Annotated in this window: 51 protein-coding genes, 1 tRNA gene, 2 pseudogenes and 1 CRISPR repeat array (2 of these 55 running past the window's edge); of the genes and pseudogenes, 16 read left to right on the plus strand and 38 right to left on the minus strand. The window is 57.0% G+C overall.

Features of this window, described 5'->3' with window-relative positions:
• From I5P96_RS12970 to I5P96_RS13010, 9 genes and pseudogenes are all read right to left on the minus strand, one after another.
• Window positions 1-250: the 5' portion of a PTS sugar transporter subunit IIA gene (locus I5P96_RS12970; protein ID WP_005936609.1), read on the minus strand. 158 nt of this gene lie to the left of the window's left edge; 250 of the gene's 408 nt are visible here — the first part of the coding sequence; its start codon is at window positions 248-250; the stop codon falls past the left edge of the window.
• Window positions 244-1,635, minus strand: a complete 1,392-nt coding sequence (locus tag I5P96_RS12975; protein ID WP_118552274.1) for an MATE family efflux transporter — start codon at window positions 1,633-1,635, stop codon at window positions 244-246. The genes I5P96_RS12970 and I5P96_RS12975 overlap by 7 nt, the downstream gene beginning before the upstream one ends.
• A gap of 74 nt (window positions 1,636-1,709) precedes the next feature.
• Window positions 1,710-2,513, minus strand: coding sequence for a ChbG/HpnK family deacetylase (locus tag I5P96_RS12980; RefSeq protein WP_005936615.1), 804 nt, complete (start codon window positions 2,511-2,513; stop codon window positions 1,710-1,712).
• A gap of 14 nt (window positions 2,514-2,527) precedes the next feature.
• Window positions 2,528-3,304 carry a ChbG/HpnK family deacetylase gene (locus I5P96_RS12985; RefSeq protein ID WP_118552270.1) on the minus strand — a complete coding sequence of 259 codons (777 nt, stop codon included), beginning with the start codon at window positions 3,302-3,304 and terminating at the stop codon, window positions 2,528-2,530.
• 74 nt (window positions 3,305-3,378) lie between these two features.
• Window positions 3,379-4,203, minus strand: coding sequence for a PTS system mannose/fructose/sorbose family transporter subunit IID (locus tag I5P96_RS12990; RefSeq protein ID WP_118552268.1), 825 nt, complete (start codon window positions 4,201-4,203; stop codon window positions 3,379-3,381).
• Window positions 4,196-4,969 carry a PTS mannose/fructose/sorbose/N-acetylgalactosamine transporter subunit IIC gene (locus I5P96_RS12995; RefSeq protein WP_223382506.1) on the minus strand — a complete coding sequence of 258 codons (774 nt, stop codon included), beginning with the start codon at window positions 4,967-4,969 and terminating at the stop codon, window positions 4,196-4,198. Before I5P96_RS12995 ends, I5P96_RS12990 begins: the two co-directional genes overlap by 8 nt.
• Before the next feature lie 18 nt (window positions 4,970-4,987).
• Window positions 4,988-5,488, minus strand: coding sequence for a PTS system mannose/fructose/N-acetylgalactosamine-transporter subunit IIB (locus tag I5P96_RS13000; protein ID WP_118552263.1), 501 nt, complete (start codon window positions 5,486-5,488; stop codon window positions 4,988-4,990).
• A 253-nt stretch (window positions 5,489-5,741) separates the two neighbouring features.
• On the minus strand, window positions 5,742-7,679 hold the full coding sequence (locus tag I5P96_RS13005; RefSeq protein WP_223382507.1) for a helix-turn-helix domain-containing protein: 1,938 nt from the start codon (window positions 7,677-7,679) through the stop codon (window positions 5,742-5,744).
• Between the two features lie 354 nt (window positions 7,680-8,033).
• Window positions 8,034-8,249, minus strand: a pseudogene (locus tag I5P96_RS13010) (SDR family oxidoreductase); the annotation flags it as partial.
• A gap of 31 nt (window positions 8,250-8,280) precedes the next feature.
• Between I5P96_RS13010 and I5P96_RS13015 the strand changes: the two are divergent.
• Window positions 8,281-9,534, plus strand: a complete 1,254-nt coding sequence (locus I5P96_RS13015; protein ID WP_223382508.1) for a recombinase family protein — start codon at window positions 8,281-8,283, stop codon at window positions 9,532-9,534.
• 299 nt (window positions 9,535-9,833) lie between these two features.
• Window positions 9,834-10,167: a CRISPR direct-repeat array (repeat unit 28 nt; unit sequence GGATCACCCCCGCGTATGCGGGGAAAAG).
• Window positions 10,168-10,296: 129 nt separating this feature from the next.
• Here the strand turns inward: I5P96_RS13015 and cas6e are convergent.
• The 12 genes from cas6e to I5P96_RS13075 all read right to left on the minus strand — a co-directional run bounded on the left by cas6e (window position 10,297) and on the right by I5P96_RS13075 (window position 22,305).
• Entirely contained in the window at window positions 10,297-10,929 is a 633-nt protein-coding gene (cas6e, locus tag I5P96_RS13020) for a type I-E CRISPR-associated protein Cas6/Cse3/CasE (protein ID WP_223382509.1), read from the minus strand.
• Window positions 10,930-10,944: 15 nt separating this feature from the next.
• Window positions 10,945-11,607, minus strand: a complete 663-nt coding sequence (cas5e, locus tag I5P96_RS13025) for a type I-E CRISPR-associated protein Cas5/CasD (RefSeq protein ID WP_223382510.1) — start codon at window positions 11,605-11,607, stop codon at window positions 10,945-10,947.
• Window positions 11,607-12,665: a type I-E CRISPR-associated protein Cas7/Cse4/CasC gene (gene cas7e / locus I5P96_RS13030; protein ID WP_223382511.1), complete on the minus strand. Its 1,059-nt coding sequence runs from the start codon at window positions 12,663-12,665 to the stop codon at window positions 11,607-11,609. The genes cas5e and cas7e overlap by 1 nt, the downstream gene beginning before the upstream one ends.
• Entirely contained in the window at window positions 12,662-13,282 is a 621-nt protein-coding gene (gene casB / locus I5P96_RS13035) for a type I-E CRISPR-associated protein Cse2/CasB (protein WP_223382512.1), read from the minus strand. The genes cas7e and casB overlap by 4 nt, the downstream gene beginning before the upstream one ends.
• On the minus strand, window positions 13,279-14,904 hold the full coding sequence (gene casA / locus I5P96_RS13040; protein ID WP_223382513.1) for a type I-E CRISPR-associated protein Cse1/CasA: 1,626 nt from the start codon (window positions 14,902-14,904) through the stop codon (window positions 13,279-13,281). The genes casB and casA overlap by 4 nt, the downstream gene beginning before the upstream one ends.
• Window positions 14,891-17,575, minus strand: coding sequence for a CRISPR-associated helicase Cas3' (cas3, locus tag I5P96_RS13045; protein WP_223382514.1), 2,685 nt, complete (start codon window positions 17,573-17,575; stop codon window positions 14,891-14,893). The genes casA and cas3 overlap by 14 nt, the downstream gene beginning before the upstream one ends.
• Before the next feature lie 472 nt (window positions 17,576-18,047).
• Window positions 18,048-18,242 (minus strand): hypothetical protein, encoded by a 195-nt coding sequence (locus tag I5P96_RS13050; RefSeq protein WP_015564347.1) that lies wholly within the window; start codon window positions 18,240-18,242, stop codon window positions 18,048-18,050.
• Between the two features lie 30 nt (window positions 18,243-18,272).
• The gene (locus I5P96_RS13055; protein WP_223382515.1) at window positions 18,273-18,956 is read right to left on the minus strand and encodes an RloB family protein; all 684 of its coding nucleotides are present in this window, start codon (window positions 18,954-18,956) and stop codon (window positions 18,273-18,275) included.
• Window positions 18,953-20,158: an AAA family ATPase gene (locus I5P96_RS13060; protein ID WP_223382516.1), complete on the minus strand. Its 1,206-nt coding sequence runs from the start codon at window positions 20,156-20,158 to the stop codon at window positions 18,953-18,955. The genes I5P96_RS13055 and I5P96_RS13060 overlap by 4 nt, the downstream gene beginning before the upstream one ends.
• 217 nt (window positions 20,159-20,375) lie before the next feature.
• Window positions 20,376-20,657 (minus strand): hypothetical protein, encoded by a 282-nt coding sequence (locus I5P96_RS13065; RefSeq protein ID WP_223382517.1) that lies wholly within the window; start codon window positions 20,655-20,657, stop codon window positions 20,376-20,378.
• A 20-nt stretch (window positions 20,658-20,677) separates the two neighbouring features.
• A complete protein-coding gene (locus I5P96_RS13070) occupies window positions 20,678-21,757 on the minus strand; it encodes a hypothetical protein (RefSeq protein WP_223382518.1) in 1,080 nt (359 codons plus the stop codon).
• Window positions 21,758-22,119: 362 nt separating this feature from the next.
• Window positions 22,120-22,305 carry a hypothetical protein gene (locus tag I5P96_RS13075; RefSeq protein WP_223382519.1) on the minus strand — a complete coding sequence of 62 codons (186 nt, stop codon included), beginning with the start codon at window positions 22,303-22,305 and terminating at the stop codon, window positions 22,120-22,122.
• A 201-nt stretch (window positions 22,306-22,506) separates the two neighbouring features.
• Between I5P96_RS13075 and I5P96_RS13080 the strand changes: the two genes are divergently transcribed.
• Window positions 22,507-22,839 carry a helix-turn-helix domain-containing protein gene (locus tag I5P96_RS13080; protein WP_223382520.1) on the plus strand — a complete coding sequence of 111 codons (333 nt, stop codon included), beginning with the start codon at window positions 22,507-22,509 and terminating at the stop codon, window positions 22,837-22,839.
• A gap of 63 nt (window positions 22,840-22,902) precedes the next feature.
• Here the strand turns inward: I5P96_RS13080 and I5P96_RS13085 are convergent, their stop codons facing one another.
• From I5P96_RS13085 to I5P96_RS13105, 5 genes and pseudogenes are all read right to left on the minus strand, one after another.
• Window positions 22,903-23,043: a hypothetical protein gene (locus tag I5P96_RS13085; protein ID WP_015537448.1), complete on the minus strand. Its 141-nt coding sequence runs from the start codon at window positions 23,041-23,043 to the stop codon at window positions 22,903-22,905.
• Window positions 23,044-23,058: 15 nt separating this feature from the next.
• Window positions 23,059-23,646 (minus strand): annotated as a pseudogene (locus tag I5P96_RS13090) (recombinase family protein); the annotation flags it as partial.
• A gap of 399 nt (window positions 23,647-24,045) precedes the next feature.
• A complete protein-coding gene (locus tag I5P96_RS13095; protein WP_411703334.1) occupies window positions 24,046-24,645 on the minus strand; it encodes a recombinase family protein in 600 nt (199 codons plus the stop codon).
• Window positions 24,646-24,735: 90 nt separating this feature from the next.
• A complete protein-coding gene (locus I5P96_RS13100; protein WP_223382521.1) occupies window positions 24,736-24,879 on the minus strand; it encodes a hypothetical protein in 144 nt (47 codons plus the stop codon).
• Window positions 24,880-24,952: 73 nt separating this feature from the next.
• Window positions 24,953-25,798 (minus strand): DUF5906 domain-containing protein, encoded by an 846-nt coding sequence (locus tag I5P96_RS13105; protein ID WP_223382522.1) that lies wholly within the window; start codon window positions 25,796-25,798, stop codon window positions 24,953-24,955.
• A gap of 233 nt (window positions 25,799-26,031) precedes the next feature.
• On the opposite strand from I5P96_RS13105, the gene I5P96_RS13110 reads away from it, so the two are divergent.
• On the plus strand, window positions 26,032-26,844 hold the full coding sequence (locus tag I5P96_RS13110; protein ID WP_223382523.1) for a hypothetical protein: 813 nt from the start codon (window positions 26,032-26,034) through the stop codon (window positions 26,842-26,844).
• 132 nt (window positions 26,845-26,976) lie between these two features.
• Here I5P96_RS13110 and ppdK read toward each other — a convergent pair whose 3' ends face one another.
• Complete coding sequence (ppdK, locus tag I5P96_RS13115; RefSeq protein ID WP_223382524.1) at window positions 26,977-29,643, minus strand: pyruvate, phosphate dikinase; 2,667 nt, start codon at window positions 29,641-29,643, stop codon at window positions 26,977-26,979.
• 374 nt (window positions 29,644-30,017) lie between these two features.
• Here ppdK and I5P96_RS13120 point away from each other — a divergent pair, with 374 nt between their 5' ends.
• From I5P96_RS13120 to I5P96_RS13135, 4 genes are all read left to right on the plus strand, one after another.
• Window positions 30,018-30,773 carry a DapH/DapD/GlmU-related protein gene (locus I5P96_RS13120; RefSeq protein WP_223382525.1) on the plus strand — a complete coding sequence of 252 codons (756 nt, stop codon included), beginning with the start codon at window positions 30,018-30,020 and terminating at the stop codon, window positions 30,771-30,773.
• 260 nt (window positions 30,774-31,033) lie between these two features.
• Window positions 31,034-31,612 (plus strand): aminoacyl-tRNA hydrolase, encoded by a 579-nt coding sequence (pth, locus tag I5P96_RS13125; RefSeq protein WP_097791552.1) that lies wholly within the window; start codon window positions 31,034-31,036, stop codon window positions 31,610-31,612.
• A 30-nt stretch (window positions 31,613-31,642) separates the two neighbouring features.
• A complete protein-coding gene (mfd, locus tag I5P96_RS13130) occupies window positions 31,643-35,101 on the plus strand; it encodes a transcription-repair coupling factor (protein ID WP_223382526.1) in 3,459 nt (1,152 codons plus the stop codon).
• 54 nt (window positions 35,102-35,155) lie between these two features.
• Window positions 35,156-36,274, plus strand: a complete 1,119-nt coding sequence (locus tag I5P96_RS13135; protein WP_223382527.1) for a foldase — start codon at window positions 35,156-35,158, stop codon at window positions 36,272-36,274.
• Between the two features lie 76 nt (window positions 36,275-36,350).
• Here I5P96_RS13135 and I5P96_RS13140 read toward each other — a convergent pair whose 3' ends face one another.
• The 6 genes from I5P96_RS13140 to I5P96_RS13165 all read right to left on the minus strand — a co-directional run bounded on the left by I5P96_RS13140 (window position 36,351) and on the right by I5P96_RS13165 (window position 41,824).
• Window positions 36,351-37,841 (minus strand): lipopolysaccharide biosynthesis protein, encoded by a 1,491-nt coding sequence (locus tag I5P96_RS13140; RefSeq protein ID WP_223382528.1) that lies wholly within the window; start codon window positions 37,839-37,841, stop codon window positions 36,351-36,353.
• Window positions 37,842-37,950: 109 nt separating this feature from the next.
• Complete coding sequence (locus tag I5P96_RS13145; RefSeq protein WP_223382529.1) at window positions 37,951-38,508, minus strand: M48 family metallopeptidase; 558 nt, start codon at window positions 38,506-38,508, stop codon at window positions 37,951-37,953.
• Window positions 38,484-39,413: a DMT family transporter gene (locus tag I5P96_RS13150; RefSeq protein WP_223382530.1), complete on the minus strand. Its 930-nt coding sequence runs from the start codon at window positions 39,411-39,413 to the stop codon at window positions 38,484-38,486. Before I5P96_RS13150 ends, I5P96_RS13145 begins: the two co-directional genes overlap by 25 nt.
• Window positions 39,410-39,955, minus strand: a complete 546-nt coding sequence (locus tag I5P96_RS13155) for a hypothetical protein (RefSeq protein WP_223382531.1) — start codon at window positions 39,953-39,955, stop codon at window positions 39,410-39,412. Before I5P96_RS13155 ends, I5P96_RS13150 begins: the two co-directional genes overlap by 4 nt.
• Before the next feature lie 94 nt (window positions 39,956-40,049).
• Window positions 40,050-41,333 carry a glycoside hydrolase family 10 protein gene (locus I5P96_RS13160; RefSeq protein WP_223382532.1) on the minus strand — a complete coding sequence of 428 codons (1,284 nt, stop codon included), beginning with the start codon at window positions 41,331-41,333 and terminating at the stop codon, window positions 40,050-40,052.
• Window positions 41,330-41,824 carry a conjugal transfer protein TraD gene (locus I5P96_RS13165; RefSeq protein ID WP_118552229.1) on the minus strand — a complete coding sequence of 165 codons (495 nt, stop codon included), beginning with the start codon at window positions 41,822-41,824 and terminating at the stop codon, window positions 41,330-41,332. The genes I5P96_RS13160 and I5P96_RS13165 overlap by 4 nt, the downstream gene beginning before the upstream one ends.
• Before the next feature lie 134 nt (window positions 41,825-41,958).
• On the opposite strand from I5P96_RS13165, the gene I5P96_RS13170 reads away from it, so the two are divergent.
• The 4 genes from I5P96_RS13170 to I5P96_RS13185 all read left to right on the plus strand — a co-directional run bounded on the left by I5P96_RS13170 (window position 41,959) and on the right by I5P96_RS13185 (window position 45,323).
• Window positions 41,959-42,378 (plus strand): hypothetical protein, encoded by a 420-nt coding sequence (locus tag I5P96_RS13170; RefSeq protein ID WP_118552227.1) that lies wholly within the window; start codon window positions 41,959-41,961, stop codon window positions 42,376-42,378.
• An 82-nt stretch (window positions 42,379-42,460) separates the two neighbouring features.
• A tRNA-Ile gene (locus tag I5P96_RS13175) sits at window positions 42,461-42,537 on the plus strand.
• A gap of 437 nt (window positions 42,538-42,974) precedes the next feature.
• Window positions 42,975-43,394, plus strand: coding sequence for a nuclear transport factor 2 family protein (locus I5P96_RS13180; protein ID WP_223382533.1), 420 nt, complete (start codon window positions 42,975-42,977; stop codon window positions 43,392-43,394).
• Window positions 43,395-43,679: 285 nt separating this feature from the next.
• Complete coding sequence (locus I5P96_RS13185) at window positions 43,680-45,323, plus strand: recombinase family protein (protein ID WP_223382534.1); 1,644 nt, start codon at window positions 43,680-43,682, stop codon at window positions 45,321-45,323.
• On the opposite strand, the gene I5P96_RS13190 is transcribed toward I5P96_RS13185, so the two are convergent.
• The 3 genes from I5P96_RS13190 to I5P96_RS13200 form a co-directional block, all read right to left on the minus strand.
• The gene (locus I5P96_RS13190; protein ID WP_223382535.1) at window positions 45,230-46,159 is read right to left on the minus strand and encodes an alpha/beta fold hydrolase; all 930 of its coding nucleotides are present in this window, start codon (window positions 46,157-46,159) and stop codon (window positions 45,230-45,232) included. The genes I5P96_RS13185 and I5P96_RS13190 overlap by 94 nt on opposite strands.
• Window positions 46,160-46,187: 28 nt before the next feature.
• Complete coding sequence (locus I5P96_RS13195) at window positions 46,188-46,439, minus strand: AbrB/MazE/SpoVT family DNA-binding domain-containing protein (protein ID WP_118552223.1); 252 nt, start codon at window positions 46,437-46,439, stop codon at window positions 46,188-46,190.
• Between the two features lie 251 nt (window positions 46,440-46,690).
• Window positions 46,691-48,184 (minus strand): hypothetical protein, encoded by a 1,494-nt coding sequence (locus tag I5P96_RS13200; protein ID WP_223382536.1) that lies wholly within the window; start codon window positions 48,182-48,184, stop codon window positions 46,691-46,693.
• A 267-nt stretch (window positions 48,185-48,451) separates the two neighbouring features.
• Here I5P96_RS13200 and gltX point away from each other — a divergent pair, with 267 nt between their 5' ends.
• The 4 genes from gltX to I5P96_RS13220 all read left to right on the plus strand — a co-directional run bounded on the left by gltX (window position 48,452) and on the right by I5P96_RS13220 (window position 53,574).
• Complete coding sequence (gene gltX, locus I5P96_RS13205) at window positions 48,452-49,921, plus strand: glutamate--tRNA ligase (protein WP_223382537.1); 1,470 nt, start codon at window positions 48,452-48,454, stop codon at window positions 49,919-49,921.
• A 188-nt stretch (window positions 49,922-50,109) separates the two neighbouring features.
• Window positions 50,110-52,395 carry a SpoIIE family protein phosphatase gene (locus I5P96_RS13210; RefSeq protein WP_223382538.1) on the plus strand — a complete coding sequence of 762 codons (2,286 nt, stop codon included), beginning with the start codon at window positions 50,110-50,112 and terminating at the stop codon, window positions 52,393-52,395.
• Between the two features lie 57 nt (window positions 52,396-52,452).
• Window positions 52,453-53,400, plus strand: coding sequence for a pectinesterase family protein (locus I5P96_RS13215; protein ID WP_118552213.1), 948 nt, complete (start codon window positions 52,453-52,455; stop codon window positions 53,398-53,400).
• A gap of 18 nt (window positions 53,401-53,418) precedes the next feature.
• The gene (locus I5P96_RS13220; protein ID WP_223382539.1) at window positions 53,419-53,574 is read left to right on the plus strand and encodes a hypothetical protein; all 156 of its coding nucleotides are present in this window, start codon (window positions 53,419-53,421) and stop codon (window positions 53,572-53,574) included.
• A 36-nt stretch (window positions 53,575-53,610) separates the two neighbouring features.
• On the opposite strand, the gene I5P96_RS13225 is transcribed toward I5P96_RS13220, so the two are convergent.
• Both I5P96_RS13225 and I5P96_RS13230 read right to left on the minus strand, forming a co-directional pair.
• Window positions 53,611-55,119 (minus strand): sensor histidine kinase, encoded by a 1,509-nt coding sequence (locus I5P96_RS13225; protein WP_118552211.1) that lies wholly within the window; start codon window positions 55,117-55,119, stop codon window positions 53,611-53,613.
• Window positions 55,120-55,137: 18 nt separating this feature from the next.
• A complete protein-coding gene (locus tag I5P96_RS13230) occupies window positions 55,138-55,824 on the minus strand; it encodes a response regulator transcription factor (protein WP_097792924.1) in 687 nt (228 codons plus the stop codon).
• A 279-nt stretch (window positions 55,825-56,103) separates the two neighbouring features.
• Here I5P96_RS13230 and I5P96_RS13235 point away from each other — a divergent pair, with 279 nt between their 5' ends.
• Window positions 56,104-56,572: the 5' end (the start) of a lipopolysaccharide biosynthesis protein gene (locus I5P96_RS13235; protein ID WP_223382540.1), read on the plus strand. The gene runs 1,037 nt beyond the window's last position; 469 of the gene's 1,506 nt are visible here — the first part of the coding sequence; the start codon lies at window positions 56,104-56,106; its stop codon lies beyond the right edge, outside the window.

The following is a 56,572-nucleotide window of genomic DNA, read 5'->3' on the forward strand; positions in this document are numbered from 1 at the left end:
GCGTGTTCGGCTTCTGGAGATATGGATACATTGACTGATTGACGCTGCCTCCATACAGATCGCTGCAAAGCAGGACTTGATCCTCAGCAGAAACGGTTTTGTAGAAATCATCCAGATGCTCCTGCACGGTATCGTTGTCTACATAGGCATCAAAAACCGTCAGATTTTGTTGCGCTCCCAGAAGGATCTCGCAGGAACTCCTGATGCCGCTGGCAAAGCGGCCATGAGAGGACAGAAAAATCTTTAACATGAATCGGCATTCCTTTCTTCCGTACTGTCGGAGACGATCCGAAAGCATTTTTTACTTTTGAAACGGAACAGACACACAAAAACCTTGATGATCCAGTCCAGTTTCATGCAGACATATACGACAAATGCCGGCAACTTCAAGACAACACCGGTGAGCCATCCAAGTGGAATGGAAATCAGCCAAAGAAATGTGGCATCAATCATCATGCAGAACCGTGTGTCTCCACCGCCCCGCAGGATACCCTTTGTCAGCACGGACTGCAGTGCCTGAAATACAATGATAAAGCTGATCGCGTCCAGGAGCTGCATGGCAATGTCATGTGTTTCAACGGAAAGGTTGTAGGCATTGACCACAAACGGCCCGATGATCATTAAAATGAGGCTGGTTCCCAGGCTAAACAACACGGTCAAGATGATCATGGTTGTGCTTTCCCGGTAAGCCTTGTCCAATTTGCCGCTTCCCACATTGTTTCCGGTGATCACGGCCGCGGCCTGTCCGATGCCTTGTGTCATGACTGTGCAAAGGCGCTGGATCATGGCAACGATGGAATTGGCCGCTACAAACGATGTTCCGATGTGGCCGATGATGACCGAGACCATGCTGTTGCCGATACCCAGAAGCATGTCAGAGCACAGAACCGGAATGCAGTATTTGCAGTATGTACCCAGCAGATCTCCGACCGGCATCCAAAGATCCCGGATGCGGAAGCGCAACTGCTTTTCCTGGAAGAAGAAGTGTCCGCCGATCACGATCAGCTCAAACAGACGGGCAAGAACGGTTCCGATTGCGGCACCGGCAATCTGCATCTGTGGCACACCAAAGTGACCAAAAATAAAGACCCAGTTAAAAAAGATGTTGACGAAGAAACTGCCAATCGATGTGTAGAGCGGGATCTTTACATCATGAATAGACCGCAGAATCAAGGTCAGGGTCATTGTGATGGCCATCATTACAAAAGAAGCTGTGCTGTACCGGAGATAAATTGCACCCTTTTCGATCACAGCAGTGTCGGCTGTATAGATCCGGAGAAGCTCCTCCGGGAAAAACAACGAGATCACCATGCAGACGACGGCCACAGAGAGAATTACACGCAGCATGATCGCAACCGTCTTTTTCACATTGTTGTAGTCGCCTTTGCCATAAAACTGCGCACTGAGAACGGATGCACCGCCACCGACGCCCATACAGGCGATCTGGAACAGGTTGATAAAATCATTTGCCAGCGAAGAACCGGAAAGCTGTATCTCACCAAAGCTGCCCAGCATCACAGTGTCCATAATGTTCACGCCCACCGTGATCATATTCTGGATGATCACAGGAAGTGCAAGCATCAGCATCAGCCTGTAAAAGCCTGGTTCCTTTACCAATAGTGTCTTTTTTTCCATTTTGTCATCATATGCTCCATTTTTTCCAGTGGCGCATATCCCTTTATGCGTTTTAAGCGCAGATGCGCGGTGGTTTATTTCGCGTGCTCTGCCAGATACTGATCAAAGCTGATCAGCTCAATGCCGTTTGCCTTGACCCATTCCTTGATCTTCGGCGAGCAGAGCGCTTCGAGTTCTCTGCCGCGGATGACGGAAAAAGTCGACATATTTTGCAATTCACCATCGCAGTAACCGCAGTGGGTTGCAAGCATCGCATACGGTGCATTGAAGTCGAACTCACAGCCGCCAGAAAGAATATGCCCGATGACATCCGTTGCACCCTGTTCAGCCAGACCGTAAGATGGCTTGCGGTCATTCGGGTCGACCTTCATGTTTTTATAGTACCAGCGTGTGCCGACCGGCAGATCCTTCAGACCAAAGCAGTTCAGCAGTACGCCATATTCCTCTGCAATATCCACCATGGCCTGCTCGACTTCCGGTGTGGAAAGCGAATGCCCTGCAAAGTAGCACGGCTTGCGGCCCACAATTTCGATGAAATTTTCGACCTGCTGTTTCATTTCACGGTAGATCTGGTCGTAAGGAATCTCATACAGATTTTCCAGTTTGCGGCGGGTCGAAGAAATAAAAATGCCGTTTTCATCCACCAGTGCAGGGATGTCCTTCGGGTCGCTGGCGGGCAGCCCGGACACAAGATTCAGGTCCTGACCAACCGAAACATGCGGATACTTTTTCAACTCGTTCACCGCATAGCGGGCCTGTGCAGCATTGTTTGTCATCAGGCCCACATCAGTCAGAATCCCGCAGCGGGCTGCGCGCAGGCAGCCGTCGGTGATGCTGTCGGTCATGGCATAATCGGCGCCTCGTACAATCAGTTTCATCTGTTTCTCCTTTCTTATTTCAGGTCACGGTATGTGATCAGCTCAACGTTGTTGCGGAGGATCCAGTTCTTCACAAAGTCCGAGGTGAATACTTCGTGATCTTTGCAGCGGATGACCGAATAGGTTGTGTAACGGAACAGATCTGCATCCACAAAGCCGACATGACCGCCCAAAAGGACGTATTCGTGCCCCATTGCCTCATCCAGATGTTCCCGGACATACGCCAGTGCATCGGTTTCCAGCTGCTTTTCCACCGTGAAAGGCTTGGTATTGTAACCGTTGGCAGCCCAGTACATATTCACCTTTTTGTGGCAGTCTGCGCTGTACGGAACGCCGCTTTCTTCCGACAGGGTCCGGATCGCCCGGATATAGGCCGGGCTGCTGCGGCTGATGGAGTGTCCGTGCAGATATTCCGGCGGCTGCCCTGCAAGACGGACAAAGTGCTTCAGCTGTGCCCGCAGTTCGGTCAGCACCTGTTCGTAGGGCCACAACTCTTCCTTACCAAAGCGCGGATCTGCCATTTTGACGGTGGAACGGATAAAATGTCCGTCCTGATCCACCAGGTCCGGGAGCAGTTCCGGGTCAGAGACCGGATCTCCGGAGACAATATTGAAGTCGATGCCAAAGCACACCTGCGGATAATCTTGGATAAAGGATGCGGCGTGCTCGCTTTCCGGCATATTTACAAACAACCCGGTATTCCGGACGACACCGTTTTCAATTGCATCCAGAATGCCACAGGTCACACCACGGGTAAATCCGTAGTCGTCCGATTGCGTCAGCAGTTTCATTTCGACCTCTCCCTTCTCAACATAAAAACCAGGGAAGGAAGGTGCTTTGCGAGCCTTCCTTCCCCGTCACAATTTTACAGAATACCAACCAGCGAGAGCAAAATGCATCCACCCATAATGATGAAGATCAGTTTGACTGGGGTCAGGCCCTTCTGCAGAGCCTTATAGCTACCCCACCAGAGAACAAGGCTGAGCAGACCAGGCATCACATTGTCCAGAATGCCCTGAATGTTGATTTCTGCGCCGTTGACCACCGGTGCCAGAGCAATGTTGATCTTGATATTGGAAGCAATCAGAACACCGACCATCATGGCACCCAGAATGCCGGCAACTTCCATCAGCATAGAAATAATGCCGGATTCCGAAGCCTGATCGATCAAAGAGGTGCCGGTGCGGTAACCGGTCATGAACAGCACATACTTGAGTGCAAGAAGACCGAAGCCGAACATTGCTACAAACAGCAGTGGTCCAAGAAGATTGCCGTCGGCTGCAATTCCGATGGCGATGCCGGCTACGATAACACGGACACAGTTGAAGAAGAACGAGTCACCAATACCGGCCAGGGGGCCCATCAGGGATGCAATGACACTGGTGATCGTGCCGGGTTCCACGTTGCCCTTTTCTGCGCGTTCCTTTTCCATTGCACAGGCAATGCCTGCCAACAGACCATACATGGTCTGGTTTGTGTTGATGTACTCTGAAGCGTGGCGGGTAAGCGCTTCTTTTTTGGCTTCGTCATCCTGATAATATTTTTCAATAACCGGTGCCGTGGACAGCACCATGGCACGTCCCTGACCAACCACATTGCTGGTGGTGCGCATGCAGGACAGAGAGCCCCAATAGCATTTGTTCAGGATCTTTTTTTCTTCCGGCGAAATCGTATTCTGCTTATTAGGCATAGAAATCGTCACCTCCAACCGTATTTTCAACCTGCTTCAGAGCACGAGAACGATCAAAGACCATGTAGGCACAGACAAAGCCGAGGATTGCCACGGAGAGCACCGGCATTGCCAGATATTTGGTCAGAACAAAGCCAACCAGAACGAACGGTACGGTGTACTTCGAGAAAATGGCCTGGGTCGTCAGCGCCAGGCCGACGACCACCAGCATGCCGCCGGATGCCGACAGACCATTCATCAGCCAGGCGGGGATCGCATCGAATGTGGTCGTGATCACGGTGGATCCGAAGTAGCAGCACAGGAAGATGACGGCAGTATCCAGCAGGTGCTGGAGCACGATGGCCTGGAACCAGACCAGACGGTTGTACTTTTTGACATCGCCCTGCTTGGCGGCGTTCATCAGGGGCACTTCCATCAGGTTGCCAACCATTGTGGTGACCGGCATCAGGCCAAGGCACAGAGCACCGATCGGAACTGCGATTGCAATGCCCTCCTCCATGGAGATCCCGGACAGGATCGCGAGGCCCACGCCAACTGCCGTACCCGAACGATAATCGGCTGCGAGAGAGCCGCCGATGCCGGAAATGCCCATATAAACAGCTTCCAGCGAGGCACCCATTATAACGCCGGTCTTCAGATCACCGCAGAGCCAACCGATCACTGTGCCCAGCACGATCGGGCGGGTCATGGTCTGCCATCCCAAAATGCCGTCAATCAGCCATGTGATCCAGTAAGCAAACGCTACAAGCAATGCAGGAACTAACATACTGTGTTTCCTCCTTTTTTATTTCCAATCAGCCTTTTCCGCTGCTGCAACAAAGGCCTTCAGGGACGTTTTTTCAGTCGAGGGCAGGCTTTGGACATAAGCGTCCGCAACACGTTCGCTGATCTCCTTCAATGCACCAAGATCGTCCCGATCCAACTGCACATACATAGAAACGCTTGCGGTATGTTCTGCCTTGCGGTTGTGGTAATTACCCAAGTTGACATTTTTCAGTCCCAGCGCCGAAACCAGTTTCAGCGCATCCTTGGGGTTGTCCGTCAGCAAAAAAATCTTCATGCGTTCTGCGCGCGGATCCTGCAGAAGTCCGATCACCTCGTCCACGCTGCGAACATGGGTCTTTTTGCCCGGCGGCGCTGCAATCAGCAGCATTTTCTTTTTGAGCGGGTTCTGGGCCGCTTCGTCGCTTGCACATACGATGGTGTCGATGTCCAATGCCTTTGACCAGCTGGTTGCAACCTGACCATGGATCAGACGTTCATCAATTCTGAGCAAAGCAATCATTGTGTGTCCTCCTTTTTTGATGTGGATCACTTTCCGGAAAAGTTTCTGAGTGTATTATAACAAGTCTGCCACAGACTTTCCTTGTCTGATTTTTTCGAGCACTTTACATAAAAAATTGCATCATTGTACAAATTTGACAAGCTCATATGCTTGCTTTTGACAAAGTGCACAAAAAACACCACACAGGATCCCACGCTCCCTCAGAGAGCGCAGGAATTCTATGCGGTGTTGTCGTTTTTTCAAAAGGGCAGCATCATTTGAGCAGCCGGTTGATCTGATTGTTCAGCGTTTCCGGGCAGGGGCAGCTGGTAAGCGTAGCCCAGAACAGCGGGTCCTGTATCAGCTCGTAGAGCAGCAAATTGATGATCCGGATGTTTTGGGCATTTACACGTCCGGAAAGCAGCAGATAACGGGAGACTCGCTTGTCACCGACCCGGAGCCGACTTTTCAATTTCCCGAACTGCAGCAGACTGTGTGGCGCCGTCTGTTGCGTGAGAAGCAGAACCAGACAGTCATTCACACAGATCGTTTTCTTCTGGATTTCTTCCACCGTGAAAGCAGCAACGGGAAAGGCACAGCTCTCTGCCAGAAGCTCTTCGGCCCACCCATCACTCAGCTTCAGCTCCTGGGTGCGGATATCTTCTTTTTTCAGGTCATTTCCAAACAGGTCCCGCAGCATCTGAAGATAGGCATTGATGTTGTTGAGATCGTTCCGGATCTCTGCATATGAAAAAAACAGCGGATCGTTGGACAGGCGTTCATCGCACAGGATCAGATCATACTTTTTCCGAGCCTCCGGGATGTTTTCCAGCATGTCAACATAGGTACAGCATTCCACCGAGCTGTAATACCGCGGGTTCAGCTTTGCAAGGAGAAGGTTCCGGATCATTTCGGGAGCATAAATGTCGGAACGGGCGGTGATCCCGATGCGGAGCCGCGGCGCAGCATAATCCATCCCCTGAATATAAAAGGCAATCAGTTCACACAGCGGAGCACAGCAGATTCCGGCCGCCTCGTTTCCATAGCGTTCCGCAAGGAGCTGCTGGATGTTCTGGTAGAGAAGCATCACCAGCGGATAGTCCGAGATCATCTGTGCCCGGCTTTCAGAGTGCCCTGCATGTTCGGACAGCAAACCCATCTGATGGTGAATGATCAGGCGGTAGAGCGTTGTCCGGAGAATGGAACTGTACAGGCCGGTGATGGAGAAGCCGTAACTTCGCAGCAGATAGCCATCCACCATGCGGTACAGGTCGTTGGCTTCCTCGGGAAAGGTTGCTTCCACAAAGGCGCAGAACTCCTCCGGTTCGTCATACATTTCAAACAACATCATGGCAACCGATAAAATCTCCTGTTCGGAAAATGCTTCCCCGCCAAAACAGGACCGGGTAATGTCCGCACTGATCTTCATCAGCCGTTCGGAGCTGCGGACATAGCCGATGATGGCCGGATGGATGTTTTCAAAACCGGAAAATATCCTTCCCTGCCGGATGCGCAGGTGCTGGAAGAAGATATAATACGTCAGCCGCCGGACCTGTGCCTGGGAATAATTGCAGCTATTATGCAGCAGCGCTTCATACACTTTCTCCCGAAGCACGGGGTAGTGCGGATTGCTGAGCCCTTCCGCGATCTCAGGATAATCTTCTTCCGGAATAACGTTCACGTCCAGCAGACTATAGATCGCCATCAGACAGCGCCGGATGTTCCATTCGTTGCCCATAGGGTACACTCCGTAATGGGGCGCGTTTTCCAGCCGGATGTTATAACTTTGCAAAAAGGTGCGGCAAAGTTTGATTGCATTGCGCAGATTGCTGCGGGAAAATCCCATTGTTTCTGACACAGCATCCAAATCCGTATGGTCATTGGCAAGAAGAATCTTTCTGGCAATATAAAGCCCTCTGACCAGTTCGCTCCGGTTTGTAAGGTTTCTGCGGTGGCGATTGTAGAAGGACCACATCCCCTTATAGTGCTGCTGAAACTGTTTCTCATCGGTGACGGTCCAATGGATCCGGTTTTCTTCAAAATGATACTCGATCCCATAGAACTTTTGCAGTTCTTTCAGACGCTGCTGACAGATGCTGTACTCATAGCGGCTCATTCCAAAATGCCGGATAAAGTATTCCGGAGTTAGATCTGGCCGCAGGATGATATAACATGCCTTTTTGTAATCGTCAATCGAATAATCCTGAAACATATTGCGCATCCCCTTTTGCCCGAACACCGTAAAGATTCCCTGTGCCTGACACCCACTGAATTTCCGGTTCTGCTGTGTAGCTTGTCGGCAGTTGTCATAAGTGTACTACATCGTTTTGCACTTTACAAGAACTGCCCGGTGTGATTTTCTCAGATGCATGGATTCTGGAGCACTTACGCCGCCATGCTTTCAATAAAAAGTCAAGAAATATGAAATAACATTGGCTCGACAAATTATGAACAATCATCCGCGAAAGAAGCACTTGGGAAAAAGAAGGTCGACATACGACAAAAGCCGCCCGGAAGCGTCTGAGAACGTTTCCGGGCGGCTTTCTGTTTGTTTTAAAGGACGGAGTTACTTGGGCTGACGGCCGCTGTAAGCCAGGATGCCGCCATCGGCGTACAGGATCTGGCCGTTGACGAAGTCAGAAGCATAGCTGGCTAGGAACACGCAGGGGCCCACCATGTCCTCGGGGTCGCCCCAGCGGCCGGACGGGGTCTTAGCGCAGATGAAGGTGTCGAAGGGGTGACGGCTGCCGTCCGGCTGGGTCTCGCGCAGGGGAGCGGTCTGGAGCGCATGGCAAAGGTCGTTACTACCATTCATGACCTGGTGGGTGATTAAGGTCAACCGTACATACGTTATCAACGAGGAACAGGCTGCTACCATACGAATGGTTTTCACGCTCTATTCTCAGGGCTACGGGGAAAAGGCGATTGTCAATGAACTTTCCCGGCTGGGTCGTAAGGATGGGCACGGAAACGTCAGTTGGTCCTGTACAAAAATCAGCCGCATCCTTCGTAACGCAACGTATATGGGCTATGTCTGCTACAACAAGTCCAAGGTCAACAACTATCTTGAAAAGAAACGCATCAACAATCTGGACGAAACTTCCTTCGTCTATGTAAAAGGCAACTTTGAGCCGATCGTATCAGAAAGCCTTTGGCATGAATGTGAGCGCATCCGCAAGTCCCGTATTTCCAGCCTGCGCCTTCCTGATGGAGAAACAAGGCGTAAAGGAGCCAGAACTACCAAGAATCTGTGGGTGTCAAAACTTCGCTGCCGCTGCGGTTCTTCCTACCGCATTTTCAACTGGCGTAAACTGAAGGACGGAACGCCGGTCTTTGGCTACCAGTGCAATATGCGAACCGTCAACCCGACCCGTTCCTTCGTTCTGGAACACAACATGACCCAGCAGCTCAGTTGTGATGCCATCTCCATCCCGGAGTGGAAGCTGGAGCTGATGGCGAAGAAGATCTTTGAAAAGGTCTGGGGCAATCAGAACAAAGCCATCCTTCGAGCCTGTAAGATGATCGAAAGCTGCCAGAACGGAAAAGCCATCACACGAATGTCTGCTGCACCGATTCGGAGCCAGATTGAAAAAATCAAAAAGCGCAAGCTGAACTACGCTGCCATGCGTGCAGACGGCGAACTGCCACGAGAAGAATATCAAGCCCTTTGCAAACAGGCAGATGACGAGATTGCCTGCTTAGAGCAGGAGTTGAAAGCCCTCTCCCCTGCGCCCGAACTGCAGACGGTTTCTTCGGACATGAAAGCGATCTACGATTTTCTCTCTCAGAAGGTCGATGTACACGGTGCCTGTCTTGCGCCCGAATTGATTGAGCAGTTCGTTGAAGTCGTCACCCCTATTGCCGATTACTCCTACCGCTGGAAGCTGAACACCGGCTGCAAGAAGTCCAAAGAGGAGCGCACCGATCTGATGGCTGTATCGGAAAAGCCCATCCTCACCTTCACCATCGACTTTGAAACCGCCAAGCGTTACCGGGAAGCCAACAAGATGCCCCACCAGTTCCGCCGTGCAGCGTGGACCGACCTGACTGTGGAGGTGTATCTGTGATGCTTCTGGGAAGCGCCCCCGTGTTAAACGCAATTCACCTCATACATGAGCAAACAAATAAGGCCAACCGCTAAAATTGGCGGTGAGCCTTATTTGTTTGCTTGATTTTTAACGATAATTCGTCATAAAGTCCTTATGCTCTTGGGTTTTTAATAGCAGCCTGAGCAAGTGCCAAAATTACAGAGTTCTCCTTTCCAGAAACATCATTTCATTTTTAGTTTAGCCTGTGGCTGTTTTTTCGTAAGCCCCGCGTATGCGGGGAAAAACCGTTGCTCACGCTGTTGTCTGCGGCGTTGTTGGGGTCACCCCCGCGTATGCGGGGAAAAGCATGAGCCAGCGCAGCTTGCCGTTGTTGTACTTGGGATCACCCCCGCGTATGCGGGGAAAAGTACGACTGCTCCGGCCAGAAGTTCACGAACTGGGGATCACCCCCGCGTATGCGGGGAAAAGGGACACTTCCGAACTGAAGTATGTGCGTGATGAGGATCACCCCCGCGTATGCGGGGAAAAGCGGCTGTACAGCTTGCCCTGCCACCAGAAGTGGGGATCACCCCCGCATATGCGGGGAAAAGTCAATCTCCGCGCCCAGGTCTGGCCCCTCGACGGGATCACCCCCGCGTATGCGGGGAAAAGTCTGTAACGGTGATCGCGCCGTCCTGTCGGCCAAGGGTGCAGTGTTCCAGATACAGAAACGTCATCCGGTCTTTCACCTGTGGCAGCGCCTGTAGGCCCGGCCGAATCATGCCCGGCATCTCGTCCATCTCAGTTTCCTCCGCGCATAATGGTCATCAGCCCAAGGCCATAGGCCTTGCCGCGCCCCATGCCCTGACACAGCAGTGCCCGGAACTGTTCCGCATCGGTCACCTGTAAAATGCCCTCATAGGTCACTGCCAGCAGGGTCACCGGCCGGGTGCCGTGCTTGGCAAAGTGCTGCCACTGCACCCTGGTCACGGTAAATCCCTCGTCCCGCAGAGCAAAGCCGTGCTTTGCAGCGCGCTCCAACAGCCACTGCTTCTGGTACTGTGTCGTGCAATGTGCGGCCACAGTTCCCCGCGCTGCGGGGTTTTTGGTGTCTTTGCAGCTTTTGGTGGGGTTTGCAGTCAGCCGGAACTGCCAGCAACTGCCCGGCTCCACCCGCTGCAAAAGCGGGTCGTAGCTGCGGGTCTCCGCAGCCGCTCCGGTGCCAAACTGCTCCACCACGCCGGATAGCTCCGGTGCATCCTCGCTGAGCAGCAGCAGATACAGCTGCTCTCCCAGACGATCCAACCGCCACAGCCTGCGACAGCGCTCCCCTCCAAAAGCGCTTTCCACTGCACCATGCAATTTTTGCGGTGCCGCCAGCGCAGCCATGGTGCTGCGGCGAGTGGGATCGAGTTCTACCCGTGATAAATACATTCTCTCGCCCCCTTTTTACAATTCCCGGAACGGGTCGTGCTCCGTAGTCTCCGGCCTGTCCGGCACTTTCTGCCAAAGCTCCCGTACCGAGCGGTAGCCGTACTGCCGGTGATGTGGGTCAAAGCTCACCGGCACATCCCGCTGCGGAGCTGTGCCCGGCTCCAGCGGGTCGGCGTCCAACAGGATCCGGCTCTGTCGTCCCGGACACAGAGGCGGTTCCGCTTGCAGCACCTCCTGCAAGCTGTCCGGGCGTACTCCCAGACAGAGCGGCAGAGTGGGCGGACAGGAGCGGTGGCCGAGATACAGCGGGAATGCCGGGTGCAGCAGCGCCTGCTGCAGCTGCTGCAAAAGGGCGGCATCCTCGCTTTCAATACCGGCCAGAAACACAGCGTCCTGCAAATAATGGCGGTAGGTCACATAAGAGGTCTTTTCATCTTGCGTCTTTGCCGTGTGGTAGTCCACCAGCAGCTGCCCTTCCCGCTCCACGCGGACGCCGAACCGCAGCCCGGTCAGCCGGGCCAGTGCTTCGCGCTCGTCACGCCGCAGCCCCAGAGCTGCCGCCAGCAGGCCGATCACGCCGCTCTTGGTGGGTTCCCGGTTGGTCTTGCGGGTCTCAAATTTAGAGTCCGCGCCCCACGCCTGCAAAGGCGCTGCCAGCCGAAGCAACAGCGTTGCCATTACCCCACCTCATTTCCGGCAAGCGCATCCCGGACAGCCTTTTCCAGTGCGTCCAGCATAGCCTTTGCCGTCTGCGCCGGAGCCAGAACCTCCAGTCCGCTGCCCACAGTAAAGCTTTGCGCCGGGGCCTCCGCAAAGCTGCCGTACATCTGCTGCGCATACTGCGCCAGTGCCGCCTTGGAAGGCGCGGCGTAACCCCGCGCACTGCGGGGCACAGCCTGCTCAAATGCGCCGCACAGGTTCACCGGCTGATCTTCCCGCAGGGTCACATATACCGCGTCCGGCAGAGTGCGGTTTGCAAAGGTGTTCTGCTTGCCGGTGGGCATGGAGAAGAGGAACGCCTCACCAAAGGCCCGCACCGTTTCCGCGGCCTGCGCTGCACCCAGCTGCCCGGCCAGCTCCATCACGTTCACCGTGGCATAGCGGTACAGAGTGGAGGAGTTGTACTCCACCGTGCCCAGATGGCCTGCACCGGCGTTGTCCTCTGCCTGACAGTCATCCACGGCAGTAAAGTAATCGTACTCGTTCTGCACAGCATGGGTGGAGATGCTGTGCGCCACCTGTGCAGCAGCGTCATAATTCAGAGAAGGGTCATCTGCCACCATGCGGCCAAACAGCGCCATGTCCATCGAGGGGGCTGCTTTCAGAGCATCCCGATACTGCTTTTTATCCGCAGAGCCCTCCACAGCCAGTTCTGCCAATGCCTTTGCCTGTGCAGTGCTCATGAAGAACAGAGCCTTGGTGCCCTTGTCGTCGCTCTTGATGCCCGCATTCTCCAGCGCTTTCTTTGCCAGCTTGTCTGCATCCAGTTCCGGGGCCAGTGCAAGGATCTGCTCCTTCACCAGTTCTGCTGCCTTTTTGGTGCGCTTGCCCACATCCAGCTGAGCATTCTCCGCAAAGGCTGCGCGCATGGCGTGCTTCCATGCCTGCGAGGAAACTCTGGCGCGGAGCACACCGCCGTACACAGCCGTTTTGGGGCTGCCGGTATCGTCCCGGTTGATGCAGCTGGGCGGGACGGTCTGCAAAATGTGGAAATCAACATACAGGCGCTTATTCATAATCCGTTCTCCTTTTCTTTCTTTTCCGGTGCAGGCTTCGGGTCGCGGTACAGGTCCTGTCCCCACCGCAGACGGACATTGGCGGGGGTCTGCGCATACCGCGGGTCGGTGCATTGCAATTCATACAGATCTGCCGCAAGCTGCGGATAGTCCAGCGGGATGCCGCCATCCTTTGCCGCGCTCAGCAGCTGGATCATGCCCCGCAGATGGTGGCTGATCTCGGTGATTTCTTCTGCGGTGGCCAGTGCATTGAAGCGCCGGAGCACACTGGCCTCGGTCCAGTCCTGTCCGGCACTGTTCCGCTCTGCCAGCTGCCGCACCGCACGCCCCAGCGTGTTGCCGGGGCAGTTCATGGGGCGGTCGTTCCCCTGCTGATGCACAGCATACAGGGTCAGGGCAAGGTAGACCGCCCACTCTGCCGCCGAGGGCGCACTACGGCTCTGAAAGCTTTCCGGCATTTCCAGCAAAAAACTTCCCCACAGCTCCGGCAGCTCGCCGGGCGCATGGCCGATGCCGCGCCGCAGCTTTGCCAGTTCTGCCCGCCGCTGGTTGTCCGGCAGAGCCTGAAGCCTGTGCAGCTGCTGCGCCGCATACATTTTGACGTCCTGTGTTTTCATACAATTCCCCCTGGTTCTGTTTTGGGGTAGATCTCCCAAAGTCTTGCGCGGAAATGATGATAGGCCTTTGGCGAGGTATACAGGATGGTGCGCTCGGTCTTTTTGTCCTTATCCACCACAATGCGGTGTCCCTTCAGGGCGGTATTTCCGGCCTCCATCACCATCTGTTTTCCCAGTTTTTCCGCGATGCTGCGTGCCCACGCCTGCCAGCGCAGCGCTGCCTCATCCGGGTCGTCCTGCTCCGGGTCGATCGCCTGCAGCCACTGCCGGAAAGGCTGGTCCACCGCAAAGTAGAATTGTGCACGAACCGCGCCGCCTGCGTTTTCATTCCGGTCACCGGCGGCAATTGCCAGCTCCTGTGCAAAACGCCCGATCAGCGCCGCTGTCTGTTCACAGCGCTCGATTTCTCTGACGATCCGGCTCTGCCATGGGCACCCTATCTCATCCAGAATCCCTGCCTGAAAGGTCAGGCTGTCGCTGAAAGAATCATTTACAAAGAAGTCCTTATCGCCATATTGGACACCGGAGATGCGGAAATGTACCTTTCTGCGAGGATCCAGAAGTTTCAATCTCTTTTCCTGCAACTTTTCGATCCAGCATACAACGCCCGGTCGATGCCCGCTGTCCTGACAAAAGACCGCCGGGAACTCCCGCCAGAATTGTTTGGCCGGGTCATGACGACAGGGCACAAACACCACCGGTTCATTTTTCTTGATTGGCATCATGCGCCAGATGGTCATCTGTTCGTCAAAGACGTTTTCTCTGGGGAAGAAATCTCCTCCCAGCAGACAGAACCCATCCACATTCTCCCCTGTCCTGTGCAGCAACAGCCTTCTGGATTGCAGGGTGAGCAGCTGTGCCGGGTTATCCGGACAGCAAATTTCTGTCCGTTCCGCGCTCTTTGGTGCTTCCAATTCCCAACAGGGCTTGCTTTCGCCCCAGCATTCCCGGCCGTCGCGCAGCAGCGTCAGGTTCAGCATCAGGGTCTCGTACAGATTATCGCCCTGTGCCTGAATAAAACCGATTTTGCCCAGCCACCCGGCTCCTACGGACGGAAGTCCCTTTCCTTTTGGCTTCGCGGAGGTATCATCATAGCCGTTCACGCATAGCAGCCACCGCGCCGCCTGTGGATAGCTCAGCTGCTCCTTGCTCTGCCCCGCATACAGCGGAAAGAGCCGGAGTTTATTGCCACTTTCCGACATTTCACCGTTGAGTTTGGCCGCGCCGTATTCCGTGCCGATCTTTGCCTGCGGCACCTGCCAGAAGGGGTGTGTCGGGTGGAACAGCCAGAAGCGGTCCTTCCACTGCTCCAGATAGTCCCGGACAGGCTCTGCCGGGAAATGCCCCAGCTGCCACAGCTCGCTCCAGCGCTCCAGTGCATCATCGCTCTGCTCCAGCGGGCGGGGGCATCCCTTTGCATCCATCCGGGAAAACACGGTGAACAGCACCGCCAGCAGCAGCCGCAGCACGGCGGCGTTCTGGGTGGGCATCTCACCCGCAAGGTCCACATAATCCTGCGCCGACACCAGCGCCTCGGTCAGGGACACTTCCTGCACTGTGTTGTCCCGCAACCGCACCCGTATCCACGGTTCGGTCAGCAGGTTGAATTCAATTTCCTTCATCCGTCTCCTCCTTTTGGTAATACAGACCGTTTTCACGGTCATAACAAAGTTCCATGCCCGCAAGCCGGGCAGTCAGGCTTTCATCCAGCAGCAGGATCAGTTCTCCGTGCAGCAGCGGCGACAGCTGCCACGCCGCAAGGCAGCTGCGGTTGTCTGCTTCCAACTCCCGGATGACCCTGTCCACCTTCCACGCTTTGCCGAACACCGCCGGGAGCCGCAGCTTCTGCCGAGCGATCTTCAGTGCTGTTTCCGGCGGGGGCGGGCTGTCGGCAGCTACAGCAGTGCCGCTCTCCTGCCACGGCAGAAAGTGGATGCCGCCGTCTGCCCGGCGCTGCATTACCAGCACCTCTACCGATGGGTCGCCGTCCCGCACTGCTGCCCGCGCCGCCGGGTCAGAGCGGGCGCCCTCATTCTGCATCCAGTCGTCCAGCGTATTCAGCTGCACCAGCCGGTGCGTTTCCGGCTGCGGTACAAAGTACGCCTCGGCGCGTGCTTTCTTTTTCTCCTGCGTCTTCTCATATACGCAGCGCATTTCCTCACCCTGCGCCTCGCCGGGAGCTTCCTGCTCCCAGCCGTAAACCCGCTGCACCAGCGGAGAGATTTCCTCCGGCAGCCGGATGCTCCGGGGTAGAAACTTCCGGGTACGCCAGAGCAGCCACTGTCCATATACTGCCTCGCTGCCCGCGTCAAAGGCATCCTCCCCGGTGTCCAGCACCGCGCAGCAGGCCTGCTGCAAAGGGGCGGGGCGGCTGCGGCGGTGGCGGTGCAGCCGTCCGATGCGCTGCAACAGCAGATCCATGGGGCAAAGCTCTGTAACAAGAACATCCAGATCAATATCCAGCGACTGCTCCATCACTTGTGTGCCCACCACGATCAGGTCGTTCCGGCGCTCCGGTGCAGAGCCCTTGCCGATGCGTTCCATCAGCTGCTCTTCCCGCGCTGCGCGGTCCGGCATCAGGAACTGCGCATGGAACAACTGCACCTCTTTGTCTGGCAGGCTTTCCCGCAGCAGCTGTGCGATTTTCTGCGCTTTTTTGACCGTATTTACGATCACCCCCGCGCAGCCGCCTTCTGCCAGTTTCCGGCGCAGCAGCGCGGGCAGCTCCGGCTCTGTGAGCGTAGTGATCTGCACCGTTCGACTGGGTGCATCCAATGGGATGGCCGTCTGCTTTACCTCTGCGCCATTCGTCCATGTCAGCAGCGGATAGCCGCAGCTGGTTTTCCACGGCGCGTCCGGGGCAGCCTTTTTCTGCTGGTAGGCCTCGACCAGCTCTGTGCGCCGCCGGGCGGGCAGGGTGGCTGACAACAGGATGACCGGCACCTTGTACCAGCCCAGCCATTCCAGTGCGCGGTCCAGATAGCAGTTCATGTAGGTATCGTAGGCATGGCACTCGTCAATAATGACTACCTTGCCCGCAAGCCCCAGATGCCGCAGCATAACGTGCTTCTGGGCAAGTGCTGCCAGCAGCAGCTGATCCACTGTACCAATCACAAAGTTTGCCAGCAGTGCCTGCTTGTTTCCCCGAAACCACTGGTGTACCTGCACCTGATGCTCTTCCTGCGCGTCCTCCTCCAATTGCACCCCGCGCCCCTGCAGCCGCAGATAGCTCTCGTTCAGTTCCGCCATGCCGTGCGCCAACTTTATAGCCTGCGGCAGCGTCTCCTCAGACTGCGTGTCTGCCCAGCCAAGCAGCCGAGGAAAGATGCCATTTGCCGTAGCCTGTGTGGGCAGCCCGAAAAAGATACCGCCCAGCTCGAACCGGTTGGCCATGATTTCCGCAGCGGCCAGCGCCGCCTCGGTTTTGCCCACGCCCATCTGTGCTTCCAAGATCAGGATGCCCGGTTCCTCTGCGGTATCCACAGCCTCCAGAACAGCCCTCTGCACCGCATTGGGCGCAAAGCCGAACCGCACCGCAAACTCCTGCGGGTCTGCAATGCCCGGCTGTGCCTCCCACGGGAAGGGCAGCGCCAGCTTTTTCCACGCCCTGTCCACCCGCGCCGGGTAATCCTTCATACTGCCCAACTCCTCTACCTGGATCAGGGGAAAGTATTCCGTATTGCTGGCAATCCAATCTGCCATGATCAGAAGTCCGGTCAGAAGCACTTCCTCCTGCGGGTCCAGATTCTCCAGCTCCGCTGTGTCGTCAAAGCCGCAGTCCTGCAAAACAGTCATGAGCAGCTCTACCCAGAACCCCTGCCAGACCTTTTTCTGTCCCTTGGGGTAGTAGTTGCTCTCCCACCCCTCTAACTGATCATCGACCGCCGCGCAGCTCTGTGGCTTGCCGTGGTGTGCCCCCACAATGGAGGCGATCCCTCCGGGACAATCATCCCACAGCAGGATTGCCTCGCCCGCCCTAGCATGCGGCGACTCCCGGCGGTTCTGTTCAGGACAGTCCAGCGGTGTCAACGTTTCCAGCCGCTGCCGTGCCTCCGGCAGGGTGCGCAGGATATTTGCCTGAAAGGCTACCGTAGCCTTGCCTATATCGTGTATTCCGCCCAGAAACCGGGCATGCGCGCGCAACGCTTCCTCGCGCTCAATGCCCATGGCCCGTTTTACGCTTTCCGGGAGCCACTGCCGGACCAGCCGCTCCATAATGCCCGCCGTATCCCACAGGTGCATCCAGAGCGGTAGCCACAGGCTGGTATTCTCCGGGTCCGTTTTACCAACCAAAAACCTTGTTTTATTCAACATCCATCGCATTTTTGTTCCTTTTCCGGTGTGTGCCTTCCATATACCGAGCATAACAGATCATGTATCCCATAATCAGTACTTTTTGTATTTTATCTCCGTAAATGAAAAAACGGCACACCGGGTCGTGCCTCATCAAAACGAATGTGTCCTTGCAAGGTAGAGAAACCTGCTATTCATAGCCCGGTTCCATCTTCTGTTCCAAAGATACGCTTCTGCCCTTCTGCTGTCAACGGCTCTGCGCAAATTCATCAAAGCCACAAAAAAAGATTTCTTTTTTGGTATAAAAAACCGCCCCGGCTTCCTCTTTCGGAAACCGAGGCGGTTCATTATGCTTTATTCGTGCTTTCTCAAGCGCTCACGCAATTACTTGCGGGGGTTCTTGATCGCAGCCTGGGCGGGTGCCAAAATTACAGAGCGTTCGGATTTACGATAATACGTCATTTGAAAATTTTCAGTTGATTCCAAGCTCTTTCATCAACTCCGCACGGCTCTTTTCATCTTCGGAAGCCCTCTTTACATCGTCAATGCGATTCTGGTCAAGGAGCTTCTTTACCAGTAAAGCCATTTTGTTTTCTCCGCGGCTCTCGCCTTTCACGATGCCTTTTTCGATGCCTCTGTTTTCCACTTTATCAAGCACATCACACATATTGCGTGGGCCTCCTTTCCAGCGTCAAAGTCACTGCGTGTCCAAAAGATAAGGTCTCAACATCTCAACCAGTTCGTAAACTTTCGTTCCGGGTGCTGACTCAGAGGGCTTCCGTCCTTCATTTTGCTTGTCCAATCGCTTTGCGTTGGCAATCGCAATGTCCATGTAAGGTCGCAGCACTTCATACATATCCGGGCGGTTCTTCTCGTAACTCCCTGCGCCAATGTTTTTCAGCCAATCGCTTAGCTTCGGCCAGTAACGAGATCTATCAATATCAGTATCCATATACATAAAATGCAGCAAATACCACAGTTCTACGCACTGGTTCGACCATACAGCATGGTAAATCGTCTCACCTTGTGTACTGTATTCTTCGCACAGCTGTGCGACCATGTCAATATTTTCTGCCGGAAAATCATCTGTGTCATAGACAATCCAGACGTGCTTAAACACAATGCCGTTATTCTGAACGTATTGACGAGCTTTCATCAACAGATTCACCGTATTGTCGCCAATGCCCTCTACCTTTAGCTGGATTCTATCACGGTACTTAGAATTGATAATCCGTTGAATTGCGCCAAAATACTGCGGCTCGGTTTCTGTACCTTCAGATGCAATCAAGTGGTATTCCGGCTGAATCATCCTCGCCTTATCACGGCGATTCTTCATCCAGCTTTTTCCAAGGTCACTCTTTTTCGGAGGTTTCAGACTCATGCCCAATCCCTCCCTGTCAGCATATTAGAAAGGTAGGGGTCTGCACCATATCGGCCTTCCAGATACTGCTTGTCAAAGGCTGCCGTACTCTTGACGCGGGTGTTATCCTCCTGTCGGAACTCATAAAGCGAATAAATTTCGCTCTCATGATTATCATTCATTGCTGCAAACCAGATTTCATCGCGGCGGAAAACAGTATTCTTCATCGTAGTCAGGTCGTGAGAACTGAACAGCAACTGTGCGCCCTTCTTGTTCAGTTCCGGGTTCTTGAACATCTGAATCACATACCGGAGCAGCTTCGGATGCAGCTTGGCATCCAGCTCGTCCACAACGACTGTGCGGCCTTCCTGCAATGCTACCATCAGAACCGGCAAAGCCGCTATCATCTTCTTGGTTCCATCCGACTCTGCTTCAAAGGGAAGCTCGTAGACCTTGCCTTTGATCGTTCTTTGCGTGAACAGGTGCTTGCTATCTTCATCATAGCGATAACCGGACAAATCAATGCCTACATCATTTAGTGCATGAATCAAGCTTTCCTTGGTCGCTTCATTCTTGGACACCAGCACAATGTTTTCCGCTCTAGGGTTTGCGTAGCTCTGCGTAATGCAAGATTCAAACCAATTCTGCACTTCTGCAATCACAGGGATATTATAGTTGATTGCCAAAAAAGAAAGATACGGCATCTTCGGGTTGACGTCCAGATTGATGCTCGCCTTACTGATGCTTGCACCCAATTCAATTTTCTGACCATCTCGCTCAAAAATCAAACCTGTCTTCTTGCCGCCCAGTGTGCGCCACAAGAGGGACTCAAAGACAATTTCTTCCTTGAGCGAAATGTAATACTGGTATTCCTTCTCGCCTACACGGAAGAACACCTGAAAAATCGTAGGCTCATTTGCAGAGCTTTCATCCAGCATAAAGGGAGCCACACTGCTGCCCTGCTGGAAAATCATTGGCTGCCGATTCTTCTCCAATGCATGAATCGGCTTCACAACAAGGTTAATCAGGCAAAAGAATGCCTGAAGCAGATTCGTCTTACCGCCACCATTGGGGCCGTAGACTGCACTGACCGGAAGCAAATCTTCCGCTTTCTCCTGCCGAATCAAGGCATCCTGAAACTCCGGAATCGTCATTGCACGGAAATCAAATGTTGTTTCATCCTTATAAGACTTAAAATTCTGAAAAGAAAACTGGCAAAGCATTCTTTCAACTCCTTTCTGTTATTATTATAGCTCATTTTCAGTTTTTATTCCAGCATTTAAGAGAATTTCATTCTTATAATTAATTTATAGGCATTTTTCTGAAAGTAAAAGACCTCCGCTCTCTATCGCAAACGAAAGCGGAGGTCTTTTTACAGCTTACTGTGCTACCCAAATTATCCTGCTCTTCTTTGTATCTCCAAACCTCTTCCAATGTAAATTATTGGAATTGCTCAAAAAATGCAGCGATTTCTGCGGTTGTCAGTTTTTTCTTATGATGGCAGTCATAAATCTGCATTTCCCAATCCGCATAGCAGCCTTTCTTGCCACAGGGAGATGTGTAAATCGGAATAAGTCCGCTGCTCTTAGTCCACCCCTTGTTTCTCACAAGATAGTCAAGATACTGTCTAATGCTGTGCTCATTCGTGATTTCAGCCCCTGCTTTCTTAAAATCATGAACTACCCAAACGATGAAAAGAATTGCAATAACAACTATAAGCATACCATTTTCCTCTTATATTTTCACTCTACAAGTCCAAAATTGTTTAGAATACGCTCGTAAGTGTCGTACAAAGCTTGCTCTGCCCTGAACATCTTCTGAAGGTTTTCATTGTATGTATCCTCATCTACAACAAAATAGACCGATGCCTCCCAGCGGAATCCCTGGTCGTTAACAAGCTCTGTTGTCTTTCCAGTATCAACATAAGTTAATTTATACGCTCCCTGCTTCGAGAAAGTATATTCATCTTCCGTAATCAAAACATAGGCCGTTTCACCCGGATAAGCTTCGCCCATCAAATAATCCACATCATAGGCAAGCCATTCAATCGCCTTGCTCGTATTAAAGGAGTCCAACTCTTTCTGAAGGCTTCCAAGCAACGTATCATCATAATGGGTTTCCATTCTCTTATAGATGTAGAATTTACCCTCATACAGCTCAGCATCTTCAACGGAGTAACCGAGGTCACTCGTCTTTGCTTCTTCCATTTCGCTACTTGCACTGTCAATACTCTCAAGAATCCCTTTTTCAGTGTTAATCAGTGTACTATCTGGATAAATTTTCTTATAAAAGTCGACCATCTGCTCGAATGTTATGCGAACAAGGTCCTCCGCATTATTTCCTTGATTTTTTTCGGCAATTTTTTCTGCTGCAGCTTCTTTCCATGCAGCATAGAAATTTTTCTCATCTGCATTTGCCATTTGGTTCTTATCATCACGAGGAATATCGCTCAAATTGCAGTCTTTAAGAATCATAGCTTTCATCGAAGCAATTTCATTTTCAGTAGCAACCGCTGCTTCAGATTCCGCTTTTTCTTGAGCTGCTTTGGATGCCGCTTCTTCTTCCGCTGCACGAGATGCGCTCTCAGCGGCTTCCTGAGCTTCTAAGGCAGCTTGAGAGGCCGCCGCAGCCTCTGATTCTGCTTTTCTTTTCGCTAATACTTCTGGTGAAAGATTAGTTTCTCCAAGCTGAATACCCGCTATCATTACAATAGAAGATAATAGTATCAGTGCAATTTTCTTAAACTTAAATGCCGGAATCCTCTTCGTAATTGGCGGAAGAATTATCACGCCGCCCAATATAATAAGGATAATGGCGGGCATCGTATACTCTCCAATATACGCTAGTCCACTTAATATATAGCATCCGCCAATAAACCACTGGAGTATTCTTTTAACTTTATTCAACATATTGCCGCCTCTCTTACCTTTCGATTGTTTTGTATATATGCCAAGTCAAAGTGCCAATCGCCTTTTCCATTCTTATCCGTCCAAGAAATTTGGCCTACCATTGCCGCCGGAAGCGCTATACGCCAGCTTGACCTGTGCCAACTTTCGTTTTTATGAGATCAAATTTCCCAAGCAGAAAGTCTGTAAAGAAGATTTCGCAGACGCTCACATATTCTTCAATACTTTATGACCAATCACGCGTATAGAAGTTCCACACTTTTGACAGTGGATATGCATTAGTAGTGATTATTGATTTCTGCAATTTGACTTTCTGTCAATGTGTCAGCGTCTGCAATCTCACGCACCTTTGCAGTTGTCAAATCAGAGTTTCCAAGCCAATCTGTTTGAGCTGAAGCAGGCAAAGCTATTACGCTAAGCAGCATCACCGTTGCTGCCAGCATTGACGCAATTCTGTTTTTCATTTGACTTTTCCTTTCATCTTTTCTTTACGACCTTAAATCGCATGAAGCTTTTCATTGGTTTCAATTATCAAACAAGACAAATAAACCGCCTCGTATTACGATTTATCTTGTTAAAATTATACGACTTATAGAATTACCTGTCAAGGCATCCACACTTAAAATCGTAAGTAGCACTACGATTTATCCAAGGAGGACAATGACATGGAACGCGAGAAGCCGAACTTTGACATTCTGGGAAGAATTGACCGGGAGCGGTTAGCTCGTGGATGGTCTGAATACACCCTTGCCGAAAACTCTGGCCTGACGCAATCGACCTTATCAACATGGCGCAGAAGAAATCTTCAGCCCAACGTAACCTCGATTGAAAAAATTTGTCATGGCCTTGGCATCACCCTCTCGCAGTTTTTTGAAGAGGACACTGCCATTCACCATCTAACAGAAGAGCAGAAATCTCTTTTGACCACATGGGATAGACTTTCTCCATCACAAAGAACTGCTATCTTGGATTTGATTCAAGCATTTTTACCTGAATAATGCGCACATTTACAAAAAAGAAGGATGTCGAGCAACCATTGTGTCACCCGGCATCCTTCTTCATTAAGTAAAGGACTTCAGAACTTTTTTCAGTGCTTCACGCTGCTCTGGGGTTATTCGACCCAGCAAATTCAAAAATTCCTCTTGTTCCTCTTTTGTAAATTCGCTATGGGATTCATCTTTTACACATTTTTCGTTCTTCATAACAACTTTTCCTTCTTAAGTTTTTCCCTCGTTAGCCAATCCAGCCCGAATCTGCCGCTTATACTTATAATAGGTATTCCGGGCAAGCCCTGTCAGCTTCATGCACTCCACATCGTCCAATGTACCACCAAAAGCCTTACAATGGATGCGGATTTTCTCTTTGGCCGCTTTAGACTTCTTGGTTTCAAATCCAGTGCCTTTTTTACGTCCAACCTGTTTTCCATTCAGCTTTGCTGTTACAAGACCCTCACGAGTACGCTGGTGTAAATCGGCCACTTCTTTTTCAGACTGCTCAAAGGCCAGCTTGATTTGCTCTTTTGCCAATGCCATCAGATACTCGTTGATACCTTTTAAGATAAAATCCACATTGGTTCCTGTCATGGCAATGCTGCCGGACAGGGCCTTTTTGTAAGTTTTGGTATCAATGTGATGCTCTTTCAGAAATATCAGCCGGATGCCCTTATGGTAGAGATCCTCATACAATGAAAATCCCTCTTCTGCGTTTCTGGACATTCGGGAGACGGAATCGAACACCACAGTATCGCCCTCTTTCAGAATCCGATACAGCTTGCTCCATTCTGGCCGAAGGATGGAAGTTCCCGTATTGTTTTTCCTCCATTTTTAAGTAAAAAGTAAAGACCTGTGGACAGAATCAAACTGCTCACAGGTCTTTCTATAAAGATAATATATAACTGTATTTTTTTCAGATACGCTTTGCCTTGTGTCGGGTGTGTCAAATGTGTCAGGTTTTTATGAAACTCTCTATATATTTCTTTATTTTTATCCCTTCCACTCTATTTTTTCTCTTAGATAAAGCGATAGGGATAATAGATAATAGATAATATATAATAAAGGTTTCTCGAAAATTCTGACACATCCGGCACAGTTGGCACAGTACTTTACGGTCAAGTTTTTGTGCGGATACCCACGGCTACCGTGAGGTCATGCCACTCATTTTTACGAATTCCCTGATTTCGGGAAGCCTTAAAAGCCTTTGCTTCTTCAAATGAAATCGTAAAACGAGCCATCTCCATTTTCTCCGGTAGAATACATTTGGAAAATCAGCCTTACTGTTTCAGCTTGGTCAGGGTCAGGAACATAGGTTCCATTCTCTCTGCGGTATCCTAAGATGTTTCCGCTGCCATACAGAACGTGCTTTTCTCTGCTGATTTTCTGCCCAGCCTTTACGCGCTCTGAAATTTTGCGGCTCTCATCCTGTGCCATAGAAGACATGATCGTTAACCGAAGTTCGCCATCGTTGGTTGCCGTGTTGATACCATCGTTGATGAAAAACACATCCACCCCACGTGTCTTCAACTCACGTGTATAGGATAGCGTATCAACCGTATTTCGTGCAAAGCGGCTCACTTCGCGAGTAATGATTAGGTCAAATTTGCCCTTCTGAGCATCTTCCATCATGCGCAAAAACTCTGGCCGCTTCTGTGCTTGTGTTCCGGTGATGCCTTGGTCTACGTAGACCTCCACGATTTCCCAGTCCGAATGCCTGGAACATTCGATTTTATACCACTCCAACTGATTTTCTAGTGCGTTGATTTGCGCTTCATGTTCGGTTGAAACACGAGCGTACACAGCTACTCTCATAAATTTTAACCTCCACTGTCTCTGACTCTTTTCTGCGGCAAAAAGAAAGGCTCTGGCAGAATCCCCTCCACCAGAGCCTTTCTCTGTTGTTTACGAAGCCCTTGCAGGAGGTTCTTCCTCCTGTTCACGCTTCATCCGAAGGAAGTTCTGATAGGTCGGCAGGTTGATTACCCCTGCCGCAAAGAGAGCTTCCATCAGACAATAAGCCATCGCCTTTTCGTTAATTTCTAGCATCGTGATACCTCCCTTGGTTATCGTTTATGGTGCTTAGAGTCAGAGGTATAACGTATCATCGAAGAATCAGAAGTTACGGACGGAGCTTGATTCCTTGGAAAGCAGATACCGGATTCTTTCGGACAATCATATCCTCTCCTGTACACCGGGAACGAGTATGATTCAGCCCCATTTGGGTAAGTCCTTTTGTGAACACTGTTTGGCTACACGCCCACATATCCTTCTCCTTGCAGTAGTCCAAGTAGGCATTATACAGGTCTTCTGTAGCAGTCACCGCTTTCGGCTCGCTCATATCACAGCTTTCCTGTACAAATTTTCCTACGGTCTTCGCAATAGAGTCTCTGACAATGCACTTTGCATCGTCCACCTGCGGAATTTCTGGGAACTTGTAGTTAAGTTTCACCAGTTTTCGTGCATAATGCAGGGACTTGGTAACAACGGCATCTCGCTCGTCCCAGATTTTATCCTCCAAGTAGGGGTCCTGCTGGTCATCCGGAATTGATTCATCGAAAGGAAGAAATACGATCCGTTTTTGAAGCGCATCGTCCTCACCGTCAATACAAAGCGGGTAATTTCCGGCAAAAACAAACTTAATTCGCCTTGTTAATGTTACTGGGCTGAGATATTTGCGTTGCACCGTAATAGAGTCTCCTCCTGTAATCTGTTTAAGCCGTGAAGCTACTTCTGCATTGAGCTTCGCATTTGGCATATCCAACTCAAGATTGATTACCGCATTAAGAAAAGACATTGATGAAAACGTTCCTTTCATTTCTTGAAGTCGTAGATTACCGACACTTTCCTTCGGATATAACCGTTGGACAAAATTGCCCAGTACGCTCTTGCCGCTGTCTCTGGCATAGCCCATAACAATGAAGAACTTGCCTCGTGCCGGATAAATCATCAGGTATCCAATCGCCATCCAAAAACGCTCCTCCAGTTGAGGATTTCCATGCGTAATCTGCTTTAAGAAGCTATCGAATCAACAATCTGGACGAAACCTCCTTCGTCTATGTAAAAGGCAACTTTGAGCCGATCGTATCAGAAAGCCTTTGGCATGAATGTGAGCGCATCCGCAAGTCCCGTATTTCCAGCCTGCGCCTTCCTGATGGAGAAACAAGGCGTAAAGGAGCCAGAACTACCAAGAATCTGTGGGTGTCAAAACTTCGCTGCCGCTGCGGTTCTTCCTACCGCATTTTCAACTGGCGTAAACTGAAGGACGGAACGCCGGTCTTTGGCTACCAGTGCAATATGCGAACCGTCAACCCGACCCGTTCCTTCGTTCTGGAACACAACATGACCCAGCAGCTCAGTTGTGATGCCATCTCCATCCCGGAGTGGAAGCTGGAGCTGATGGCGAAGAAGATCTTTGAAAAGGTCTGGGGCAATCAGAACAAAGCCATCCTTCGAGCCTGTAAGATGATCGAAAGCTGCCAGAACGGAAAAGCCATCACACGAATGTCTGCTGCACCGATTCGGAGCCAGATTGAAAAAATCAAAAAGCGCAAGCTGAACTACGCTGCCATGCGTGCAGACGGCGAACTGCCACGAGAAGAATATCAAGCCCTTTGCAAACAGGCAGATGACGAGATTGCCTGCTTAGAGCAGGAGTTGAAAGCCCTCTCCCCTGCGCCCGAACCGCAGACGGTTTCTTCGGACATGAAAGCGATCTACGATTTTCTCTCTCAGAAGGTCGATGTGCACGGTGCCCGTCTTGCTCCCGAATTGATCGACCAGTTCGTTGAGGTAGTCACCCCCATTGCCGATTACTCCTACCGCTGGAAGCTGAATACCGGCTGCAAGAAGTCCAAAGAGGAGCGCACCAATCTGATGGCTGTATCAGAAAAGCCCATCCTTACCTTCACCATCGACTTTGAAACCGCCAAGCGTTACCGGGAAGCCAACAAGATGCCCCACCAGTTCCGCCGTGCAGCGTGGACCGACCTGACCGTGGAGGTGTATCTGTGATGCTTCCGAAAAGCAGCCCTGCGTTAAACGCAATTCACCTCATACATGAGCAAACAAATAAGGCTCACCGCCAAAATTGACAGTGAGCCTTATTTTATGCTCTATTTTTAACGATAATTCGCTATAAAAGCCTTATGCTCTCGGTTTTTTAATAGCAGCCTGTGCAGCAGCCAGACGTGCGATCGGCACACGGAAGGGAGAGCAGCTGACGTAGTCGAGGCCAACGTTGTGGCAGAACTCGACGCTCGTGGGGTCGCCGCCGTGCTCGCCGCAGATGCCCAGGCCCAGGTCGGGGCGGGTCTCGCGGCCGTCGTGTGCAGCCATCTTGACCAGCTTGCCGACGCCGATCTGATCCAGGTGCTGGAACGGATCGCTCTCGTAGATCTTGTTCTCGTAGTAAGCACCCAGGAACTTGGCAGCGTCATCACGGCTGAAGCCGAAGGTCATCTGGGTCAGGTCGTTGGTGCCGAAGCTGAAGAACTCAGCTTCCTTGGCGATCTCGCCTGCGGTCAGAGCAGCGCGCGGGATCTCGATCATGGTACCGACCTGGTACTTCATGTCAACACCGGCAGCAGCGATCAGCTCGTCTGCGACCTTGACGACGACGTCCTTGACGAACTTCAGCTCCTTGACCTCGCCGACCAGCGGGATCATGATGTGCGGGGTGATCACGAAACCGGTCTCAGCCGAGACGTTCAGAGCTGCCTTGATGACAGCGCGGGTCTGCATGGCTGCGATCTCCGGATAGGTGACAGCCAGACGGCAGCCACGGTGGCCCATCATGGGGTTGAACTCGTGCAGGGAAGCAACGACATTCTTCAGGTCATCGAAGGTCATGCCCATATCGGCGGCCAGCTCCTTGATGTCCTCGTCCTTGCTGGGCAGGAACTCGTGCAGAGGCGGGTCCAGATAACGGATGGTCATCGGGCGCTCACCCATGATGCGGTACATCGCCTCGAAGTCGCCCTGCTGGAACGGCTCGACCTTGGCCAGAGCAGCTTCGCGCTCTTCCACGGTACGTGCGCAGATCATCTCACGGACGGCCTTGATGCGGTCTTCTGCGAAGAACATGTGCTCGGTACGGCACAGGCCGATGCCCTCAGCACCCAGGTCAACGGCCTGCTGTGCGTCACGGGGGTTATCCGCATTGGTCATGACCAGCAGCTGACGTGCAGCGTCTGCCCAGCCCATGAAGCGATTGAAGTTCTTGTTGCCGGTAGCGGCGACGGTCGCGACCTGCTCGCCGTAGATGTTGCCGGTGGAGCCGTCGATGGAGATCCAGTCGCCCTCGACGAACTTGTGGCCGTTGATCTCGAAGGTCTTTGCCTCTTCATCGATCTTCACGTCGTTGTCATTGCCGCAGCCGGAGACGCAGCAGGTGCCCATGCCGCGGGCAACAACAGCTGCGTGGCTGGTCATGCCGCCGCGGACCGTCAGGATGCCCTGAGAGACCTGCATACCGACGATGTCTTCGGGAGAGGTCTCCAGACGGACCAGAACGACCTTCTTCATCTCGCCGGACTTGACCTTCTCCTCTGCCTCTTCCGCAGTGAAGACGATCTGGCCGCAGGCGGAACCGGGAGAAGCTGCCAGGCCCTTGCCGACGACCTCAGCTGCCTTCAGAGCAGCGGCGTCGAACTGGGGATGCAGCAGGGTATCCAGCTGCTTGGGCTCCACGCGCAGGACAGCCTCCTGCTCGGTGATCATGCCCTCGTCCACCAGGTCGCATGCGATCTGCAGAGCAGCCTGCGCGGTGCGCTTGCCGTTGCGGGTCTGCAGCATGTACAGGTGGCCGTCCTCGATGGTGAACTCCATATCCTGCATGTCGCGGAAGTAGTTCTCCAGACGGGTCGCGATCTCAACGAACTGATCGTACACCTCAGGCATCTGATCCTTCAGGTGGCTGATGGGAGAAGGAGTGCGCACACCTGCGACGACGTCCTCGCCCTGTGCATTGATCAGGTACTCGCCCATCAGCTTCTTCGCGCCGGTGGCGGGGTCACGGGTGAATGCGACGCCGGTGCCGGAACGGTCGCCGGAGTTGCCGAATGCCATCTGCTGCACGTTGACCGCAGTGCCCCACTCGTAGGGGATCTCGTTCATCTTGCGGTACACGTTTGCACGGGGGTTGTCCCAGCTGCGGAAGACAGCCTTGACAGCCTCGATCAGCTGATCGCGGGGATCCTGGGGGAACGGCTTGCCCTCGTTCTCCTCATAGATCTTCTTGAAGACGCCGACCAGTTCCTTCAGGTCGTCTGCCGTCAGGTCCACGTCGTTCTTGACGCCCTTGGCTTCCTTCATCTTATCGATCTCGACTTCGAACAGGCTCTTCGGGACCATCATGACGACGTCTGCGAACATCTGCACGAAGCGGCGGTAGCAGTCGTATGCAAAGCGGGCGTTGTTGGTCTTCTTGGCCAGACCCTCAACAGCCTCATCGTTCAGGCCCAGGTTCAGGATGGTGTCCATCATGCCGGGCATGGACTGACGTGCGCCGGAGCGGACGGAGACCAGCAGGGGGTTGGTGTTGTCGCCAAAGGTCTTGCCGGTGATCTTCTCCAGGCCCTTGACGTGCTCGAAGATGTCAGCGGTGATCTCGTCGTTGATCTGGCGGCCGTCGGCGTAGTACTGGGTGCAGGCCTCGGTGGTGATGGTGAAGCCCTGCGGCACCGGCATACCGGCTGCGGTCATCTCAGCCAGGCCGGCACCCTTGCCGCCCAGCGTGTTCTTCATGGTGACTTTGTCGCCACCGAAGGCGTCGTTGCCCTCGCTGAAGTAGTACAGATACTTTTTGCTCATGCGTTGTTTACCTCCCAATCGTGGCCCCCGGTCCAGATGTCCCGGCGGTCTCATCGTTTGCTCACAATTACTGATACGATGAACATTGTCATGTGAATGCTCAATTATTATACCAGAAAATCACTTCCTTGCCACCATGCAAAACACCGAATTTGTTTGATAATTTTTGTGCAATCCCTTGCATTTTACTGAGTTTTTGAGTAATATAGAATGGGAAAGATTTCGAGAGGTTTTTGTTATATGGAGCCATTTTTCCGCCTGTTGGATACATCTTTCTATCCAATGAGCTTTGTTGCGGACAGCCCTCCGGGGATCTGCCGCAATTTCTCCTCTCCCCCAATCAATTTCGATCCAGTTCCAAGGAGGGATCATTCATGGAATCCAGTTCCAATCCTGCACGTGAGGCCGCCCGCGCCAGGCTGGCCGCCGCTGAGGCAAAGCGGGAGGATATCCTGCTGTACCACATCGCCAACGGCGTGAACATCGAGAGCCGCACTGTAGAGATCGACGAGGGCGTCGTCATCGCGCCGGGTGCCACCATCCTGTCCGGCACCATCCTGCGCGGCAAGACCGTCATCGGCGCGGGCTGTGTCATCGGCCCGAACAGCCTCATCGAAGACAGCACCGTGGACGAAGGCACCACCGTCAACGCCAGCCAGGTCTACGGCTCCCATCTGGGCCCCCACAACAACATCGGCCCCTTCACCCATGTGCGGGTGAACACCGTCACCGACTACGGCGTCCATCTGGGCGCCTATGTGGAGACCAAGAACTCCAACTTCGCCCGCGGCAACACGGTCAGCCACCTGACCTACATCGGCGACAGCGATGTGGGCAAGTGCTGCAACTTCGGCTGCGGCACCGTCACCTGCAACTACGACGGTAAGGACAAGTTCCGCACCACGATCGGTGACTACTGCTTCATCGGCTGCAACACCAACCTCGTGGCTCCGGTCAAGGTCGGCGACGGTGCCTACACCGCCGCAGGCAGCACCATCACCAAGGATGTGCCCGCGCAGGCCCTCGGCATCGCGCGTGACCGCCAGACCAACCTCGAAGGCTGGGCCGCCCCCAAGATGGAAGCTTACATCGCCAAAAAGAAGAAGCTGGAGGATGAGCAGGGCAAGTAAGCCCCTGCACACCTTCATCGGGCTGCGAAGAACTCCCCCTGGCACGACATTGCCGTGCCAGCCCCCTCGGAGAGGGGGCCAAAGCCTCCCTCCCAGAGGGAGGCGGCATCGCGCAGGCGATGACGGAAGGAGTTTCCCGCAGCCTTTTTTGCGCACCGTGCAGCTTTTCGATTCAAAATGTATATCTTTTTACGCGCACGTATGTTATACTAAGAACTTGCTTTCAGAGCAAAAATAAAACAGGAAAAGGCAAATCATCTATGAATGCAAATGACATCTGGCTGATCGCCGGTCTGGGCAACCCGGAGTCCAAGTACGACGGCACCCGCCACAATGCCGGTTTTGCCGCGCTGGATCATCTGGCGGGCAAGTGGGGCATCGCGGTCAGCAAAACCAAATTCCAGGGCCTGTGGGGCCAGGGCGAGGTGGACGGTCACAAGGTCGTGCTGCTCAAGCCCCTGACCTACATGAACCTTTCGGGCGACTCCATCGCCCCGCTGGCCGGCTTCTTCAAGATCCCGGCCGACCACGTCATCGTCCTGTGCGACGACATCACTCAAGCCCCCGGCAAGCTGCGCATCCGGCCCTCCGGCTCGGCAGGCGGCCACAACGGCCTGAAGAGCATCATCGCCCGGCTGGGCGGCGAGAACTTTCCCCGCATCCGCATCGGTGTGGGTGCCAAGCCCCGCCCCGACTACGATCTGGCCGACTGGGTGCTGGGTAAGTTCCCGCCCGACGACGTCAAGGCCATGACCGACCGCTACCCCGATCTGGAAGCTGCCGCCAGGCTCATCATGGACGGCAAGCTTGGGCTGGCACAGAGCCGCTACAACGGGTAATCGGATGCTGTAACCGAGAGGAGGTCCACGATGTACGAATCCCTGCTGAAGCATACGGCAGAGTACCAGAAGATTTCTGCGAGCCTTGCCACGCCCGGCCCGGCGGCACTGTTCGGCCTGCCCCCGGCGGGCCGCGCCCTGCTGTACGCAGCCCTGCAAAAAGACCTGGGCCGGGTGCTCTGCATCGTGACGCCCGGCGAGGCCGAGGCCACCCACTTCGCCGATGACCTCAAGGCGCTGGGCCTGACGGCGGCGGTCTTCCCGCCCCGCGACTTTATGCTCCGCCCGGTGGAGGGTGCCGGCCGTGAGTACGAGTACCGGCGGCTGTCGGTGCTGGGTGCACTGGCCGGCGGGCGGCTGAACGCCGTCTGCGTCCCGGCAGAAGCCCTGCTGCAATACACCGTCCCCCGCGCGGAGTTCCAGAAGAACACCCTCACCCTCAAGCCCGGCATGGTCTACAACCGGGAGGCGCTGGTGGAGCGGCTCTTCTCCGCCGGCTATGTCCGCCGCAGCCAGGTGGACGGCCCCGGCCAGTTCAGTGTGCGCGGCGACATCGTGGACATCTATGCGCCCGACATGCACCAGCCCGCCCGCATCGAATACTGGGACGACGAGATCGACTCGCTGGCCTCCTTTGACCTGCTGACCCAGCGGCGGGACGGCTCGCTGGAAAAGATCTATCTCTCCCCCGCCCGCGAAGTGCTGTTCGGCAGCACCGCCGACACCGCCGAGGCCCTGCGCGCGGCCCAGAAAAAGGCGCGCGGCAAACACCGCACGGCGCTGGAAAAGGCCATGGAGGCCGACCTGTCTCAGCTGGACTCCGGCCTGATGCCCGAAGCCATGGACAAATACTACGGCCTGCGGTATCCCGCCCCGGCCACCCTGCTGGACCACCTCGATTCTCCCCTCTTCGTGCTGGACGAGGTGGGCGGCATCCGGGACGCCCAGAAGGCCACCGAGTTCCGGCGCGGCGAAGAGCTGACCGGCCTGCTCGAAGAGGGTGTGCTCTGCCCCGGCCTGGATGTGCTGTACCAGACCATGGACGACCTCGTTTTCGCGGCGCAGAAGCAGAGCACCCTGCTGTGTGAGAACTTCCTGCGCGGGATGAACGAGTTCCAGCTGAAAGACCTCATCAACGCAGAGGCCTTTGCGGCCCCCAACTGGGGCGGCGACCTGGCCTCCCTGCGGGAGGATCTCGACCCGCTCATCGCCCAGGACTATGCCGTCACCCTCTTTGCCGGTACGCCCAAGGGCGTAGCGGCCCTGACCCGCGATCTGGCCGACAAGGGCTACTCCGTCAGCATGAGCCGGGACGTCCGCCCCGCCAAAGGGCTGGTGCAGGTGCTGCCCGGCCACCTGACCGCCGGGTGCACCTTCCCGTTCGCCCGGATGGCGGTCATCTCGTCCCGGCGGCATGGTCTGGACGAAACCGCCGAGGCCAAAAAACGCAAAAAGAACAAGAACGCCCTGTCCAGCCTGTCGGACATCAAGCCCGGCGACTATGTGGTCCACCAGAGCCACGGCATCGGCATGTATGCGGGCATCCAGCGGCTGGAAGTGCAGGGTGCCATCAAGGATTATCTGAAGATCCAGTATTCCGGCTCGGATGTGCTGTATGTGCCCGTCACCCAGCTGGACCTGCTGAGCCGTTACACCGCCCCCGGCGACGAGGAAAAGGTCAAGCTGGCCAAGCTCGGCGGCACCGAGTGGCAGCGCACCCGCGCCAAAGTCAAAAAGGCCACCGAGGAGATGGCGCAGGAGCTGATCGAGCTGTATGCCCGGCGGCGGCAGGCCCCCGGCTATGCCTTCCCGCCGGACGGCGACTGGCAAAGCGATTTTGAGGCCCGCTTCGAGTACGATGAGACCGACGACCAGCTCAACGCCACCTCCGAGATCAAAAAGGACATGGAGCGCAGCTACCCGATGGACCGCCTGCTCTGCGGCGACGTGGGCGTCGGCAAGACCGAAGTGGCCCTGCGGGCCGCGTTCAAGTGCGTCATGGGCGGCAAGCAGTGCGCTATCCTGGCCCCCACCACCCTGCTGGCCTGGCAGCACTACAATACGATCCTCTCCCGCATGGAGGCGTTCCCGGTCAAGGTCGGGATGCTCTCCCGCTTCCGCACCGCCAAACAGCAGAAGGAGACCCTGCGCGGCCTGCAGGCAGGCAGCGTGGACATCGTGGTGGGCACCCACCGCCTGCTGTCCAAAGACGTCCGCTTCCATGACCTGGGCCTTGTCATCATCGACGAGGAGCAGCGGTTCGGCGTCAAGCACAAGGAAAAGCTCAAGGAGAACTTCATCGGGGTGGACATGCTGACCCTGTCGGCCACCCCCATCCCCCGCACCCTGAACATGGCCATGAGCGGCATCCGGGACCTGTCCACCATCGAGCAGCCGCCCATTGAGCGCCAGCCCGTGGAGACCTTCGTCCTCGAATACAACGACGTCATCCTGGCCGAAGCCATGAAGAAAGAGCTTGCGCGCGGCGGGCAGGTCTACTACCTGCACAACCGGGTGGACAACATCGAGTCCACCGCCGCCCACGTCAGTCAGATGGTGCCCGGTGCCCGCGTCGGCATCGCCCACGGCAAGATGACCGAGGAGGAGCTGAACCCCGTCTGGCAGCACCTGCTCAACGGCGAGATCGACATCCTCGTCTGCACCACCCTCATCGAGACCGGCATCGACGTGCGCAACTGCAACACCCTCATCATCGAAGACGCCGACCGGATGGGTCTGGCCCAGCTGTACCAGATCCGGGGCCGCGTGGGCCGCAGCGGCCGCAAAGCCTATGCCTACTTCACCTTCCGGCGGGACAAGACCCTCTCCGACATCGCGCAGAAGCGGCTGTCCGCCATCCGGGAGTTCACGGCCTTCGGCTCTGGCTTCCGCATCGCCATGCGCGATCTGCAGATCCGCGGCGCGGGCAGTCTGCTGGGCCACAGCCAGCACGGCCACATGGAGGCCGTCGGCTACGACCTGTACGTGAAGATGCTGGGGCAGGCCATCGCACAGGCCAAGGGCGAGCCCATCCAGCGCGACAAGAGCGAGTGCCTTGTGGACCTGCGGGTGGACGCCTACATCCCCGAATCCTACATCGCCGACGGCCCCGGCCGCATCGAAGCCTACAAGCGCATCGCGGCCATCCAGACCCCCGAAGACGCCGCCGACGTGCTGGATGAACTCATCGACCGCTACGGCGACCCGCCGCCCTCGGTCAGCGACCTGGTCAACGTCTCGCTGGTCCGGGTGCAGGCCACCGCCGTGGGCGTGTACGAAGTCACCCAGAAAAAGGACACCCTCGTCCTGCAGGTCGAGACGCTGGATGTCCCGATGATCCGCGGCCTGCTCGTGGCCTTCAATGGCCGCGTCACCGCCGGTGCCGGCAGCAAACCCTATCTTTCCGTCACCCTGCAGCCCGACGAAAAGCCGCTGGACCTGCTGCAAAGCATCCTCAAGGCGATGGCCGAGATTTTAGGAACAAAATAAACCCCTCCGCGATGCCGGAGCGGTCGTAACACAAAACATCAGGAGTACACTTTTATGAAACACAAACTTCTTGCCCTTCTCTGCGCGGCGGCACTGGCCTTCGGTCTGGCTGGCTGCGTCCTTTCCACGCCGGACACGGTCGGTTCCATCGGCAACGTGGAGATCTCCTCCGGCCTCTATCTGCTGGCGCAGTACAACGCCTACCAGTCCGCCGCAAAGCTCGCTTCCTCTGACCAGGATTCCACCAACGTCAAGAGCTTCCTGAAGGAGACCATCACCACCGACGCGGACTCCGGCGAGACCGCAGCCGTCAGCGACTATGTCGCCCAGAAGACCCAGGAGAATCTGGAGCTGTACGCCGCCGTCGAGGCCCGCTTCGACGCGCTGGGCGGCCAGCTGACCGAAGCCGAGGAGGCCCAGGCCGACAGCTACGCTTCCCAGCTGATGGACCAGTATGGCGACACCTACAAGGCCAACGGCATCGGTTTGGAGACGCTGCAGCGCTTCGAGCGCATCCTGCTCAAGAGCACCGACCTGCTCGACCTCGTGTACGGCACCAACGGCGAGACCCCGGTTTCCGACGCCGACCTGACCAGCCATCTGGAGAACCAGATGTACAAGCTGGCCTATTACAGCATCCCGCTCTACAACTCCAGCACCTACGCCTTCGCCGATGACGACCAGAAGGACACGATGCTCCGCCTGGCACAGGCCGCTGCGGACAGCTACAACGCCTCCGCTCCGGCAGATGCGGTCCGCCAGTTCACCGCCTTCCATGAGGTGTCCTCTGCGGCTCTGAGCGGCATCTACGCCGTGCTGGACTCCACCGTCCCCACCGACGACACCGCTTCCCTGCAGACCGAGCTGCTGAGCAGCAGTACCCTCGACTCGGCGTTCTCCACCGAAGGCTCTGCCGACACCATCCGCAGCCTGTCCTTCGGCCAGGCCGCTGCCGTGCAGTATTCCTCCCTCTCCATGATGCTGGCCGTCCGTCTCGACCCGCTGGACGGGGCAGCGCTGGACGACGTCCGCGCACAGGTCCTGGCCGACATGAAGAGCGACGAGCTGCAGGATGCGCTGGCTGCCTATGGTGCCTCCATGGAGCACAGCCTGGACAGCTCCGCCATGGGGAAGCTCCCGGCCCGGAAGATCGCGGCCGCAAGCTCGAACTGACCATCCCCTGAAACGAACAAAGGCGTCTGCACCCGGTCGATGCAGACGCCTTTGTTTTATGCTTTTTTACCGGCGGTCACTTGCGATGACCGGCCCAGCCGTCCACGGCGTTCACGAGCGCCCGGCCGCGGCGGCCGAAGAGCTTGGGCAGCAGCATGCGGGCCATGGCCCAGACCCCTGCAAAGTTGTACAGGATGACCGCTGCCGTGATGAGCCCGGTCCACAGGCCGTAGAGCGGGACATCCGCCAGCAGGACGAAGGCTTCCGCCGCCAACGCGCCGAAGTTGACCGCCACCCGCACCGGATGGATGGACATCCCGATCATGTGGTGAGCATCCAGCGCGCGGAGAGTGAACACCAGGCCCAGCCCCAGGAAGGACGCATACGTCGCGCCGATGGGGCCCCACCACTTGATGAAGAAGTAGTTCATGATGCAGTTGCTCACTGCACCGGAGAGCATGGTCCACAGGCTGTGGCTGGATTTCTTGTTGACGACATAGACGCTGTTCAAAAACTGGTTGTAGCAGCTGCAGGTGGATGCCAGCGTCAGGAAGGGCACGAAGTGCCAGGCGTAATAATAGTTCGCCTTCATGATGTGCATGACCGGGCGGCAGAGCCAGATGATGCCCGCCGCACAGCAAAACAGCACACTGGAATAGGTGCGGAAGATCTTGGTGAAGAACCGGGCGCGTCCGTCCTCTTCCGTCACGGCGGAGAGCTGCCAGGCATCGTAGAAGATGAGGCCCAGCGTCGTGAGGATGGTGGGCAGGAAGTAGCCGGTGGAGAGCAGGCCGCTCCAGGCGTCGCCGCTGTGGCCGTCCAGCCCGTTGCACATCTCACGCACGAAGAACAGGTCCGACGCATTGATGACCCAGAAGCTGATCTGGGCCGGGATCATGGGCAGCGAGAAGCGGAGCATCTGCTTCCACAGGTCTTTGTTCAGGCCCTTCAGCTCCACAAAGTTCCAGAGCTTTCCGGTCAGGCAGAGGAAGAGCACACTGACCAGGTCGCCGCTGATGATGGCCAGCAGGTAGCCGTTGGCCCCCCAGTGGAACCCCACCAGATACAGCGCGTAGAACGCCATGGTCGCCACCGTGCAGAGCACACCGTCCACGGCCACCAGCTTGTTCCACTGGCGGCTGCGCACGAACTGGGTGCACAGGGTGCGCAGGCAGCTCATGAGGACATAGATGTAGATGAGCAGGCCGTACTGAGCCATATCGGGCAAAAACTGCGCGATGGGCCAGCAGAGCACCAGGATGCCGAAACCGCCCAGAATGGTCAGCAGGCCGTTGGTGAACACCTGCTTTTCACTGTTGCCCCTGTCCAGGCCGAACCGGATGATGGCGTTGGACATGCCCATCGACACGAACGGGATGAGCAGGTTGGCGTACTGGCTCAGGATCTTCGAAAGGCCAAGGTCGGAGATCTCCGCCATGGCATAGGTCAGAAACGGCTGGACCAGCAGGGTCAGCAGCTTCGACGAAAAACTTGAGATCGCAAAGATGATGGTATTTCCGGCCAGCTTGGAATACTTGTCGCCGCCGGAGCTTTTTTCGTTTGCCACGTTTTTCAACTCCTGTACTATCCGCCCCTGTGCGCAGGGCCCGCTTGTTCTGGAGCCCGCAGGGCGATTCTCTGATACGTTCCCCTCCACTCATACGAAACGGAGCGGGCTATTTCAGCAGCTCCCGCCGGGCCTTCCAGTCCGGGAGGATCTTTTCCACTTCCGCCCAGAACTTCGGGCTGTGGTCCAGCACAAGAAAGTGGCAGTACTCATGTACTACCACATAGATCTGTGCCGCTTCGGGCATGTTGTAGAGCTCCAATGCCAGCGTGATCTGCCGCTTGCCCGGTGTGCAGACGCCCCAGCGGCTCGTCATGCTCCGCACCTTCAGGATGGGCTTCTGCCCGCCCAGTACCCCGGCAAAGGCCGGGTAGACCTTGTCGCTCATGGCTGCAAAGTGGGCCAGCGCCACGTCCTTTTCGGGCAGGGGCCGCCAGTAGGTGCGGGCCTCGCGGTCGGCCAGGTCCCTCTGCGCCTCCTGCACCCAGTCCCGATGCCGCAGCACAAAGCGGTCGGCCTCCTCCCACGAGGAGCGGAACGGGATGCTGACGGCCACGGTGCCGTCCGGATGCACCCGGATGTTCAGGTTCTTCACCTTCCGGCGGGTGGCCTTGTAGAGGATGCCGCCCGCCGTGCGCAGGGTCACTTCCGGCTTGCGCTTCGGCATTTCCGCCACTCCTCCACCGGCAGCTGGGCCAGCACCACCGCTGCAAAGATGAGCACACAGCCGGAGGCCTCCCGCACCGAGAGGTTCTGGTGCAGGATGAGCCAGCCGCCCAGAGCGCTGAACACGCTTTCCAGGCACATGATGAGGCTCGCGACGGCGGGGTTCAGCTCTTTCTGCCCCAGAATCTGCAGCGTATAGCCGACGCCGCTGGACAGCACACCGCAGTAGACGATGGGCAGCCAGTTGGTGCCGAACTCGGCGAGGGTGGGCGTCTCAAACAGGAAGGCGGCGGCGGTGCTCTCCACCGCCACCACAACGAACTGCACCAGACTCAGCCGGACGCCGTCCACCAACGGGGAGAAGTGGTCGATGGACATGATCTGGAAGCTGAAGAGCACGGCACAGCTGAGCAGGACCCAGTCGCTGGATTCGATGCCGCCAAAGCCGTTCTTCATGCAGAGCAGATACAGCCCGCCCACGGCGATGACCATGCTCAGCCAAAGCCGGGCACTGCCCCGCCGCCCCACGAACAGCCCGAACACCGGCACCATCACGACGTACATCGCCGTCAGGAACGCGGCCTTGGCCGTGGAAGGGTTCAGCGTAATGCCGATCTGCTGGGCCGCGCTGGCCGCCAACAGAAAGGTGCCGCAGACAAAGCCCGCTGTTCCCAGCGTTTTGCGGTCGGCAGCGGTCTGCGGCCTGCCGGTGGGTTCGCCCCGGCGGCGGCGAAGGGCGTCAAAGGCGTAAACGGTGGGCAGGAGCACCAGCACGGCCAGCCAGCTCCGCCCGGCCAGAAAGGAATAGGCCCCCATGCCGGAGCCTGCGCTCTGGGCCACAAAGGCCGTGCCCCAGATCATGGCGCAGAGCATCAGCATCAGGGAATGCCGGGTCTGTGGATTCATCCGCCGATTCCCTCCACCTTGAGCAGTCCGTAGAGGTAATACTTGCTCGAATCATAGGAGATGGTCAGCCGATAGCTGGCGTTGGGGTCCAGATTGCCGATGTCGCAGTGGTAGTTCTGGCCGTCAGTGACGAAGTAGTAGGTGGTGTTGTCCACATACTGTGCGCCGCCATCGACCTTCTTCCACAGCGAGATCTTGAACTTCTGCACGCCCTCCGCCGTGCCGCAGCCGTAGACGGAGAGCAGCCCGTTCGGCGCGGTGAAATAGTCGGTCTGGCGGCTCCAGATGCCGTTGAAGACGATGTTCAGCGAGCCGTTGGCCACAGCCGTGGCGTATTTGGCGGAGGTGTCGGCAATGCCATCGATCATCAGCGGGTCGCTGCTGGGGGCCGCCCACTGGGTGGTGTCCTCCTCCTGTACCTCGTCCGACGCGCCGGTCAGCTTGTGGGCGATGGACGTCAGTGTGCTTTTGCAGCCGGTGAGCATCAGCGCAGCCAGAAGCAGCGCCAGCGCAAAGGCAAAGATCCGTTTTGTTTTCTTCATGGTTTTTTATCCTCAAAAATCGCAGAAAAGTGTACTTTTGCAAGGCATGATACGAGTATAGTATACCGCATTTTTTTCCTGCATACAAGACACTTCAGCGCGTTTTGCCATTCTGTGCCGTCAGGGCCGCGCATTCGGCGGCGGCAAGGTCGTTCCGGGCCGGGCCGAAGAGCGAATCGTACCGGTAGAGCGCCCAGCCCTGCGCGCCCCGGCTGCGCAGATCGGCCGTCTGCCGGGCCAGCGCGGAACCGGTGGCCCACTGGCTCGTGCTGTCGGCGTTGGCCCCGCCGTCACCCACGCCGATGCGGTAGGCCCCCAGCCCGAAATACAGCGCCACATCCCCGGCGCGGGCCATGCCCAGCCACTCCGGCACGATGTTCTCAAAGGCAAAGCGGGTGCTGCCTGATTGCAGCTGGTATCCATAGCCCCAGTACACCTGCGGGCAGAGGTAATCCACCACGGCGTCGGCCCCGCTGGCCGTCAGCCAGGTGTAGATGTCGCTGTACTGGGTGGCAAGATCGTTCTCCGGATTCCCCTGCGGACTGACGCCGAACCGCAGGGTCGGGTCTGCTGCCTTCACGGCATCGTGCGCAGCCTTGACCAGGCTCGTCACGTTCTGCTGCCGCCAGGATGCCAGATCCTTCTCACCGCTGGCCGCGAACTGCGCCGCGTCGAGAGAGGCTTCGGTCGTGGGATAAAAATAATCGTCGAAGTGGATGCCGTCCACGGCGTAGCGCTCCACAAGCTCGGCCACCCCCTGCACCACATACGCAGCGGCCTCCGGGATGGCTGGATTCAGGTAGACCCCCTCGCCCACCGTGCAGCACCACTCCGGATGGGTGTGCATCAGATTCGTCTCCCCGATGCTGGGCGGCATGGCCGCAGAGCTTTTCAGCCGGTATGGGTTGATCCAGGCTTCCAGCGAAAGCCCCCGCGCGTGTGCCTCGGTGATGAGCACATCCAGCGGGTCGAAGTCGGGTGCCTGCCCCTGCGCACCGGTGCAGAGATGGCTCCACGGGAACAGGCTGCTCTCGTACAGCGCATCCCCGAAGGGCCGCACCTGCGCGAGGACGGTGTTCAGCCCCAGAGCGACGCAGTTGTCCATCAGCGCGGCGATGTCCGCCCGGAACGCTGCCTCGGACGAAAAGTCCATCCGCGCCCATTCCAGATAGCTCACCCAGACCGCCCGCCACTCACCGGAGGGCAGGGCCGGGTTCGGCGTCTCATCCGGCTGCAGCACTGCGGGCGGGTCTGTTTTTTCTACGTTCCGGACAGAACGGTACAGAAAATACGCTCCGGCGGCACAGCCCAGCCCCGCCAGGAACCGTCGGCGGCCGATCTTTTTCTTCCTGCGCGGTGCGCGCCGCTGCGGGCTCATGCGTCCTCCTGCATCTTGTACAGGCTCAATGCGGCCCAGCCGCGGGCGCAGGCCAGCAGCACCCAGAGCAGGTTCGCCCAGAAGCTCAGGCCCGCCATGCCGCCGTAGACCGTCAGCAGAACAAAGAGCAGATGGAGCACCTCTGCCGCGCCTACCAGCTGCAGCTGCCGCTGAATGGGTCTGCCCTTCTGGTATTCGTAGCCCAGCAGGCCGGGCCAGACCAGCGCCGAGCAGATGTATGCCGCCCAGCCCCGGCCCATATAGCTGAGCATCAGCACCACGAAGAGACCGAAGTAATTGCGCTTGTCTTTGGCCGGGCTTCCTTTTTCCGCTGCCAGAAACAGCAGGGTGATGCCGGTGATGCAGAATGCCGCCATCTCCAAAAAGGAGAAGTCCATCCCGCCCAGCACGGCAAAGCCGTTCAGCATGGATGCCGCCGCTGCGCACAGCAGGAAAAAGTACCAGGTCTTGTGGGTGAATTTCAGTTTCATTATGAGCCTCCCCGCCCATGAGACGGCATGGGCGACCGCAAATTTTAGAATTTTTCCAATATTATAACACAATTTCCTGCGGGTTGTGTTACAATAAGGAAAACTCTGATCAAAAAACCATTCAGGAGGGCTCCATGAACGCTGTCATTTCCATCATCCTGCTGGCGGTGGCGCTGGGCGTCATCGTTGTGCTGCTCACCCGGCGCGAGAACACCCGCCGCAGCCAGTACGGCCCCGCCGGCCTGAGCGAGTTCCGCACCGACCTGCCGCTGGACGAGTGCTTCGACCGGCTCGACCTCCACAGCGAGACCGACGAGTTCGCTTACGAGTGCCGCCGCGAGAACGACGGCGGCTTCCTGCTCCACCTCACGCTCCATCAGCCCACCCAGCAGCCGCTGGATACCCTCTACACCCTCCGCCTCGACCCCGGCCGTCAGACCATCGTGACCCTCATCTTCATCCGGGAATCCTTCGGCTACAAAGAGCCGCTTTTCCCGCAGGAAATGCTGGACACCTTTATGATGCAGAAGCTCCAGGCCCACCGCACAAAATAATTTTGGCCGAAAACACTTTTCATTTTCGCAGTTTTTTGCTATACTATCTGTTGCACCCTGCTTTTTCGCCGGGTGCCTCTGCGGGCCAGTAGCTCAGCTGGTCAGAGCTGGCGGCTCATAACCGCTTGGTCGCGGGTTCAAGTCCTGCCTGGCCCACCAAACAGTTCGTACTCGAACCCAATTCTCTATGAGAAAGGGTTCGGGTACGTTTTTTGTTTATCGGAAATTCTGCGGAAGGACTACACAGAGCGTTAAACGAGCAAAGGCAGGGTATCACTATGACGGTGGTATCCTGCCTTTTGCTTTGAGGAATCAAGTTCGCTTTGTGCGAACTTGATCGCCATCTATATGGCGCATTGATGGCAATTGCTGCGTACGTGCGTACCGGGAGCCTGTACACCTCTGGCAAGGTGTAACACACTAGACTTTGTTCCAAAGTCCGTGTGCTAAGGGGTCAAGCCCCTTAGAATCCCTGCGGATTGTGTACGCACGTACGCAGAAAAATGGCAAAATTTCACTATATCGGGCTGTTCTTTCATGGTGGAGTGTGGTATACTCGGCTTAGCCCAGTAAATCGGAAGTTATGGAGGTACTTTATGAACGAGAGAGAAAAAATTATCCGATTATGGTTTGATATGTGGATTAAGAAAGCAGATTTAGGAATTGACAATATTTTTACAGATGATGTTGTATATACTGAGAGTTGGAGTCCTAAATATGAAAACCGCAAAACGGTAAAGCACTGGTTTGACGAATGGAATACACGCGGAAGTGTTCTTGTCTGGGAGATTAAGCAATTTTTTTATCAAGGCAATCAAACAATCGTGGAGTGGTATTTTAAAAGCAAAATGAATAATGGAAATGTTGAAGAATTTGACGGAATATCTTTAATTGTATGGACACAGGATAACAAAATAAAATCATTAAAAGAGTTTGGTTGCAATCTTCATAATTACAATCCATATCGAGATAGTGATATTCCCGTATTTCGAGAAGAAAAAGCAAATTGGTTTTGAGAGGACTATAAATTCCAGTTTGCCGTACTCGTTCCAGCAGGGTTTGGGGCAGGCACGCCCCAACAAGAGCACTTCGGAAACTCACATGAGTTGAAGAAGTGAAGTCCCGGATGGACAAGAAATTTTCAAGAATTGAAAATTTGTGGCCACGGGACGATTCTTGCTCTCAGCTTTTTCACTGCGTTTCGCAATTTGCACATTTCAATCTGCTCGCAGATTGTTGACAAGCTGCGCTTGACCCGATAATATAAAGGCAAGTCGAATACACGCCAAGGAGGTGCAACCATGACCGCCGTGATCTACGCCCGCTATTCATCTGACAGCCAGAGAGAAGCGTCCATTGAAGGACAGCTGCGCGACTGCAAGGACTACGCCGAGAAGAACGGTATCACCGTGGTCGGCACCTACATCGACCGTGCCTACTCTGCCAAGACGGATGACCGCCCGGACTTCCAGCGGATGATTAAGGACAGCGCAAAGAAAATCTTCGACGTAGTTCTGGTCTGGAAGCTGGACCGCTTTGCCCGGAACCGATTCGATGCCGTGAACTACAAGTACCAGCTGGAAAAGAACGGTGTCCATCTGGTGTCTGTCATGGAACCCATCTCGCAGGGGCCTGAAGGCATTATGGTGGAGAGTATGCTGATTGGCATGGCGGAATACTATTCCGCCGAACTCGCCCTGAAAGTGGCGCGCGGTGAGCGCGAAAATGCCCTCCAGTGCAAGTACAACGGCGGTGTGGTGCCGCTGGGCTTCACCATCGGCAAGGAGGACAGGCTGTACCATATCGACCCGGAAACGGCTCCTATTGTGCAGGAGATCTTCAGCCGGTACGCCGACGGCGAACCGGCTGAGAAGATTGCCGCATCCCTGAACGAGCGCGGCCTGCGTACCCGCACCGGGAAGCCGTTCGTAAAGAACAGCTTCTTCCAGATCTTCCGCAACCGCCGCTACATCGGCGAATACCGCTACAAGGACATTGTGACGCCGGGCGGCATTCCGGCTATTGTTGATCAGGACTTGTTCGACCGGGTGCAGCAGCGTTTCGAGCAAAACAGGATCGCCCATGGTCGGCCTGCAAAAGAGGATGTGAGCTATCTGCTGACCACTAAGCTGTTCTGCGGCAAGTGCGGCACCCTGATGGGCGGCGAAAGCGGCACCAGCCACATGGGAAACACCTACTATTACTACAAGTGCGGCAACGCCAAACGCCACGGCAAGGCGCACTGCGACCTGAAAGCCATCCGCAAAGAGCCTCTTGAACGGTTCGTGGTGGAAACTGCTATTAAGGTGATTTTCAGCGATGAAATCATCGAACGGCTGATAGATTTGGTCATGGATGCCCAGCAGCAGGAGAACACCCGGCTGCCTGTCCTGAAAGACCAGCTCAGGGACACGGAGAAGCGGCTGGCAAACCTTCTGGAAGCCATTGAACAGGGCATCCTGACCCCGACCACCAAGCAGCGTTTGGACGAGCTGGAAGCCCGGAAAGAAGCTCTGAACACCAGCATTCTGGAAGAAGAGCTGAAAAAGCCCGTCTTGACCCGTGAGTGGATTCGGTTCTGGCTTGAAAAATTCCGCAAGGGTGACGTGGGCAGTACGGAACACCAGCGGCAGATCATTGATACCTTTGTCAACTCGGTCTACGTCTTTGATGATCGGGTCGTGCTCAACTTCAACTTCACGGACGATGCCAAGACGGTCACTCGTGAGGAAGTGTTGGGTTCGAGTGCTGTGGACAATGCTCCACCATCACCCCATGAAAAAAGACACCTCGCCATGAGGTGTCTTTTTTCATCTTCCGAACACCCATCCCGATCCCACGGCAATGCCGCTCAGGGAAGGTGCCGTTCCACAAAATCGCCGATGTCGGCAAAGACTTCGGCCCGGTTCGTCTCCACCAGAAGCTCGTGCCGGGCACCGGGGTAGAACTTGACCTGCACATCCCGCATCCCGGCATCCTTCATGCTCTGCACGGCCCGCCGGACGCCCGCGCTGCGCTCGCCCACCGGGTCGGCATCACCGGCCAGGAAGAGTACCGGCAGATCTTTCGGCATCCGGGCCAGAAAGGCCGGGTCGTACAGCCGCAGGATGCCCGTGAACATGCTGTAATAGGCATTCAGCGTAAACGTGAAGGTGCACCGCTCATCGGCGAGGTACTTGTCCACCTCGGCAGGGTCGCGGTTGAGCCAGTCGTGGGTGGTGCGGCCCTCCAGCCCCTTGTTGTAGCCCAGGAACGAAAGCTCCGCCACCAGCCTGCTGCGATGCTGCCAGCCGAAAAAGACCGCCAGCACCCGGCAGACCGTGCGGGCAAACGCGACCAGCGCTTTCGGCTGGAAGCCGGTCCCCAGGATGATGGCACCGTCCAGCTCACTGCCCCACTCGCACAGATACTGCCGTGCATAGAACGAGCCCATGCTGTGGCCCAGCAGGAAATACGGCACACCGGGGTAGAGCTTTTTCGTCAGAACCGTCATGGCGTGAAGGTCATCCAGCACTGCCCGGTTGCCGTCCGGCTCGGCAAAATAGCCGTAGTCGGCCTTGGTCCGGATGGACCCGCCATGGCCCAGATGGTCGTTTCCGGTCACGAGGATGCCCCGTGCGGCGAGGTACTCGGCCAGCGGCTTGTAGCGGTCGATGAACTCCACCATCCCGTGCGAGAGCTGTACGATGGCGCGCACTTCGCCCTCCGGCACACAGCGGAACGCATGAAGCATCCGCCCCGGTGCGCTCGACGGCAGCGTAAAATCGATCATCTGGCTCATAGCGTCTTCTCCTTTTTGCGGCCCGTGCTCAGAGGGCACCGATCTTCTTCCGGCAGGCGGAGCAGATGCAGTAGCCTGCGAACTGCACGGCCCGCTCATCGACGGTCCCGCAGAAGTCGCAGCTTCCCTTCGGGCGGTACTTTTTGAGGACGATGGCGTCTCCATCAACGAAGATTTCGAGCTTTGCATCCGTTTCCAGCTTCATGCTGGTGCGCAGCTCCTTGGGCAGAACGATCCGCCCCAGCGCATCGATCCCGCGAACGATTCCTGTACTTTTCATTTTGTGCTTCTCCTTTTTCTAATTCGCACTGCTTCTCGTATTTTCCTCATTTTTCCGGGCCACGCTGCCCGGCCACAAATCCGGTGATAGGAAAATTGTTCCAGTGCTTCATTAGTATACAAAATAGTTCCTGCTTCGTCAACGCTTGCGGTCCTTTTCGACAAAAACTTCCCGGATGTTTTTGGAATGGGCACAAAAACGCCCGAAGGCAGTCCGCCTCCGGGCGAAAAGTTCCGGTTCTTGGGATTTTTTTAAGATTTTTTGCTGCTCGTCCCACGCTTCGAGCCGTTCCGTCCCGGCACCAGAAACAGGGCATCTTCGTCCGGGATGGGGCACGTTTTGCCGCCGCAGCAGGCAGAGAGCGACACGGCGACCAGAGACACCTTTTCCGTATCCGACAGGTGCCCGTAGACCCAGATCTCCGCCGAGGCCCCCGGCTTCAGCACGGTGCTCCGGGCCGACGTGACAACGTAGCAGGGATATTCGTCCGTCTGCGCTCCGTTCGTCAGATAACAGAGCGAACCGATCCAGCGGCTCTTTGTGCCGTTCTGGTAAAGCCGGTCTTCCCGGAACGTCCCATCCGCAGCATCCGTAAACTGTGCGGCGGTATTTTCCAGGTCCAGCGTCTCCTTTGTGTGGTTCTTCACCTGGAAGTGCACACAGAAACCGGACGGCGTCAGGGTCTGCCCCAGCACAGTAAACTCCGGGAACGCCGCGGACGTATCCGGCTCCTGCACTTCTGACGAAGCAGGCGTCCCGGACGCTGCCGGTGTTTCCGGGGCCGACGGTGCGCTGGATGCAGGCGGCGAGGCCGGTGCCTCGGATGCAGCGGGGTGTTCGGACCCAGCTGACGTCTCCGGCTGCGAGGACGGTTCGGACACAGCCGGGCTGCCCGGCGATGCCGTGGGCTGCGAAGCGGCGGGCGGCTCCGAGACGGCAGGGCGTTCCGACGCGGCCGGGCGCTCAGAGCTGGCCGGCGGCTCCGGCTTTGCGGACGGTGCCGAAGCGGCGGTACTGCCCGACGGCGCAGCCGACTCCGCAGGGGCCTGCGGCTTCTTCTTCGGCGTCAGGCTGCCGATGGCCTGCTCCTTCCACAGAAAATCCGCCCGTGTCCAGCTGCCTTCGCTGGCCGGGAGGAATACATACCCATACGCCACCGCGCTCTGCCCCGGCTGCAAGGCTTCGGCTGCGCTTTCAAGGGCTGCAATGACCGGCTTTTTCACCACGGTCTCCTGCGTCGTCCGGAGCACCGCCGTCAGATGTTCTGCGGCCTTGCCCGCAGCGACCCGGTCCGCAGACATGCCGTCCACTGCGTTGTCCACCGTCACGTTCCCAAGCGATGCGCTGGTGTTGAACGCATGGACGACCTGTTCCGTCGTATTTTCCACGCGGACTTTGACCACGATGAGGGTGCCCTCCTGCCCGGAGCAGACCGCCGATACGCTGGTGTAGTCCATCGGCTCACAGCTGAGAAAGTCTTCCACCTCCGGTTCCTGCGGCGATTGAGCTTCCGACTCAGACACGGCTGTCGAACTGGACACCGATTCTGGTTCCGAAGGCGCGGGTGTCGCCGGGGAAGAAGCCGTGTCCTCGTCCGTTCTGCCCGCCGCCGGAGCAGACGCGGGCGGTTCCGGTGCAGCTGCCCCGCCTCCGCCGCAGCCGGTCAGCAGCAGAACGGCCAGACAGAGCAGCACCGCAAGTGCCCTGCTCTTTTGCCGCACTGCATCGAACGATTTTGGTTTCATCGCCTCCACCTCCGCCTGAATGTGTTGAAATGTGTCGTTTTTATTTGACCGTTTTCTGCGCCGTTTGTCAATCGTTTCGGCAGCGTTTCGCTCCAAAGTTTTTCTCCGAAAATTGGGCAGATTCGACGATTTTGGTCGTTTTCGGGAGAGAACGCCCCCTTCCGGCCGTTCTTCGCGTCTCCTCGTTGACAAAATCGCGCTGAACAGTTAAACTAAAGGGTAGCAATTCACAAATTTATTTGCCGATATAGATAAGGAGCGTTTTTTATGCCGAGCAATAAAGTCCGCACCCGTTTTGCCCCCTCGCCCACCGGCTATATGCACGTTGGCAACCTGCGCACCGCGCTGTACACCTACCTGATGGCCAAGCACGAGGACGGCACCTTCATCCTCCGCATCGAGGACACGGACCAGGGCCGCTATGTGGAAGGCGCGGTGGACGTCATTTACAACACCCTGCGCGAGGCCGGGCTGAACTGGGACGAAGGCCCGGACATCGGCGGCCCGGTCGGCCCCTATATCCAGAGCGAGCGAATGGGGATGTTCAAGCAGTATGCCGAACAGCTGGTCGCTGAGGGCAAGGCATATTACTGCTTCTGCACCGAGGAGCGCCTGGAAGCGCTGCACGCTGAGCAGCGCGCCAACGGCGAGATGACCCACTACGACGGCTGCTGCCGCGACCTGCCCGAAGAGGAGGTCCAGAAGCGTCTGGCCGCCGGAGAGCCTTATGTCATCCGCCAGAAGATCCCCCGCACCGGCATCACTGGCTTCGACGATGTGGTCTACGGCCACATCGAGGTCGAGAACAGCGAGATGGACGACCAGATCCTCATCAAGACCGACGGGATGCCCACCTACAACTTCGCCAACGTCGTGGACGACCACCTGATGGGCATCACCCATGTCATCCGCGGCAGCGAGTACCTGTCTTCCACCCCCAAATACAACCTGCTGTACCAGGCATTCGGCTGGGAGATCCCCACCTATATCCACTGCCCGCCGGTCATGAAGGACGCCCAGAACAAGCTGTCCAAGCGCAACGGCGATGCAAGCTATCAGGATCTGCGCGCCAAGGGCTACCTGAGCGCTGCCATCCTGAACTATATCTGCCTGCTGGGCTGGAGCCCCAGAGGCGAATACGCCGAGCAGGAGATCTTCTCCCTCGACGAGCTGCGCAAGGTCTGGAGCCCGGACGGCATCTCCAAGTCTCCGGCCATCTTTGACCCGCTCAAGCTGCGGGCCATCAACGCGGAGTATATCCGCCGCTTGAGCCCGGACGCATTCCTGGCTGCGGCGGAGCCCTGGATCGACCAGGCCGTCCACACCCCCATCGACAAGAAGCTGCTCTGCGCCAACCTGCAGCCCCGCTGCGAGGTGCTGGGCGAGATCCCCGCGCAGCTGGACTTCTTTGATGCGATGCCGGAGTACGACGTGAGCCTGTACACCAACAAGAAGCAGAAGACCACCCCGGAGTCCGCAAAGGAAGCGCTGGAAGCACTGCTGCCCGTGCTGAGCTCTTCGGCTCTGGACTTCTCCGACCGCGACGCCGTCTTTGATGCCTGCAAGGCCAAGGCCGAAGAGCTGGGCAAGAAGAACGGCTGGCTGCTCTACCCGCTGGGCATCGCCCTGTCCGGCAGACAGCGCACCCCCGGCGGCGGCACCGACCTCGCCTGCATGATGGGCCGCGAGACGACCCTTGCCCGCGTGAAGGCCGCCATCGAGAAGCTGAACGGCTGAATCTTCTAAAATTTCCAAAAAGCTCTGCGGTTTTTGTACGCCGCAGGGCTTTTTTCTTGGTTTTAGCAAAAGGATGCCGCTTCGCTTCACCCTCCCAAAAACCGCCCGGCGGCCGCGCTACAGTATATGCACAAGGCGCGGGAAACAGAACAACACAAACGATCCCCGCCGGAAAGCGGGGATTTTTTATGCACGATCTTCTCAGGCAGGATGCCCTTCATCCCTTTGCGGCGGCGCTGCTGCCGCGCGCAGCCGTCCGCCCGGCTCTGCGGCAGGGTTCGGCTTTTCTGGCCGGGCTGCTCGGCGGCTGGGCGGTGCTGTATGGGGCGCTCATTCCCTTCGGGCTAGGGCTGACGCTCGGATTTGCGGAGGACTGCTTCGCCGCCTGTGCGGCCGGGGCAGTGCTGGGGCTGCTGCTCCATGGGTTCGGGGCGCTGTCGCTGGACAGCATCTGTCTGCTCTGCGCCATCGGGGCCGCTGTAGCGGCACGGTGGCTCTGGCCGGGTCGGTTCCGGCCCGCCCTGCTGGCGAGCTGCGGAGCCCTGGGGCTGGGAGCCGTCTGCTTTGCCTTCGGCCCCACCGGCGGCGGGATCGACCTGCTGCTCACCTGCGGAGCAGACGCCCTGCTGGCGGGGGCGCTGGGCTTTGCCCTGCGGCGGTTCCCGCCCGAAACGCCCGGCGCGGGGATGCTGCTCGTCGGGGCCGCTGCCGCTGCGGCCCTGGGCGGGGTCGCACTGGGGCCGGTCTGCCTTGGCGTCGTGTTCTGCGCCGCGCTGGAAGCCGCCCTCTGCTGCCGGGGCCAGGGGAAAGCCGCCCTTGCCTGCTGTGCCGTGCTGGGTGCAGCACTCTGCGGGGCGGATGCCTCCCTCGGCCCGGCGGCAGCCGGGCTCTCCTGCGCCAGTGCAGCGGCTGCTCTGCTGGCCCCCGGACGCCGGGTGGAAGCCTTTGCCGCCTATGCGGGCGGCTGTGTGACGGGGGTGCTCTGCGTCCAGCCGCCCGGCAGTGCCTTTGGCTTTGCCTTCAGCGCCGGGGCGGGGCTAGGGCTGGCCGCGCTGCTGCCCGGCGGCTGGCTGGCCCCGGTGCCCGCAGACGAACCGGACGCACCGGAGGAGCGGCCCCGCTTTTCGGCCGCGGCCACCCGACTGGAAGCGGTAGCTGAAAGCCTGTCCTCCCTCGCGGAGACCGTCAACGAGGTCTACGACGCCCTGCCCCACCGGTGCGAGACCTTCCGCTGGGTCATCGACAACGCCCATGATGCGCTCTGCTTCAACTGCGGGCGGCGGGAGAGCTGCTGGAAGCAGGAATACACCGCAACGCTGGACGGCATGAACGCCCTGCGACCCATTCTGGAACGGAACGGCCATCTGGAGACCGGCGACCTCCCAGCCCAGCTGGGGCGCTGCATCCACCCGGCGGCGCTCTGCGCAGCGGTGAACAAATCCTTCGCGCTCTACCGCAGCCGGAAGGAGACCCGCGTCCACGCCGAAGCCATGCGCACAGCCCTGACTGAGCAGTACAGCGCTGTGGCCGACGCGCTGGGGGTGCTGAGTGAACAGCTGGGCCGCCCCGGCACACCGGAACCCTATAAATCCGGGCGGGTGGCCGACTTTTTTGCCAGCCTCGGCACCCCGCCGCTGGAATCTGCCGTCACGCTGGACGACCTGGGCCGGACGCGGGCCGCTGTCACCCTGCCCCGCACCCGGTTCTCTGCCCCGGAGCTGGCCGCACTGGCACAGGAGGTCGGGCGGCTCTGCCGCCGCACCTTCGACCCGCCCCAGGTGCTCTCCTGCAAGGGGATGACGACCCTGCTCTTCTGCGAAAAGCCCGCTCTGCGGGCCGTCTTCGGGTCTGCCGGGAGCGCCGCGCGGGGCAGCATCTCCGGCGATGCGGTCCAGCAGTTCTGCAGCCCTACCGCCGCGCAGATGATCCTCTGCGACGGCATGGGCACCGGACGCCCGGCCGCTGTGGACGGCAACCTGGCCGCAGAATTGACGGCCCGCCTGCTCAAGGCAGGCTTCACCGCCGAGCTGGCCGCACGGCTGGTCAACGTAGCACTGGCCCTCAAGAGCGATGAGGAGAGCGGCGCGACCCTCGATCTCATCAGCGTGGACCTCTATACCGGCACAGCCCGGTTGTTCAAGGCCGGGGCCGCACCGGGTTTTCTGGTCCACGGCGGGCGGGCACGGCCTGTGGGGGATGCCAGCCTGCCCATCGGCATCCTGGGCGGGGTGAACGGGCAGAGCCGGGTGGTGCATCTGGCGGCGGGCGATTACGCCGTGCTGGTATCGGACGGCCTGCTCGTGGACGGCACCGGCTGGGTGCTCAAGCAGCTGGAGCTCTCTGCTGCCGCAGCCGACCCGCCCGAAGTGCTGGCCAAAACGCTGGTGGAAACGGCCCGCGCCCGCGCCGAGGCGACCGGCCGCCCCGACGACATCACCGCAGCCGTGCTCCGGCTGGAAGCCTGCGGGCGTTGATTTATTCACAAATAGGGACTATAATAACACTATCTTTTTTGTGGGAGGTCCCTTTCTATGCTGCACCTTACCGTTGCGCAGGACGGAAGCGGCGATTACGCTTCGGTGTCCGAGGCCGTGCTGGCCGTGCCTTATGAACTGGAAGCCGAGATCGTCATCGGGCCCGGCGTCTACCGGGAAAAGCTGGTCTGCGAAAAACGCTGCATCACCCTGCGGGGTGCCGGTGCCGACCAGACCATCCTCGTCTGGGCCGACGGCGGCAAACTGCCCCACCCGGACGGGCGGCCCACCCACACCTTCCGCAGCTACACGGCCTTCTTCAGCGGGGAGAGCCTCACCGTGGAGGACCTGACCATCGCCAACGATGCCGGGCCGGGCAGTCTGGTGGGGCAGGCCATCGCAGCCTATGTGGATAGCGCGCGGGCCGTGTTCCGCCGGGTGAAGCTGCTGGGCAATCAGGACACCCTGTTCTGCGCCCCGCTGCCCGAAAAAGAGCGGGAGAAGGACGGTTTCCTCGGCCCCCGCACCTTTGCGCCCCGGCGGGCCTCCGCGCAATATTACCAGAACTGTGAGATCGCGGGCGACATCGACTTCATCTTCGGCGGGGCAGACGCCCTGTTCGAGCAGTGCACTCTGCGCACCGTGAACAACCACATCCCCCGCAGCTTCGTCACGGCACCGTCCGGCCCGGCGGACGGGCTGGGCTTTGTCTTCTGGGACTGCGATCTCGTCTCGGACTGCCCGGCCGGGACGGTCTATCTGGGCCGGCCCTGGCGCCCTACCGGCAAGACCACCGTGCTGGACTGCCGCCTCGGTGCCCACATCGCCCCCGACGGCTTCTCGCCCTGGAACGACCGCACCGACACCGGCCTTGCCTCCTTTGCGGAGAAGGGCAGTTCCGGCGCAGGGGCTGCGCCCCGCCCGGCCTGGGTGAACGAACCCTCCGCCGCCGATGCGGCCGCACTGCTGGCCCGTGCCCGGAAGCGCTGCCGCCCGGAAGTTTAAGAAAAAAGGAACGTCACGATGAAAAAGCTCCCCAACGCCGTCAAATGGCTCATCATTCTGGCCGTGCTGGCCCTCATGGGCTGGATGCTGGTCCAGGTCAACGACCGCGCCTCCCGTGTCAAGATGCCCGACCCGGACAACAGCCTGGGCATCTACCGTTCTGCCAACTCGTAACAAAAAAATCCTGCGCTTTTGCGCAGGATTTTTTTGTTACTCTGAAGTCATGATGAACCAGAACGTCGTTCCTTTGCCCACGGTGCTCTGCACACCGAAGCGGAAGCCGTGCTGCTGGAAAATGGCTTTTGTGATGGACAGACCCAGGCCCGTGCCCTGCTTGCCCGCATCGGAGCGGGAGCGGTAGTAGCGGTCAAAGATATAGGGCAGGTCCTCCGCGGCGATGCCGGGGCCGTGATCCTCGACCTCGACCCGGACGCCCTCGGCAGATGGTGCGGCCCGCAGCACGAAGATGCCGTCCGCTCCCATGTGGTGCATCGCGTTGCCCAGCAGGTTGTGCAGCGCCCGCTGCATCATGTTGGGGTCGGCGTAGACGGGCAGTTCCTCGTCCGGCAGCTCCAGTTTCAGCTGCCAGCCGTTCTGGGCACAGACGGCGTCGTACCGTTCGCTGACCTCGTCGCAGAGCTGGCCCATATCGAAATGGACTTTCTCGCATTTTTCCGCGCCGCTCGTCACCTTGCTCAGTTCCATGACGCTGGAGACCAGAGCCGTCAGGCGGTCGGCCTCGTCCACGATAATGTTCATCTGCTCGTCGCGGTGGGCCTTGTCGTCGCCGGTGATGTCGCGCACTGTCTCGGCGTAGCCCTTGATGAGGGTGAGCGGGGTGCGCAGGTCGTGGGAGACATTGGCCAGCAGGTCCCGCTGCATCTGGGAAGCCCGCTGGACTTCCTTCGCCATGTGGTTGAAATCCTCGGCCAGGTCGCCAAGTTCATCGTTCCGGCCCGTTTCCACATGGACGGCATAATCGCCCTGGGCCACCTGCCGCGCCGCACCGGAGAGCTGACGCAGCGGCTTTGTGAACCACTCGCTGAACATCCACGCCGCGCTCATCGAGAAGGCGAAGATGAGCGCCGCCGCCAGCGGCAGCACGGTACTCATCACCTCGCCCGCCTCGGACACGTGCATCAGAGTGGTGCTCACCAGCACCGTATAGGCCCCATCGGCGGTCATCCGGCCCACGACCAGCTGATTGTAGGCCGACGGCTTGGCCGCCGGGAGCACACGGGCGAAGGCCCCGTTCTCGCGGCAGTACTGCCGCACCTGCCGGGCGGTGGAATAAGCGATGTCGTCATCCAGCGTATCGGGGAACGACTTCTGGTGCAGGCTGCAATAGGAGAGGTTCTCGTATTTTTTGATGGTGCGGAGCGTTGCGTCCGAAATATCCACGCAAAAGCTGCTCAGTTCCCCGTTGGAATAGATGTCGCTGCCCAGCTGGCTGAAGAAATCGTCGTTCGTCACCTTGATGCCGCCGAACGCCCAGTACGAGAGGATCTCCCCCTTTGCGATGGCGTCGTCCATCTCGGCCACGATCATCTCGGCCTCTGCCGTCAGCTGCTTCTGGATGTGTTTGGTGTACAGCGGCTCCAGCAGCTGGGTGCTCAGGAACCAGAACAACCCCAGCAGCAGCAGGCAGATCAGGCACAAGAACCACATCATCTGCCCGCGGATGCCGATGGAACGCCGCTTTTTTCCCAGTTGCCGCATCAACTGCGCTCCTCCGTTTTATCGTGCCGCATCGGGGTCGAACTTGTAGCCGATGCCCCAGACCGTGGCGATGTAGCCCCGGCACTTGCCCAGGTGGCCGCGCAGCATCTTGACGTGGGTGTCCACGGTGCGGTCCTCGCCGAAGTAATCGTAGTTCCACACCTTCTGCAAGATCTTTTCGCGGCTGAGGGCGATGCCCTTGTTCGATGCCAGGAAGACCAGCAGGTCGAACTCCTTGGGCGTTAGGCTCACTTCTTCGCCCGCCACGCGGACGGTGTGGCTGGCCGTGTCGATGGTCAGGTCGCCGAAGGTCATGGTGCCGTCGGAAGCCTCGCTCCGGGGCATGGTGCGGTTGAGCACGGCCCGGACACGGGCCACCAGCTCGCGCGGGGAGAACGGCTTGACCACATAGTCGTCCGCGCCGCCCTCCAGGCCCGCCAGTTTATCGTATTCCTCGCCGCGTGCGGTCAGGATGATGACCGGCGTGTTGATGTGGCGGGTGCGCATCTCCCGCAGGCAGGTCATGCCGTCCATGAACGGCATCATCACATCCAGGATCACCAGATCGTATCCGCCGCCGCTCAGCAGCGAAAGCGCCGCCGAGCCATCGCCTGCCTCCTCGCAGACATAGCCCGCATATTGCAGATGCTCCCGGATCAGTTCCCGGATGCGGGGTTCATCATCAACGATCAGAATTTTTGCCATCTATGGCTCCCTCCTCACTCAAAAGTGTCTGATATTCTGAGGTTATCATACCGCGAAGTTTGGAAATTTCTGTGAAGTTTGGGTGAATGCTTTGGAAAACCCGAACACATTCAGTATACCACGACTGGCCGGTGCAATCCAAACGAATTTCCGTCCCTGCCGCGAAAACGCGCAGATCGTTCGTTTTTTCGTCCGGATTTCTTGACAAGGCGGGCCGCACCCTTTATAGTAAAAAACAGAATGAAAAATGTATGCCTTCCCGGAGGCGTTGGAGTTTCTATGAAATTCAAGAACCTTTCCCGCGTGGAGCGGAACATGCTCACCGGCCTGTTCTGCCAGTTTGTGACCATCCTGCTGAGTTTTCTCATGCCCCGGCTCTATCTGACCTATTACGGTTCCGGCGTCAACGGTGAGCTGAACACCATCAAGCAGCTGTTCGCCTACCTCTACCTGCTCGAAGCCGGGGTCGGCCTGGCCACCACCCAGGCGCTCTACCGCCCGGTGGCGATGGAAGAACACCAGACTGTGAGCGAGATCCTGGCCGCCACCGACCACTATTACCGCCGCACCGGCACACTGTATGCCCTCATCGTGGTGGCCATCGGCGTCGTGTACCCCATGGTGGTGCATTTCACCCTGCCGCGCGGCGTCGTGCTGCTGTACACCATCCTGTACGGCCTGCCCTCCGTCACCAGCTTTTTTGTGCAGGGCAAGTACCGCCTGCTGATGGATGTGGACGGCCGCCGCT

The organism is Faecalibacterium prausnitzii, from assembly GCF_019967995.1.
GTDB lineage: Bacteria > Bacillota > Clostridia > Oscillospirales > Ruminococcaceae > Faecalibacterium > Faecalibacterium prausnitzii_E.

Bases quoted from the DNA above. Each gene is read 5' to 3' on its own strand.
- I5P96_RS13215 (WP_118552213.1), top strand. From the start codon at position 52,453: ATGCTGCACCTTACCGTTGCGCAGGACGGAAGCGGCGATTACGCTTCG.
- I5P96_RS13015 (WP_223382508.1), top strand. From the start codon at position 8,281: ATGACCTGGTGGGTGATTAAGGTCAACCGTACATACGTTATCAACGAG.
- pth (WP_097791552.1), top strand. From the start codon at position 31,034: ATGAATGCAAATGACATCTGGCTGATCGCCGGTCTGGGCAACCCGGAG.
- mfd (WP_223382526.1), top strand. From the start codon at position 31,643: ATGTACGAATCCCTGCTGAAGCATACGGCAGAGTACCAGAAGATTTCT.
- I5P96_RS13050 (WP_015564347.1), bottom strand. From the start codon at position 18,242: ATGTGTGATGTGCTTGATAAAGTGGAAAACAGAGGCATCGAAAAAGGC.
- I5P96_RS13155 (WP_223382531.1), bottom strand. From the start codon at position 39,955: ATGAAGAAAACAAAACGGATCTTTGCCTTTGCGCTGGCGCTGCTTCTG.
- I5P96_RS13230 (WP_097792924.1), bottom strand. From the start codon at position 55,824: ATGGCAAAAATTCTGATCGTTGATGATGAACCCCGCATCCGGGAACTG.
- I5P96_RS12990 (WP_118552268.1), bottom strand. From the start codon at position 4,203: ATGCCTAATAAGCAGAATACGATTTCGCCGGAAGAAAAAAAGATCCTG.
- cas7e (WP_223382511.1), bottom strand. From the start codon at position 12,665: ATGAATAAGCGCCTGTATGTTGATTTCCACATTTTGCAGACCGTCCCG.
- cas6e (WP_223382509.1), bottom strand. From the start codon at position 10,929: ATGTATTTATCACGGGTAGAACTCGATCCCACTCGCCGCAGCACCATG.
- I5P96_RS13105 (WP_223382522.1), bottom strand. From the start codon at position 25,798: ATGGCGATTGGATACCTGATGATTTATCCGGCACGAGGCAAGTTCTTC.
- I5P96_RS13225 (WP_118552211.1), bottom strand. From the start codon at position 55,119: ATGCGGCAACTGGGAAAAAAGCGGCGTTCCATCGGCATCCGCGGGCAG.
- I5P96_RS13095 (WP_411703334.1), bottom strand. From the start codon at position 24,645: ATGAGAGTAGCTGTGTACGCTCGTGTTTCAACCGAACATGAAGCGCAA.
- I5P96_RS13005 (WP_223382507.1), bottom strand. From the start codon at position 7,679: ATGTTTCAGGATTATTCGATTGACGATTACAAAAAGGCATGTTATATC.
- I5P96_RS13055 (WP_223382515.1), bottom strand. From the start codon at position 18,956: ATGAGTCTGAAACCTCCGAAAAAGAGTGACCTTGGAAAAAGCTGGATG.
- I5P96_RS13220 (WP_223382539.1), top strand. From the start codon at position 53,419: ATGAAAAAGCTCCCCAACGCCGTCAAATGGCTCATCATTCTGGCCGTG.
- I5P96_RS13160 (WP_223382532.1), bottom strand. From the start codon at position 41,333: ATGAGCCCGCAGCGGCGCGCACCGCGCAGGAAGAAAAAGATCGGCCGC.
- I5P96_RS13100 (WP_223382521.1), bottom strand. From the start codon at position 24,879: ATGCTAGAAATTAACGAAAAGGCGATGGCTTATTGTCTGATGGAAGCT.
- I5P96_RS13200 (WP_223382536.1), bottom strand. From the start codon at position 48,184: ATGAAACCAAAATCGTTCGATGCAGTGCGGCAAAAGAGCAGGGCACTT.
- I5P96_RS12980 (WP_005936615.1), bottom strand. From the start codon at position 2,513: ATGAAACTGATTGTACGAGGCGCCGATTATGCCATGACCGACAGCATC.
- I5P96_RS13150 (WP_223382530.1), bottom strand. From the start codon at position 39,413: ATGAATCCACAGACCCGGCATTCCCTGATGCTGATGCTCTGCGCCATG.
- casB (WP_223382512.1), bottom strand. From the start codon at position 13,282: ATGAAAACACAGGACGTCAAAATGTATGCGGCGCAGCAGCTGCACAGG.
- I5P96_RS12985 (WP_118552270.1), bottom strand. From the start codon at position 3,304: ATGAAACTGCTGACGCAATCGGACGACTACGGATTTACCCGTGGTGTG.
- I5P96_RS13195 (WP_118552223.1), bottom strand. From the start codon at position 46,439: ATGAAAAGTACAGGAATCGTTCGCGGGATCGATGCGCTGGGGCGGATC.
- I5P96_RS13135 (WP_223382527.1), top strand. From the start codon at position 35,156: ATGAAACACAAACTTCTTGCCCTTCTCTGCGCGGCGGCACTGGCCTTC.
- I5P96_RS13185 (WP_223382534.1), top strand. From the start codon at position 43,680: ATGACCGCCGTGATCTACGCCCGCTATTCATCTGACAGCCAGAGAGAA.
- I5P96_RS13075 (WP_223382519.1), bottom strand. From the start codon at position 22,305: ATGAAAAACAGAATTGCGTCAATGCTGGCAGCAACGGTGATGCTGCTT.
- I5P96_RS13065 (WP_223382517.1), bottom strand. From the start codon at position 20,657: ATGCTTATAGTTGTTATTGCAATTCTTTTCATCGTTTGGGTAGTTCAT.
- I5P96_RS13170 (WP_118552227.1), top strand. From the start codon at position 41,959: ATGAACGCTGTCATTTCCATCATCCTGCTGGCGGTGGCGCTGGGCGTC.
- I5P96_RS13085 (WP_015537448.1), bottom strand. From the start codon at position 23,043: ATGAAGAACGAAAAATGTGTAAAAGATGAATCCCATAGCGAATTTACA.
- I5P96_RS13070 (WP_223382518.1), bottom strand. From the start codon at position 21,757: ATGCCCGCCATTATCCTTATTATATTGGGCGGCGTGATAATTCTTCCG.
- I5P96_RS13060 (WP_223382516.1), bottom strand. From the start codon at position 20,158: ATGCTTTGCCAGTTTTCTTTTCAGAATTTTAAGTCTTATAAGGATGAA.
- I5P96_RS13080 (WP_223382520.1), top strand. From the start codon at position 22,507: ATGGAACGCGAGAAGCCGAACTTTGACATTCTGGGAAGAATTGACCGG.
- I5P96_RS12975 (WP_118552274.1), bottom strand. From the start codon at position 1,635: ATGGAAAAAAAGACACTATTGGTAAAGGAACCAGGCTTTTACAGGCTG.
- gltX (WP_223382537.1), top strand. From the start codon at position 48,452: ATGCCGAGCAATAAAGTCCGCACCCGTTTTGCCCCCTCGCCCACCGGC.
- I5P96_RS13120 (WP_223382525.1), top strand. From the start codon at position 30,018: ATGGAATCCAGTTCCAATCCTGCACGTGAGGCCGCCCGCGCCAGGCTG.
- I5P96_RS13190 (WP_223382535.1), bottom strand. From the start codon at position 46,159: ATGAGCCAGATGATCGATTTTACGCTGCCGTCGAGCGCACCGGGGCGG.
- I5P96_RS13180 (WP_223382533.1), top strand. From the start codon at position 42,975: ATGAACGAGAGAGAAAAAATTATCCGATTATGGTTTGATATGTGGATT.
- cas5e (WP_223382510.1), bottom strand. From the start codon at position 11,607: ATGGCAACGCTGTTGCTTCGGCTGGCAGCGCCTTTGCAGGCGTGGGGC.
- I5P96_RS13145 (WP_223382529.1), bottom strand. From the start codon at position 38,508: ATGCCGAAGCGCAAGCCGGAAGTGACCCTGCGCACGGCGGGCGGCATC.
- I5P96_RS13000 (WP_118552263.1), bottom strand. From the start codon at position 5,488: ATGATTGCTTTGCTCAGAATTGATGAACGTCTGATCCATGGTCAGGTT.
- I5P96_RS12995 (WP_223382506.1), bottom strand. From the start codon at position 4,969: ATGTTAGTTCCTGCATTGCTTGTAGCGTTTGCTTACTGGATCACATGG.
- I5P96_RS13210 (WP_223382538.1), top strand. From the start codon at position 50,110: ATGCACGATCTTCTCAGGCAGGATGCCCTTCATCCCTTTGCGGCGGCG.
- ppdK (WP_223382524.1), bottom strand. From the start codon at position 29,643: ATGAGCAAAAAGTATCTGTACTACTTCAGCGAGGGCAACGACGCCTTC.
- casA (WP_223382513.1), bottom strand. From the start codon at position 14,904: ATGAAGGAAATTGAATTCAACCTGCTGACCGAACCGTGGATACGGGTG.
- I5P96_RS13165 (WP_118552229.1), bottom strand. From the start codon at position 41,824: ATGAAACTGAAATTCACCCACAAGACCTGGTACTTTTTCCTGCTGTGC.